Source organism: Mycobacterium sp. (assembly GCF_002863225.1).
Lineage (GTDB): Bacteria > Actinomycetota > Actinomycetes > Mycobacteriales > Mycobacteriaceae > Mycobacterium.
This window is the reverse complement of the sequence record NZ_PKEK01000014.1, coordinates 1-56,659: the sequence shown is the minus strand read 5'-3', so window position 1 is coordinate 56,659 and position 56,659 is coordinate 1. Positions and strand designations below refer to the sequence as shown.

Annotated in this window: 58 protein-coding genes and 1 pseudogene (1 of these 59 cut by a window edge); 43 read left to right on the top strand and 16 right to left on the bottom strand. The window is 67.6% G+C overall.

The window, feature by feature from the left end:
• The 4 genes from CYU59_RS03445 to CYU59_RS03430 form a co-directional block, all read left to right on the top strand.
• Positions 1-316, top strand: the end of a protein-coding gene (locus CYU59_RS03445; protein ID WP_292975911.1) for a M20/M25/M40 family metallo-hydrolase. The gene continues 1,040 nt to the left of window position 1, outside the view; the window shows 316 of its 1,356 coding nt (coding positions 1,041-1,356); its start codon lies beyond the left edge, outside the window; it ends in the stop codon at positions 314-316.
• Between the two features lie 25 nt (positions 317-341).
• Entirely contained in the window at positions 342-872 is a 531-nt protein-coding gene (locus tag CYU59_RS03440) for a YbhB/YbcL family Raf kinase inhibitor-like protein (RefSeq protein WP_292975908.1), read from the top strand.
• A 6-nt stretch (positions 873-878) separates the two neighbouring features.
• Positions 879-1,472, top strand: coding sequence for a dienelactone hydrolase family protein (locus tag CYU59_RS03435; RefSeq protein ID WP_292975906.1), 594 nt, complete (start codon positions 879-881; stop codon positions 1,470-1,472).
• Between the two features lie 106 nt (positions 1,473-1,578).
• Positions 1,579-3,804, top strand: a complete 2,226-nt coding sequence (locus CYU59_RS03430; RefSeq protein WP_292975904.1) for an arylsulfatase — start codon at positions 1,579-1,581, stop codon at positions 3,802-3,804.
• Here CYU59_RS03430 and CYU59_RS03425 read toward each other — a convergent pair.
• The 3 genes from CYU59_RS03425 to CYU59_RS03415 are packed head-to-tail and all read right to left on the bottom strand — an operon-like array spanning position 3,801 to position 6,078.
• Positions 3,801-4,844 (bottom strand): quinone-dependent dihydroorotate dehydrogenase, encoded by a 1,044-nt coding sequence (locus tag CYU59_RS03425; protein WP_292975930.1) that lies wholly within the window; start codon positions 4,842-4,844, stop codon positions 3,801-3,803. The two genes, CYU59_RS03430 and CYU59_RS03425, sit on opposite strands and share 4 nt — an antisense overlap.
• A gap of 35 nt (positions 4,845-4,879) precedes the next feature.
• Positions 4,880-5,143 (bottom strand): DUF5703 family protein, encoded by a 264-nt coding sequence (locus CYU59_RS03420; protein ID WP_292975902.1) that lies wholly within the window; start codon positions 5,141-5,143, stop codon positions 4,880-4,882.
• Complete coding sequence (locus CYU59_RS03415; RefSeq protein ID WP_292975927.1) at positions 5,140-6,078, bottom strand: hypothetical protein; 939 nt, start codon at positions 6,076-6,078, stop codon at positions 5,140-5,142. The genes CYU59_RS03420 and CYU59_RS03415 overlap by 4 nt, the downstream gene beginning before the upstream one ends.
• A gap of 247 nt (positions 6,079-6,325) precedes the next feature.
• Between CYU59_RS03415 and CYU59_RS03410 the strand changes: the two genes are divergently transcribed.
• From CYU59_RS03410 to CYU59_RS03380, 7 genes are all read left to right on the top strand, one after another.
• A complete protein-coding gene (locus CYU59_RS03410) occupies positions 6,326-6,640 on the top strand; it encodes a hypothetical protein (RefSeq protein ID WP_292975900.1) in 315 nt (104 codons plus the stop codon).
• Between the two features lie 76 nt (positions 6,641-6,716).
• Positions 6,717-7,547 carry an undecaprenyl-diphosphate phosphatase gene (locus tag CYU59_RS03405; RefSeq protein WP_292975924.1) on the top strand — a complete coding sequence of 277 codons (831 nt, stop codon included), beginning with the start codon at positions 6,717-6,719 and terminating at the stop codon, positions 7,545-7,547.
• Between the two features lie 55 nt (positions 7,548-7,602).
• Positions 7,603-8,295, top strand: a complete 693-nt coding sequence (locus tag CYU59_RS03400; protein ID WP_292975897.1) for a histidine phosphatase family protein — start codon at positions 7,603-7,605, stop codon at positions 8,293-8,295.
• A 60-nt stretch (positions 8,296-8,355) separates the two neighbouring features.
• The gene (locus CYU59_RS03395) at positions 8,356-8,943 is read left to right on the top strand and encodes a DUF3090 domain-containing protein (protein ID WP_292975895.1); all 588 of its coding nucleotides are present in this window, start codon (positions 8,356-8,358) and stop codon (positions 8,941-8,943) included.
• Positions 8,927-9,742 (top strand): SCO1664 family protein, encoded by an 816-nt coding sequence (locus tag CYU59_RS03390; protein WP_292975892.1) that lies wholly within the window; start codon positions 8,927-8,929, stop codon positions 9,740-9,742. Before CYU59_RS03395 ends, CYU59_RS03390 begins: the two co-directional genes overlap by 17 nt.
• 6 nt (positions 9,743-9,748) lie before the next feature.
• Positions 9,749-10,255, top strand: a complete 507-nt coding sequence (locus CYU59_RS03385; protein ID WP_292975889.1) for a DUF2505 domain-containing protein — start codon at positions 9,749-9,751, stop codon at positions 10,253-10,255.
• Between the two features lie 22 nt (positions 10,256-10,277).
• Positions 10,278-11,048, top strand: coding sequence for an inositol monophosphatase family protein (locus tag CYU59_RS03380; protein WP_292975887.1), 771 nt, complete (start codon positions 10,278-10,280; stop codon positions 11,046-11,048).
• Here CYU59_RS03380 and CYU59_RS03375 read toward each other — a convergent pair.
• Positions 11,045-11,323 (bottom strand): hypothetical protein, encoded by a 279-nt coding sequence (locus CYU59_RS03375; RefSeq protein WP_292975884.1) that lies wholly within the window; start codon positions 11,321-11,323, stop codon positions 11,045-11,047. The two genes, CYU59_RS03380 and CYU59_RS03375, sit on opposite strands and share 4 nt — an antisense overlap.
• A 16-nt stretch (positions 11,324-11,339) precedes the next feature.
• Here CYU59_RS03375 and mshC point away from each other — a divergent pair, with 16 nt between their 5' ends.
• Positions 11,340-12,593, top strand: a complete 1,254-nt coding sequence (gene mshC / locus CYU59_RS03370; protein ID WP_292975882.1) for a cysteine--1-D-myo-inosityl 2-amino-2-deoxy-alpha-D-glucopyranoside ligase — start codon at positions 11,340-11,342, stop codon at positions 12,591-12,593.
• Positions 12,594-12,609: 16 nt separating this feature from the next.
• Entirely contained in the window at positions 12,610-13,488 is an 879-nt protein-coding gene (locus CYU59_RS03365; RefSeq protein WP_292975880.1) for an SDR family oxidoreductase, read from the top strand.
• 19 nt (positions 13,489-13,507) lie between these two features.
• On the opposite strand, the gene CYU59_RS03360 is transcribed toward CYU59_RS03365, so the two are convergent.
• Positions 13,508-14,386, bottom strand: coding sequence for a PAC2 family protein (locus tag CYU59_RS03360; RefSeq protein WP_292975878.1), 879 nt, complete (start codon positions 14,384-14,386; stop codon positions 13,508-13,510).
• 341 nt (positions 14,387-14,727) lie between these two features.
• Between CYU59_RS03360 and metH the strand changes: the two genes are divergently transcribed.
• The 6 genes from metH to CYU59_RS03330 all read left to right on the top strand — a co-directional run bounded on the left by metH (position 14,728) and on the right by CYU59_RS03330 (position 23,170).
• Positions 14,728-18,492 (top strand): methionine synthase, encoded by a 3,765-nt coding sequence (gene metH / locus CYU59_RS03355; RefSeq protein ID WP_292975876.1) that lies wholly within the window; start codon positions 14,728-14,730, stop codon positions 18,490-18,492.
• Between the two features lie 85 nt (positions 18,493-18,577).
• Positions 18,578-19,960, top strand: coding sequence for a sugar porter family MFS transporter (locus CYU59_RS03350; protein ID WP_292975922.1), 1,383 nt, complete (start codon positions 18,578-18,580; stop codon positions 19,958-19,960).
• A gap of 100 nt (positions 19,961-20,060) precedes the next feature.
• The gene (locus tag CYU59_RS03345) at positions 20,061-20,342 is read left to right on the top strand and encodes a phosphoribosyl-ATP diphosphatase (protein WP_292975873.1); all 282 of its coding nucleotides are present in this window, start codon (positions 20,061-20,063) and stop codon (positions 20,340-20,342) included.
• On the top strand, positions 20,342-21,229 hold the full coding sequence (gene hisG, locus CYU59_RS03340) for an ATP phosphoribosyltransferase (protein WP_292975870.1): 888 nt from the start codon (positions 20,342-20,344) through the stop codon (positions 21,227-21,229). The genes CYU59_RS03345 and hisG overlap by 1 nt, the downstream gene beginning before the upstream one ends.
• A gap of 94 nt (positions 21,230-21,323) precedes the next feature.
• Positions 21,324-21,803: a DUF4126 domain-containing protein gene (locus CYU59_RS03335; protein ID WP_292975868.1), complete on the top strand. Its 480-nt coding sequence runs from the start codon at positions 21,324-21,326 to the stop codon at positions 21,801-21,803.
• Positions 21,800-23,170 carry an FAD-containing oxidoreductase gene (locus tag CYU59_RS03330; protein WP_292975866.1) on the top strand — a complete coding sequence of 457 codons (1,371 nt, stop codon included), beginning with the start codon at positions 21,800-21,802 and terminating at the stop codon, positions 23,168-23,170. The genes CYU59_RS03335 and CYU59_RS03330 overlap by 4 nt, the downstream gene beginning before the upstream one ends.
• Positions 23,171-23,178: 8 nt before the next feature.
• Here the strand turns inward: CYU59_RS03330 and CYU59_RS03325 are convergent, their stop codons facing one another.
• The gene (locus tag CYU59_RS03325) at positions 23,179-24,063 is read right to left on the bottom strand and encodes a RecB family exonuclease (RefSeq protein ID WP_292975864.1); all 885 of its coding nucleotides are present in this window, start codon (positions 24,061-24,063) and stop codon (positions 23,179-23,181) included.
• Positions 24,064-24,137: 74 nt separating this feature from the next.
• Between CYU59_RS03325 and CYU59_RS03320 the strand changes: the two genes are divergently transcribed.
• The gene (locus CYU59_RS03320) at positions 24,138-24,983 is read left to right on the top strand and encodes a tRNA (adenine-N1)-methyltransferase (protein WP_292975862.1); all 846 of its coding nucleotides are present in this window, start codon (positions 24,138-24,140) and stop codon (positions 24,981-24,983) included.
• A 29-nt stretch (positions 24,984-25,012) separates the two neighbouring features.
• Here CYU59_RS03320 and CYU59_RS03315 read toward each other — a convergent pair whose 3' ends face one another.
• From CYU59_RS03315 to CYU59_RS03305, 3 genes are read right to left on the bottom strand one after another with little or no spacing between them, the layout of a single operon-like run.
• Positions 25,013-25,306: a DUF503 family protein gene (locus CYU59_RS03315; protein ID WP_292975859.1), complete on the bottom strand. Its 294-nt coding sequence runs from the start codon at positions 25,304-25,306 to the stop codon at positions 25,013-25,015.
• A 6-nt stretch (positions 25,307-25,312) separates the two neighbouring features.
• Entirely contained in the window at positions 25,313-25,858 is a 546-nt protein-coding gene (locus CYU59_RS03310) for a hypothetical protein (RefSeq protein ID WP_292975856.1), read from the bottom strand.
• A 10-nt stretch (positions 25,859-25,868) separates the two neighbouring features.
• Positions 25,869-26,354: a hypothetical protein gene (locus CYU59_RS03305; protein WP_292975920.1), complete on the bottom strand. Its 486-nt coding sequence runs from the start codon at positions 26,352-26,354 to the stop codon at positions 25,869-25,871.
• A 173-nt stretch (positions 26,355-26,527) separates the two neighbouring features.
• Between CYU59_RS03305 and arc the strand changes: the two genes are divergently transcribed.
• Complete coding sequence (gene arc, locus CYU59_RS03300; protein ID WP_292975853.1) at positions 26,528-28,354, top strand: proteasome ATPase; 1,827 nt, start codon at positions 26,528-26,530, stop codon at positions 28,352-28,354.
• Between the two features lie 3 nt (positions 28,355-28,357).
• On the opposite strand, the gene CYU59_RS03295 is transcribed toward arc, so the two are convergent.
• Positions 28,358-28,981 carry a hypothetical protein gene (locus tag CYU59_RS03295; RefSeq protein ID WP_292975918.1) on the bottom strand — a complete coding sequence of 208 codons (624 nt, stop codon included), beginning with the start codon at positions 28,979-28,981 and terminating at the stop codon, positions 28,358-28,360.
• Between the two features lie 213 nt (positions 28,982-29,194).
• On the opposite strand from CYU59_RS03295, the gene dop reads away from it, so the two are divergent.
• The 6 genes from dop (at position 29,195) to pafA (ending at position 35,003) form a co-directional block, all read left to right on the top strand.
• Positions 29,195-30,703, top strand: coding sequence for a pup deamidase/depupylase (gene dop / locus CYU59_RS03290; RefSeq protein ID WP_292975850.1), 1,509 nt, complete (start codon positions 29,195-29,197; stop codon positions 30,701-30,703).
• Between the two features lie 114 nt (positions 30,704-30,817).
• On the top strand, positions 30,818-31,012 hold the full coding sequence (locus CYU59_RS03285; protein WP_292975848.1) for a ubiquitin-like protein Pup: 195 nt from the start codon (positions 30,818-30,820) through the stop codon (positions 31,010-31,012).
• Positions 31,009-31,893, top strand: coding sequence for a proteasome subunit beta (gene prcB / locus CYU59_RS03280; protein WP_292975846.1), 885 nt, complete (start codon positions 31,009-31,011; stop codon positions 31,891-31,893). The genes CYU59_RS03285 and prcB overlap by 4 nt, the downstream gene beginning before the upstream one ends.
• The gene (prcA, locus tag CYU59_RS03275; protein WP_292975844.1) at positions 31,890-32,648 is read left to right on the top strand and encodes a proteasome subunit alpha; all 759 of its coding nucleotides are present in this window, start codon (positions 31,890-31,892) and stop codon (positions 32,646-32,648) included. The genes prcB and prcA overlap by 4 nt, the downstream gene beginning before the upstream one ends.
• Positions 32,649-32,658: 10 nt before the next feature.
• The gene (locus CYU59_RS03270; protein ID WP_292975842.1) at positions 32,659-33,510 is read left to right on the top strand and encodes a DMT family transporter; all 852 of its coding nucleotides are present in this window, start codon (positions 32,659-32,661) and stop codon (positions 33,508-33,510) included.
• 134 nt (positions 33,511-33,644) lie between these two features.
• Positions 33,645-35,003, top strand: coding sequence for a Pup--protein ligase (gene pafA, locus CYU59_RS03265; protein ID WP_292975840.1), 1,359 nt, complete (start codon positions 33,645-33,647; stop codon positions 35,001-35,003).
• A 10-nt stretch (positions 35,004-35,013) separates the two neighbouring features.
• Here the strand turns inward: pafA and CYU59_RS03260 are convergent, their stop codons facing one another.
• Entirely contained in the window at positions 35,014-35,664 is a 651-nt protein-coding gene (locus CYU59_RS03260; RefSeq protein ID WP_292975915.1) for a TetR/AcrR family transcriptional regulator, read from the bottom strand.
• Between the two features lie 109 nt (positions 35,665-35,773).
• Between CYU59_RS03260 and CYU59_RS03255 the strand changes: the two genes are divergently transcribed.
• The 7 genes from CYU59_RS03255 to CYU59_RS03225 all read left to right on the top strand — a co-directional run bounded on the left by CYU59_RS03255 (position 35,774) and on the right by CYU59_RS03225 (position 42,985).
• A complete protein-coding gene (locus CYU59_RS03255) occupies positions 35,774-36,049 on the top strand; it encodes a WhiB family transcriptional regulator (RefSeq protein WP_292975838.1) in 276 nt (91 codons plus the stop codon).
• 52 nt (positions 36,050-36,101) lie between these two features.
• Complete coding sequence (locus tag CYU59_RS03250) at positions 36,102-37,094, top strand: YafY family protein (protein ID WP_292975836.1); 993 nt, start codon at positions 36,102-36,104, stop codon at positions 37,092-37,094.
• Entirely contained in the window at positions 37,091-38,062 is a 972-nt protein-coding gene (locus tag CYU59_RS03245; protein ID WP_292975834.1) for a YafY family protein, read from the top strand. The genes CYU59_RS03250 and CYU59_RS03245 overlap by 4 nt, the downstream gene beginning before the upstream one ends.
• 50 nt (positions 38,063-38,112) lie before the next feature.
• Positions 38,113-38,355 carry a Sec-independent protein translocase subunit TatA gene (tatA, locus tag CYU59_RS03240; RefSeq protein WP_292975832.1) on the top strand — a complete coding sequence of 81 codons (243 nt, stop codon included), beginning with the start codon at positions 38,113-38,115 and terminating at the stop codon, positions 38,353-38,355.
• Positions 38,356-38,393: 38 nt separating this feature from the next.
• Complete coding sequence (gene tatC / locus CYU59_RS03235) at positions 38,394-39,344, top strand: twin-arginine translocase subunit TatC (RefSeq protein ID WP_292975830.1); 951 nt, start codon at positions 38,394-38,396, stop codon at positions 39,342-39,344.
• On the top strand, positions 39,328-42,126 hold the full coding sequence (locus CYU59_RS03230; protein ID WP_292975828.1) for an RNA helicase: 2,799 nt from the start codon (positions 39,328-39,330) through the stop codon (positions 42,124-42,126). Before tatC ends, CYU59_RS03230 begins: the two co-directional genes overlap by 17 nt.
• Before the next feature lie 67 nt (positions 42,127-42,193).
• Complete coding sequence (locus CYU59_RS03225; RefSeq protein ID WP_292975826.1) at positions 42,194-42,985, top strand: DUF4333 domain-containing protein; 792 nt, start codon at positions 42,194-42,196, stop codon at positions 42,983-42,985.
• 1 nt (position 42,986) lies between these two features.
• On the opposite strand, the gene CYU59_RS03220 is transcribed toward CYU59_RS03225, so the two are convergent.
• The gene (locus tag CYU59_RS03220) at positions 42,987-43,946 is read right to left on the bottom strand and encodes a 5'-3' exonuclease (protein WP_292975824.1); all 960 of its coding nucleotides are present in this window, start codon (positions 43,944-43,946) and stop codon (positions 42,987-42,989) included.
• Between the two features lie 102 nt (positions 43,947-44,048).
• Between CYU59_RS03220 and CYU59_RS03215 the strand changes: the two genes are divergently transcribed.
• Together CYU59_RS03215 and CYU59_RS03210 are read left to right on the top strand one after the other, a co-directional pair.
• A complete protein-coding gene (locus CYU59_RS03215; protein WP_292975822.1) occupies positions 44,049-45,194 on the top strand; it encodes a Xaa-Pro peptidase family protein in 1,146 nt (381 codons plus the stop codon).
• Positions 45,195-45,221: 27 nt separating this feature from the next.
• Entirely contained in the window at positions 45,222-45,887 is a 666-nt protein-coding gene (locus tag CYU59_RS03210; RefSeq protein WP_292975821.1) for a GNAT family N-acetyltransferase, read from the top strand.
• 4 nt (positions 45,888-45,891) lie between these two features.
• On the opposite strand, the gene CYU59_RS03205 is transcribed toward CYU59_RS03210, so the two are convergent.
• On the bottom strand, positions 45,892-46,305 hold the full coding sequence (locus CYU59_RS03205; protein WP_292975819.1) for a F420-dependent biliverdin reductase: 414 nt from the start codon (positions 46,303-46,305) through the stop codon (positions 45,892-45,894).
• A gap of 35 nt (positions 46,306-46,340) precedes the next feature.
• On the opposite strand from CYU59_RS03205, the gene CYU59_RS03200 reads away from it, so the two are divergent.
• Positions 46,341-47,090, top strand: a complete 750-nt coding sequence (locus CYU59_RS03200; protein WP_292975817.1) for an SDR family NAD(P)-dependent oxidoreductase — start codon at positions 46,341-46,343, stop codon at positions 47,088-47,090.
• A 4-nt stretch (positions 47,091-47,094) separates the two neighbouring features.
• Here CYU59_RS03200 and CYU59_RS03195 read toward each other — a convergent pair whose 3' ends face one another.
• On the bottom strand, positions 47,095-48,585 hold the full coding sequence (locus CYU59_RS03195; RefSeq protein ID WP_292975815.1) for an HNH endonuclease signature motif containing protein: 1,491 nt from the start codon (positions 48,583-48,585) through the stop codon (positions 47,095-47,097).
• Between the two features lie 52 nt (positions 48,586-48,637).
• Between CYU59_RS03195 and CYU59_RS03190 the strand changes: the two genes are divergently transcribed.
• Entirely contained in the window at positions 48,638-49,021 is a 384-nt protein-coding gene (locus CYU59_RS03190) for a PPOX class F420-dependent oxidoreductase (RefSeq protein ID WP_292975813.1), read from the top strand.
• On the opposite strand, the gene CYU59_RS03185 is transcribed toward CYU59_RS03190, so the two are convergent.
• Entirely contained in the window at positions 49,004-49,702 is a 699-nt protein-coding gene (locus tag CYU59_RS03185) for a dienelactone hydrolase family protein (RefSeq protein WP_292975913.1), read from the bottom strand. The genes CYU59_RS03190 and CYU59_RS03185 overlap by 18 nt on opposite strands.
• A 66-nt stretch (positions 49,703-49,768) precedes the next feature.
• Here CYU59_RS03185 and CYU59_RS03180 point away from each other — a divergent pair, with 66 nt between their 5' ends.
• The 5 genes and pseudogenes from CYU59_RS03180 to CYU59_RS03160 all read left to right on the top strand — a co-directional run bounded on the left by CYU59_RS03180 (position 49,769) and on the right by CYU59_RS03160 (position 56,210).
• Positions 49,769-50,260, top strand: a complete 492-nt coding sequence (locus tag CYU59_RS03180) for an FxsA family protein (RefSeq protein ID WP_292975811.1) — start codon at positions 49,769-49,771, stop codon at positions 50,258-50,260.
• Positions 50,261-50,291: 31 nt separating this feature from the next.
• A complete protein-coding gene (locus tag CYU59_RS03175; RefSeq protein WP_292975809.1) occupies positions 50,292-51,896 on the top strand; it encodes an amidohydrolase in 1,605 nt (534 codons plus the stop codon).
• Positions 51,889-54,114, top strand: coding sequence for an apolipoprotein N-acyltransferase (gene lnt / locus CYU59_RS03170; RefSeq protein ID WP_292975807.1), 2,226 nt, complete (start codon positions 51,889-51,891; stop codon positions 54,112-54,114). Before CYU59_RS03175 ends, lnt begins: the two co-directional genes overlap by 8 nt.
• A 79-nt stretch (positions 54,115-54,193) precedes the next feature.
• Positions 54,194-54,949, top strand: a pseudogene (locus CYU59_RS03165) (polyprenol monophosphomannose synthase); the annotation flags it as partial.
• 91 nt (positions 54,950-55,040) lie between these two features.
• Positions 55,041-56,210, top strand: a complete 1,170-nt coding sequence (locus tag CYU59_RS03160; RefSeq protein WP_292975805.1) for a hypothetical protein — start codon at positions 55,041-55,043, stop codon at positions 56,208-56,210.
• Between the two features lies 1 nt (position 56,211).
• Here the strand turns inward: CYU59_RS03160 and rbpA are convergent, their stop codons facing one another.
• Positions 56,212-56,556, bottom strand: a complete 345-nt coding sequence (rbpA, locus tag CYU59_RS03155) for an RNA polymerase-binding protein RbpA (RefSeq protein WP_292975803.1) — start codon at positions 56,554-56,556, stop codon at positions 56,212-56,214.
• Positions 56,557-56,659 lie beyond the last annotated feature (103 nt).

The following is a 56,659-nucleotide window of genomic DNA, read 5'->3' as shown; positions in this document are numbered from 1 at the left end:
GCCGGACGTGACCCGCGAATGGATCACCACCCTGCCGTCGTATGAGACGACGTTCGACGGTGAATTGGTCGAGGCCATGAACGCCGCCCTGCTTGCGGTGGACCCGGACGCCCGGACGGTGCCCTATATGCTTTCTGGCGGAACGGATGCAAAAGCATTCGAACGCTTGGGTATTCGCTGCTTCGGCTTTGCCCCGCTGCGGTTGCCGCCGGACCTCGACTTCGCTGCGTTGTTCCACGGCATCGACGAACGGGTACCCGTAGACGCGCTGAAGTTCGGCACCGAGGTGCTGGCACATTTTCTGACGCACTGCTAGCTAGCCATTCGAGAGGGGATCGAACATGACCACCACGCCCGACCCGTACGCCGCGCTGCCGGAATTGCCGTCGTTTCATCTGGAGTCGTCGTCGTTCGACGACGGGCAGGCGCTGGCGAACGCGCAAGTCAGCGGGATCATGGGCGCCGGCGGCGAAGACGAGAGCCCGCAGCTGTCCTGGTCCGGATTTCCGGATGAGACAAAGAGTTTCGCGGTGACTGTCTACGACCCGGACGCGCCGACCGCCTCTGGATTCTGGCACTGGGCCGTCGCTAACCTGCCCGCGTCGGTCACCGAGTTACCCGCGGGCGCCGGTGACGGCAGTGACCTGCCCGGCGGGGCCCTGACGCTGGTCAACGACGCCGGGCAGCGTCGCTACATCGGCGCCGCGCCCCCGGCCAGCCACGGTGCCCATCGCTACTACGTCGCGGTGCATGCGGTCGACACCGACAAGCTCGACCTCCCGGAAGACGCCAGCCCGGCGTTCTTGGGGTTCAACCTTTTTCAGCACGCCATCGCGCGGGCTGTGATCCACGCGACCTACGAGCAGCACTAGCCGCTCATGCCGACCGGCACCGCGCCGCGCGGTTGTGTGTTGGTGCTGCCGGGCGGCAGTGTGGAAAGCGAGCGGACCGCGCGCCCGTGGCAGCCCGCGAATGTGCGGATGGGGTTCCTGACCAGCGCTCTGCGGCGTGAACTGGGTTCCGCAGCGGACGTGCGACAGGTGCAGTACCGGCTCTGTGGATGGAATGGCTCGCGCATGGATCCGGTGCGTGACGCCGAACGGGTCCTCGACAAAGTCCGGCGCCGGTTCGAGCCGGATTACATTGCGGTCGTTGGTCATTCGATGGGCGGTCGGGTCGCGGCTCACCTGGCTGCGGGCGGCGGCGTCGGAGCGGTGGTGGCACTCGCGCCGTGGTGGGAGCACGGTGACGGCCACTTGATTCCGGCCCATACGCGGCTGTTGGCCGTCCATGGCACGGCGGACACCATCACCGATCCAGGCGCCTCCCGCGCCCAGACTGAGCGGGCGCGTGAGCGCGGACTCGACGCGCAATGGGTGGGCATCGAGGGCGTCGGTCATCACATGGTGCGGCGCTGGCAGGAATGGCACCGTCTGACTACCGATTTCGTGATGGGGCAGTTGGCGCGCTGACGGAAACGACCAGCACGGTCCTTGCGCCCCCGGTGCGGGCCGATTATGGTTTCGGCAGATCGTAGTCATATGACTACACCGTGCATCCGATGGAGGCCAGATCCAGATGACCGAGCTGCCGAGGCCGCCGGAAAGTGCGCCCAACGTCGTGGTGATCCTGCTCGACGATCTCGGCTTCGGTCAATTCGGCTGCTATGGCTCGGACATCGCCACCCCGAACATCGACCGCCTCGCCTCAGGGGGGCTGCGCTACAACCGCTTTCACGTGACCGCACTGTGTTCGCCCACCCGGGCCGCGTTGCTGACCGGCCGCAACCACCATGCGGTCGGGATGGGGTTTCTCGCGGATCTGCCCACCACGCACCCGGGCTACGCCGCGCGGATCCCGCGTTCGGCCGCCACCTTGCCCCGGCTGTTGCGCGATGCGGGGTGGAGCACGCTGGCGGTGGGCAAATGGCATCTGACGCCGCGAGGTGACCGCGCGGGTGCGGGCCCCTACGACACCTGGCCGCTGGGCCAGGGGTTCGAACGCTACTACGGCTTTCTGCGCGGCGACGCCAATCAGTGGGCGCCCGAGCTGGTTCGGGACAATTCGTACGTCGAGCCGCCGGCCACGCCGGACGACGGCTACCACCTGACCGAGGATCTGGCCGACGAGGCGATCCGGATGGTGCTGAATCAGCAGGCGGGTGCGCCGGGAAAGCCATTCTTCCTGTACTTCGCCCCCGGTGCCATGCACTCACCGCATCATGTCGACCGTTCCTGGGCCGACGCGTATGCCGGCAGGTTCGACGCCGGATGGGACCGCTGGCGTGACGAATTGTTCGCCCGCCAAACCGCTTCGGGCATCGTCCCGGACGGCGCCACGCTGACGCCGCGGCCGCCGTGGGTTCAGGGCTGGGATCAACTCGGCCCCGACGAGCAGCGCCTGTATGCGCGCGAACACGAGGTGTATGCGGGCTTCCTCAGTCATACCGACGCGCAGATCGGCAGAGTCGTCGACGCGCTGGAACGCATTGGCGTGCTGGACGACACATTGATTTTCGTGCTGTCCGACAACGGGGCCAGCGCCGAGGGCGGGGTAACCGGCACGATCAACGAGCATCGCTTCACTCATCAGGTACGCGACGACGTCGCGGCGAACCTCGAACGGCTCGACGAGTGGGGTGGGCCTCAGACGTATCCGCACTACTCGTGGGGATGGGCGTGGGCCGGCAACACGCCGTTCCGACTGTGGAAGCGCTACACCTGGCTCGGCGGGACCCGGGTGCCGTTCATCGCGCACTGGCCCAACGGTATTGGCGATCGGGGTGGGATCCGGGGACAGTTCGCCCATGCGATCGACCTAATGCCGACGGTGCTCGATGCGTGCGGAGTCGCCCTGCCCGACTCGGTCGACGGGGTCGCCCAGTCGCCGGTACAGGGCGCCAGCCTGCTGCCCACCTTCGCCGACGCCCACGCCGGTAACCCGCGCGCCGTGCAGTACTTCGAGATGCTGGGTTCGCGCGCTATTTTCGCCGACGGCTGGAAAGCCACCACCGATCACGTGTCGGCCGGTGTGCTGGACGAGGACCTGCTGCTGACCGGGAGCCGGGACTTCGCCGCCGACCGCTGGTCGCTGTTCCATCTCGACGATGATTTCTCCGAATCCCGGGACCTGGCCGCCGAGCACCCGGACGTGCTGGAGCGGCTGATCGGACTCTGGTCGGCTGAAGCGGAGGTGAACAACGTTCTGCCGCTGTCAGATTCATTGATCGGTCGACTGTCGGCGATAGCTCCGCCGCAGTTTCCCGCCGCGCAGAGCGTCACGGTGTATCCCGAGGCCGGCCCGGTATCCGACGAAGCACTGCCGCTGCTGGCCGGTGGTGGTCGCATCATCGCCGACGTCGAGGTAGTGGCGCAGCCGGCGAGCGGGGTGTTGTTCGCGATCGGCGACCTCAACGGCGGCCTGGCCGCATACGTGATCGACGGGCGGCTCAGCGTCACGGTCGCACTTCCCGGTGAGACACTGCGGCTTCGAACCGATCAACAGCTCTCGGCGGGCCGGCACCGGCTGGGCGTGGTGCTGCGACTGGTGTCCGGCGGTGCCGAGGTCGAGGCAGTGATCGACGGCGCGGTCGCCGCGACGGCCACCTCCGCGCACACGCTTCCATTCACCTGGCAGCACGGCGGCACGCAGTTGACGCTCGGCGCCGACCGGGGACTGCCGGTTGCCGGAGACTATCGACCACCGTTCCGGTGGAACGGCACAATACGGTCGGTCAGCGTCGAAGCCGGCGAGTCCGAGCTCGACCAGTTGCAATCGCTCCGCAGCGCCTTGCGCGCCGACTAACCCGACCCCACTGCCTCGCTCAACGATGCGAAACCGGCCTCGCGCAGCCGAATCGCCAACCCGTCGTGAATGTGCTTGGCCCACATGCCGCCGCCGTAGACGAAGCCGGTGTAGGCCTGCAACAGCGAGGCGCCGGCAGTGATGCGATCCCAGGCATCGTCGACGGTCTCGATGCCGCCGACGCCGATCAGGGCGAGTCGACCGCCTGTGCGGCCGTACAGCCGTCGCAGCACCTCGGTGGCGCGGTCGCGCAGCGGCGGCCCGGAGACGCCACCGCTGCCGAGCTCACCGACGCCCGGCGTGGCCAATCCGTCGCGCGACACCGTGGTGTTGGTGGCGACGATGCCGGCCAGGCCGAGTTCGACTGCCAGGTCCGCGATTTCGTCGATATCGCGGTCGGCCAGGTCGGGCGCGATCTTCACCAGAACGGGCGTTGACGTCTCGGCCAGCACCGCGGACAGGATCGTGCGCAGCGACTCGACGGTCTGCAGGTCGCGCAGTCCCGGCGTGTTCGGCGAACTCACGTTGACCACCAGGTACGCGGCGTGCCGACCGACCAGTCGGGCGCTGGCCCGGTAATCCTCGGCGGCGTCCTCGGCCGCTGTGGTCTTGGTCTTGCCGATGTTGACACCGATCGGGACGTCAGACCGGTGGTCGGCCAGTCTGGCGGCCAGTGCGGCGGCGCCGTGGTTGTTGAAACCCATCCGGTTCAGCAACGCGCGGTCGTCGGGCAGCCGGAACAGCCGCGGCGCCGGATTGCCCGGCTGCGGCTGCGCGGTCACCGTACCGACTTCGGCGTAGCCGAAACCCAATGCGCCCCATGCGTTGAGACCGGTGCCGTCTTTGTCGAAGCCCGCGGCCAGGCCCAGTGGCCCGGGAAAACGGACGCCGAACACCGTGCTGGCCAGCACCGGGTCGATCGGTGCCAGTCGACGGCCCAGTTGACGGCGGAGCGGCGCGGCCGCGGTGGCGCCGCGAAGCCCCGCGAAAACCAGCGTGTGGATGCGCTCGGCAGGTACCAGGAACAGCAGACGGCGCAGCGCCGCATACGGTGTCGATTTGTCGGTGGCCACCGTCACGGATCCGGCTGATCGACACGGCTGCTGTGGGCGTTGTCTGCACGAGACTTCTTGCGGCGCAACAATACTCGCCTGCTCCCGTCCGTATACAGCCGCACCCGGGTCAACTCCCAGCCACGATACTCGGCCTCGATCGACAGCCGCGTCGATGCGCTGATGCGGGTCACGTCGGGCGGCAAACGCAAAGGCGCCCACTCGTATTCGTCGCTCATCTCGGTGTCCCAGCCCGCCGGCATCCTGCCGGGTCGCGCGGCCGTCACCTGGGATCCGCCGCATGCTCGATGACCTGGACGCCCTCGCCGTCGCCGGAGAGCACGAACAGCGTGCCCGCGGCATCGTCGAAGGCGAGCGCGTTGGGTTGCCGCACGGATGGGTACCGAACCTTCTCCACTGGTATTCCGGTTGACAGATCGTAACCAATCACAGTATTCGCCGAGGTCTGCGACACCCAGGCCAGCCCGCGCGATCCGGCGACGCCACACGGCGAATCCGCGACGGGGTAGGCCTGGCGCAGGATCAGCGGGTCGACCCCGAACACCAGGAGCTGCCCGCCGCGGGTGTCGCTCACCAGGAGGCGGCCCGCGGAATCGGCTGCGATCGTGGTGGCCCCCAGGCCGGCGCGCAGCGACTGTCCGACTACGCCGTCGGCTTCCACGGTGGTGATCGACGTCTGTCCCCGGTCCAGTACCGCCACCGTATTGCCTTGAGCGGCAAGCGAATCCACATGTGCGTGCACCGGTATACGGCTGGGGTCGGTCGCCTGTGGCTTCATTGCGTACAACGTTCCGTCCGCGGTACCGAGCAGCACGGTGCCGTCGGCGCGACGAGTGATCGCGCTGAACCCGACACCGTCGGCACCTCGGACACCCACGGTCGTGACACGCCCGGTCGCCAGGTCCGCGGCGTAATAGCCACCGCGGGCCGACAGATACGCGGTGCCGGCGCCGTCGCCGGTCAGCCCGCTGGCCGCTCCGGGTAGGGCAATCGTCCGCTCGGATGTTTGCTGATCGCCCAGCAGGACCAGGCTTGTGGGCGCGGTGTCGGTGGGCCCGGACACCAGGATCGCGAGCAGCCCGGTGCTAGGGTCGAACACCGCCGACTGTGGCCGGCCCGGCAGCGGGCGAGTTGTCCCGGCGGGAGCCTGCGTGACCGGCGGAGACTGCGCGGCCTCGGCGGCCGGGATGGCAGCCGGCAGCCCCTCGAGCTGCTTCTTCGAGCACGCGGTCGCAGGACATAGCGAAACCAGCAGGCCAACCGTGATTAGCCGGCGAAGGTATCTGTCGCGATTGCGGTTAGCTGGCACAGGGTGACTCTCAGGTATGCAAGGGGCGGCCGGGTGTCGACGAGGTGGTCGGACTGACGTCCGATCTTAGGGAACATTCTCCGCGCAGGCTCGTCTCGGCTGCGGTTGCCGGAACCGGACCGCAGGGTATGGTCGCCGTATGAGCGTTGCCGAACGCGGCCAATTCTCAGACGGAGAGTTTGCTATCGAGGACATGTGGGTGGGGGTTTTCTCCGCCAAGATCCTGGCCAGCGGTTTCGGGCAGGTCGGCGACGGCCGAAGCTTCGCGTTTTCCATCGAAGGTCAGAAGCTCTTGGTCGAGGTCTACCGCCCACGTCTCAAAGGCCCGGTGCCGCACCCCGAAGACGTTGTCGCCACCGCTGAGCGAAATGTGGTCGACGTCGACATCACCGACGAGCGCAGCTTGGGCGCCGCCGTCCGCGACGCGGTAGCCCTGGCCGACGCGTCGACGTAGATCGGGCCCGCAGGGCTGTCTGGCCCCTCGGGAGCGGGCACCCGGTACGGTCGTCGTCGTGCATGCGGTGCAGGCGATGTCGTGGTGGCAGGTGGTCGTACTGTCCGTCGTGCAAGGCCTTACCGAGTTCCTTCCGGTGTCGTCCTCCGGTCATCTGGCGATCGTGTCGCGGGTCTTCTTCGCCGACGACGCGGGCGCATCGTTCACCGCCGTCAGCCAATTGGGCACCGAGGCTGCGGTTTTGGTGTATTTCTCCCGTGATATCGCGCGGATTCTGACGGCATGGTTCCGAGGGCTGCGCGATGCGGCACGACGCACCGCCGACTACTGGCTGGGGTGGTACGTGATCATCGGCACCATCCCGATCTGTGTGCTCGGTCTGCTGTTCAAAGACGAGATCCGCTCGGGTGTGCGCAATCTCTGGGTGATCGCCACCGCGCTGGTGGTGTTCTCGGCGGTGATCGCCCTGGCCGAGCGAATCGGCAAGCAGAACCGCGACGTCGAGCAACTGACCTGGCGCGACGCCGTCGTCGTCGGCATCGCCCAGACCCTGGCGCTGGTACCCGGGGTGTCTCGATCCGGGGCCACGATCAGTGCCGGTCTGTTCCTCGGCCAGCAGCGCGAACTGTCCGCCCGGTTCGGGTTTCTGCTGGCGATCCCCGCGGTGTTCGCGTCCGGGTTGTTCTCGCTGCCGGACGCCTTCCATCCGGTGCTGGAGGGGATGAGCGCGACGGGCCCGCAGCTGTTGGTGTCGACGGTGATCGCCTTCGCCGTCGGACTGGCCGCGGTGGCGTGGTTTCTACGATTCCTGCTGCGGCACAACATGTATTGGTTCGTCGGCTATCGCGTGGCCGCCGGGGTCGGCGTACTGACCCTGCTGGCCACCGGGACGGTGAGCGCGACATGACCGCTGACGACCGAACCGTGTGCCGCATGAGCGGCAGTGCTGAGGAGCAGCGCAGATGACCGTCATCCTGCTCCGGCACGGCCGGTCCACCTCTAACACCGCGCACGTGCTGGCCGGCCGCTCCGAGGGGGTCGAGCTCGACGACAAAGGGCGGCAGCAGGCCGCGGAAGTGGTCGACCGGCTCGCTGAACTACCGATCCGCGCGATTGTGACCTCGCCGCTGCTGAGGTGCCGGCAGACCATCGAGCCGCTCGCCACCGCGCTCGGCCTCGAGGCGAACGTCGAGGACCGGCTCGCCGAGGTCGACTACGGCGAATGGACCGGCCGCAAACTCGGCGAACTGGTCAACGAGCCGCTGTGGGCGGTGGTCCAAGCGCACCCCAGCGCCGCGGTGTTCCCGGGCGGCGAGGGTCTGGCGGACGTACAGACCCGGGCCGTCGCCGCGATTCGTGAGCATGACGCCCGCTTGGCCGAAGAGCACAAAGGCGACGCACTGTGGCTGGCTTGTACTCACGGCGATGTCATCAAGGCGGTGGTCGCCGACGCGCTGGGCCTGCACATGGACGGCTTCCAGCGGGTGTCGGCGGACCCGGCGTCGGTGAGTGTGATCCGTTACACACGGCTGCGGCCGTTCGTGCTGCACTCCAACCACACCGGCGCGCGGCTGACGTCTGCGTTGACGCCACCGCCGGCCCCCGAGGGAAAGACACCCGACGACGCCGCTGTCGTCGGTGGCTCGACCGACTGAGCCGTCCGCCCGGGCCTGGATTTACAGAAGGGCCGCAACTGCCGGTATTTTGGACATGTCATGTCTCGCGCGATCCACGTCTTCCGCTCACCCGACCGATTCGTCGCCGGGACCGTTGGGCAGCCCGGAAACCGCACTTTCTACCTGCAGGCTGTGCACGACGCCCGGGTGGTCTCGGTGATTCTGGAAAAACAGCAAGTCGCGGTGCTCGCCGAGCGGATCGATGCGTTGCTGGTCGAGGTCAACCGGAGGTTCGGCACGCCCGTTCCGCCGGAGACCGACAAGGTGGAAGATCTAAGCCCGCTGGTGACTCCGGTCGACGCCGAATTCCGGGTCGGGACCATGGGATTGGGCTGGGACTCCGAGGCGCAGACGGTGGTGGTCGAACTGCTTGCCGTCAGTGACACCGAATTCGACGCCTCGGTCGTGCTCGACGACACCGACGAGGGACCCGACGCAGTCCGGGTGTTCCTCTCGCCGCAGTCCGCCCGCGAGTTCGCCACCCGGTCCAACGCGGTCATCTCCGCCGGCCGGCCGCCGTGCCCGCTGTGTGAAGAGCCACTGGATTCCGACGGGCACATCTGCGCGCGGACAAACGGCTACCGTCGCAGCACGCTGCTCGGGCCGGACGATGACGCCGAGGCCTGACGATCGCGAGGTCCTGCGTACCGGCGAGCTGACGGTCCTGGGACGCATCCGCTCCGCCAGCAACGCCACCTTTCTGTGCGAGGCGACGCTGGACGAGCACACCGTGCACTGCGTCTACAAGCCCGTCTCCGGCGAGCAGCCACTCTGGGATTTTCCCGACGGCACGCTGGCCGGCCGCGAACTCGGCGCCTACCTGGTTTCGGCGCACTTGGGCTGGAACATCGTGCCGTACACCATTATTCGGCACGGCCCGGCAGGTGAGGGCATGCTCCAGCTGTGGGTGGACCAGCCCGGCGACACCGCTGAATCGGAGCCCGGCCCCGACCTCGATCTCGTCGACCTGGTCCCGGCCGATCGTTGTCCGCGCGGCTATCTGCCGGTGTTGCGCGCCTACGACTACGCCGGCGATCCCGTCGAGCTGGTGCACGCCGACGACGTCCGGCTGTGGCGGATGGCGGTGTTCGACGTGCTGGTCAACAACGCCGACCGCAAGGGCGGGCACGTGCTGCGCGGTGTCAACGGTGACGTCTACGGCGTGGACCACGGCGTGAGCCTGCACGTCGAGGACAAGCTCCGCACCGTCCTGTGGGGGTGGGCCGGGAAAAAGATCGACGACAAGACGCTGGAGAGGGTGTCGTGTCTGGTCGACGGGGTGTCCGACTCACTCGGGGAAGCGTTGGCCGAGCACATCACCAGCGCCGAGATCGCGGCGCTGCGGATGCGCGCCCGCGTGCTGCTCGCCCATCCGGTGATGCCCGGCCCCGATCGGCATCGCCCGATTCCCTGGCCGGCGTTCTAGGCGCCGATGTCCCGTTCTCTCACCCTGACACTCGAGGCGCCCGTCACCGTCGACGAGATTCTGTCGGCCTTCGCAGACCCCGCCTACTGGGAGGCCAGGTTGGCCGCGTTCGACAGCGGCACCGCGACGCTGAATTCGCTGACCGTCGACCCGGACGGCGGCGTGACGGCGGCGCTGACCGTCAGCCTGTTCGCGAACCGGTTGCCGAAAGTCGTCACCGCATTGGTTCCCGGTGATTTCGAGATGGCCCGCACCGAGGCGTGGCAACCGGCGGCCGACGGCCACGCGCGCGGCACGATCGACGTCCAGGTCCCCGGTGCCCCGGTGTCCGCGGTCGGCGCGGTGTCGTTGGTGCCGGTGGGCAGCGGCTCGCGGTTGGACTTCAGCACCACCGTGCGGGTCAACATCCCGTTGGTGGGCGGCCAGGTGGAGAGCTTCATCGTCAGCCGGCTCGGCGACGAGATCGGCGCCGTCCAGCGCTTCACCAACACCTGGATCGTGACGAACCGCTGAGGTGGTCAGGGATACTGGACCGGTGACCCCCGAGCCCGTCAGCGACGCCGCGCTGGCCGCCGACCTCGCTCAGGAGGCAGGCGAGCTACTGCTGGCCGTGCGCGAGCGGGTGGGCTTCGGCTATCCGTGGCTGCTCGGCGACGAGGGCGACAGCCAGGCGAACGCGCTGCTGCTGGAGCGGTTGCACGCCGAGCGTCCGGATGACGCCGTGCTCAGCGAAGAGGCCTACGACGACCTGACCCGGCTGCAGTCCGACCGGGTCTGGATCGTGGATCCGCTCGACGGGACCCGCGAATTCTCCTGGGAGGGCCGCAACGACTGGGCCGTACACGTCGCGTTGTGGCAACGCTATGGCGGACCGAACGGTGCGATCACCGACGCCGCCGTCGCGCTGCCGGCGATGGGTGAGGTGTACCGCAGTGACACGGTAATCGGGCCCACCGCAGAGCTTTCCGGTCCGATCCGGATCACCGCCAGTTCCAACCGGCCGCCCGCCGTGCTCTATTACCTGGCCCGGCAGCTCGACGTGGAATTCGTCCGGATCGGCTCGGCCGGCGCGAAAGCCATGTCGGTGATCCGCGGTGACGCCGACGCCTACATCCATGCCGGCGGCCAGTGGGAGTGGGATTCGGCCGCCCCGGCCGGGGTGATCCTGGCGGCCGGCATGCACGCCTCGCGGCTGGACGGTTCGGAGATGATCTACAACCGGCCCGACCCGTATCTGCCCGACTTTCTGATGTGTCGCTCCGAACTCGCCGATCTGTTGCTGGGCGCGATCCGGGTGGCGAGCTAGCGACCGAGGAATTCCAGCCAAGCCCCAGCAGTTGTCGCTCTCATGTCGTCTGCCACGCAACCCTCGCTCTCACCGGGCCGTTGCACCGACCGCATCGTCGCCACGCCGGCCCCATTGCCCGGCTCCTCCTCGGCCCGCTCCCCGGGCCGCATCGTCGCCACGCCTACTCCATTGCCCGGCTCCTCCTCGGCCCGCTCTTCGGGCCGCATCGTCGCCACGCCGGCCCCATTGCCCGGCTCCTCCTCGGCCCGCTCCCCGGGCCGCATCGTCGCCACGCCTAAAGTCGTACCCATGCAGTCGTGGGCGTCGGCACCCCTCCCAGCGCTGCCGGGACGCGGCCCGGAGCTGCGGCTGTACGACAGCTCCGATCGCCAGGTGCGCCCGGTGTCGGCCGGGCCGACGGCCACCATGTACGTCTGCGGCATCACCCCCTACGACGCGACGCACCTCGGCCACGCCGCCACCTACCTGGCGTTCGACCTGATCCACCGGATCTGGCGCGACCTCGGCCACGACGTGCACTACGTCCAGAACGTCACCGACGTCGACGATCCGCTGTTCGAGCGGGCCGATCGCGACGGCATCGACTGGCGCGACCTCGCGGCCCGCGAAACCGACCTGTATCGCCAGGACATGGCCGCGCTGCGGGTGCTGCCGCCGCGCGAATACGTCGCCGCCACCGATGCGGTGGACGAGGTCGTCGAGCTCGTCGAGAAAATGCTGGCCTCCGGCGCCGCGTACGTCGTCGAGGATGCCGAGTTCCCCGACGTCTACTTCCGCGCCGACGCCACCGCGCAGTTCGGCTACGAGTCCGGCTACGACCGCGAGACCATGCTGACGCTGTTCGCCGAACGCGGTGGGGACCCGGACCGTGCGGGCAAAACCGATCAGCTCGACGCGTTGCTGTGGCGGGCGGTGCGCCCCGGCGAGCCGAGCTGGCCCTCACCGTTCGGACCCGGGCGGCCGGGCTGGCACGTCGAGTGCGCGGCGATCGCCCTCAGCCGCATCGGAAGCGGGCTGGACATTCAGGGTGGCGGCAGCGATCTGGTCTTCCCGCATCACGAGTTCACCGCCGCCCACGCCGAATCCGTCAGCGGCGAACGGCGATTCGCGGGGCACTACGTGCACGCCGGCATGATCGGACTCGACGGCCACAAGATGTCGAAGAGTCTCGGCAACCTGGTGCTGGTGTCGGGACTGCGCGCCGACGGCGTCGAGCCCGCGGCCATCCGGCTGGGTCTGCTGGCCGGGCACTACCGCGCCGATCGCGAGTGGACGCCGCAGGTGCTCGAGGACGCCCGAGTGCGGCTGCAGCGGTGGCGGGCTGCCACCGGCCTGGCCGCCGGACCCGACGCCGGTGACGTGATCGCCCGGGTCCGCCAGTATCTGGCCGACGACCTCGACACGCCCAAAGCGCTTGCCGCACTTGATGGTTGGTCAACCGACGCGCTGGAATACGGCGGCCACGATGCTGAAGCCCCATCGGCGGTCGCAGCGCTTACCGATGCGCTACTGGGAGTGGAATTGTCGTCTGCGCCCGCCTAGCAGGTAGGTTGCCGCCATGACGTCAGTGAACTCGCAAGTCGTATTCATCACCGGTGGCGGCCACGGAATCGGGGCCGAGGTGGCCCGCCGCCTGCACGCCAAGGGCGCGAAGCTGGTGCTGACCGATCTGGACGAGAACGCGCTGACGAGCATCTCCGACGAACTCGGCGACGAGCGGGTCCTCACCGTCGTGGCGGACGTCTGCAACTTGGCCGCGATGGAGGACGCCGCGGAGCAGGCCGTCACCAAGTTCGGTGGCATCGACGTGGTGCTGGCCAACGCCGGGATCGCCAGCTACGGATCGGTGCTGCAGGTCGACCCGGCGGCGTTCAAGCGGGTCATCGACGTCAACCTGACCGGTGTCTTCCACACCGTGCGCGCGACGCTGCCCGCCGTGATCGGGACCAAGGGCTACGTGCTGATCGTCTCGTCGCTGGCCGCGTTCGCGGCCGCGCCCGGCATGAGTCCCTATGACGCGTCGAAGGCCGGGGTGGAGCACCTGGCCAACGCACTGCGGCTGGAGGTCGCCGGGCACGGCGTCACGGTCGGCTCGGCGCACATGTCCTGGATCGACACCGCGCTGGTCCGCGACAGCAAGGCCGACCTGCCGTCGTTCACCGAGCTGCTGTCCAAGCTGCCGTGGCCGCTGAACAAGACGACGTCAGTGGACGACTGCGTGGCGGCCTTCGTCAAGGGCATCGAACAGCGCAAGCGACGGGTCTACTGCCCCGGTTGGGTCGGCTATTTCCGCTGGCTCAAGCCGCTGCTGTCGACCCCGGTCGGGGAGAACGCGGTGTCGAAGACCGCGAAGGACCTGCTGCCCCGGATGGACGAGGAAGTCAAAGCGCTCGGGCGCTCCACCAGCTCCTACAACGCGAAGTTCGACCACTCCTAGCGTGCGATCGGGCTAGCCGCTACCGACCGAAACCCGGCCGGCGGCGGCGCAGATAGCGCTCGAACTCGGCGGCCAGTGCGTCGCCGTCGATCTTGTTCAGCGCCTCGCTCATGTCGACCTCGGCGTCGCCGCGCTGCTCCAACGACTGCACGTACTCGGCGATCTCGTCGTCGTCGGCGGTCATCTCGGTGACCGCCTGCTCCCACTCCTCGGCCTCCGCGGGCAGGTCGGCCAGCGGCACCTCGATGTCGAGCACCTCCTCGACGCGGCGCAACAACGCGACGGTCGCCTTGGGGTTGGGCGGCTGCGACACGTAGTGCGGCACCGCGGCCCAGAACGTGACCGCCGGGATACCGGCCATCACGCAGGCGTCCTGAAACACCCCGGCGATGCCGGTCGGCCCCTCGTAACGGGTTTCCTGCAGGCCGAAACGCCTTGCCGACTCGGGGGAGTAGGCCGCCCCGGAAACCGGCACCGGCCGCGTGTGGGGCGTGTCGGCGAGCAGCGCACCCAGGATCACCACCGTGTCGACGTTCAACTTGTCGGCGACGGCCAGCAGCTCGGCGCAGAAGGTGCGCCACCGCATGTTCGGCTCGACGCCGTGCATCAGCACGATGTCGCGGTCGGCGCCGGGCGGGCGGCAATGCGAGATCCGCATCGACGGCCACACCAGCTCCCGCGTGACGCCGTCGACCTGCCGGATCACCGGCCGGTTCACCTGGTAGTCGTAATAGGCCTCGTCGTCGATCTCGACGATCGGGTCGGCCTCCCAGATGGCGTCCAAGTGCTCGAGCGCGTCGCTGGCCGCGTCGCCGGCATCGTTCCAGCCCTCGAACGCAGCCACCACAATCGTGTTGTGCAGCTCGGGGAATGAGGCGCTGACGTCGTGCGAGGTCACGCAATTAGCGTACGACGTGATCGTGGTCGCGGCGCGAAGAGCGGCGGCCGTTTCGCGCAGTCCGGTTATGCTTGCCACGACGAATGCGCCTGCCCCACGACTTTCACCCGAGACGAAATATGTTCGGCGGCAATCTCGTTACCCCTGAAAAATTGCGACACTGCCGACAAGATCCGTGAGCTGACGCTCTGAGACACCGCGATCGACGAACGGGTCGAGTCGAGCTGGGCGTCCAGACGTCGTACGACGACGTAGACTTTTCTGGTCGAGAGGCGTTGCAACGGTTCTCCGGCCCCTGCCGGTATCCGCCACGCTCGGCAGAGTTAAGGACGCCTTCCGTGATGGAAGGAACATGCGTGAGCGCCATTGAATCGGACACCTTCGCGCCGAACATTCGCCCCGACTGCACCGACGAACTGACGGCTGCGCTCGGCCGGCGGATCATGGTGATCGACGGGGCCATGGGCACGGCGATCCAGCGCGACCGGCCCGACGAGGCCGGTTACCGCGGCGACCGGTTCACCGAGTGGCCGAGCGCTCTCCAGGGAAACAACGATCTGCTCACTCTGACGCAGCCGCAGATCATCGAAGGGATCCACCGGGAGTACCTCGAAGCGGGTGCCGACATCCTGGAGACCAACACGTTCAACGCGAACGCGGTCTCGCTTTCCGACTACGACATGGCCGACCTCAGCTACGAGCTGAACTACGCCGGCGCCGCCCTGGCCCGCAAGGCCGCCGACGCGTTCAGCACCCCGGAAAAGCCCCGTTACGTCGCCGGCGCAATCGGTCCCACGACGCGGACCGCGTCGATCTCGCCGGACGTCAACGACCCCGGCGCCCGCAACGTCTCCTACGACCAGCTGGTCGCGGCCTACCTTGAAGCCGCCAACGGGCTGGTCGACGGCGGTGCCGACCTGATCATCATCGAGACCATCTTCGATTCGCTGAACGCCAAGGCCGCGGTGTTCGCGGTGGAGACGTTGTTCGAGGACCGCGGCCGCCGCTGGCCGGTGATCATCTCGGGCACCATCACCGACGCCTCGGGGCGGACGCTGTCCGGTCAGGTCACCGAAGCGTTCTGGAACGCGATCAGGCACGCCAAGCCGATCGCGGTCGGCCTCAACTGCGCCCTGGGCGCGCCGGAGATGAGGCCCTACATCGCCGAGGTGGCGCGCATCGCCGACACCTTCGTCTCCTGCTACCCGAACGCCGGCCTGCCCAACGCGTTCGGCGAGTACGACGAATCCCCGGAGCGGCAGGCCAGCTACATCGCCGAGTTCGCCGAGGCCGGTCTGGTCAACCTGGTCGGCGGCTGCTGCGGGACGGCGCCGCCGCACATCGCCGAGATCGCCAAGGTCGTCGAGGGCAAGGCGCCTCGCGGGTTGCCGGAGATCGGCGAGGCCACCCGGCTTTCTGGCTTGGAGCCGCTCAACATCACCGAAGACTCGCTGTTCGTGAACATCGGCGAGCGCACCAACATCACCGGCTCCGCCCGGTTCCGCAACCTGATCAAGGCCGAGGACTACGACACCGCGCTGTCGGTCGCCCTGCAGCAGGTCGAGGTCGGTGCGCAGGTCATCGACATCAATATGGACGAGGGCATGATCGACGGCATCGCCGCGATGGATCGGTTCACCAAGCTGATCGCGGCCGAGCCGGACATCAGCCGCGTCCCGGTGATGATCGACTCCTCGAAGTGGGATGTCATCGAGGCGGGCCTGAAGAACGTGCAGGGCAAGCCGATTGTCAACTCGATCTCCATGAAGGAGGGCGAGGAGAAGTTCGTCCGCGAAGCCCGGCTGTGCCGCAAGTACGGCGCCGCCGTCGTCGTGATGGCTTTCGACGAGCAGGGTCAGGCCGACAACCTGGAGCGACGCAAGGAGATCTGTGGTCGCGCCTACCGGATCCTGACCGAGGAGGTCGGTTTCCCGGCCGAGGACATCATCTTCGACCCGAACTGCTTCGCGCTGGCGACCGGTATCGAGGAGCACGCGACCTACGGGATCGACTTCATCGAGGCCTGCGCCTGGATCAAGGAAAACCTTCCCGGGGTGCACATCTCCGGCGGTATCTCGAACGTGTCGTTCTCGTTCCGGGGGAACAACCCCGTCCGCGAGGCGATCCACGCCGTGTTCCTGTTCCACGCCATCAAGGCCGGCCTGGACATGGGCATCGTCAACGCCGGCGCCTTGGTGCCCTACGACTCCATCGATCCCGAGCTGCGGGACCGGATCGAAGACGTCGTCCTGAACCGTCGCGAGGATGCGGCCGAAAGGCTGCTGGAAATCGCGGAACGGTTCAACAAGACGGAGAAGACCGAAGACCCGAAGGCGGCCGAATGGCGCAGCCTGCCGGTACGCGAACGCATCACCCACGCCCTGGTCAAGGGCATCGACGCCAACGTCGACGACGATACCGAGGAATTGCGGGCCGAGATCGAGGGTGCCGGTGGTCGCCCGATCGAGGTGATCGAAGGCCCGCTGATGGACGGCATGAACGTCGTCGGTGACCTCTTCGGTGCAGGCAAGATGTTCCTGCCCCAGGTCGTGAAGTCGGCCCGGGTGATGAAGAAGGCCGTGGCATACCTGCTGCCGTACATCGAGGCGGAGAAGGCGCAGGCCGGTACCACCGCCAACAAAGACACCAACGGCACGATCATCATGGCGACGGTCAAGGGCGACGTCCACGACATCGGCAAGAACATCGTCGGGGTCGTCCTGCAGTGCAACAACTACGAAGTGATCGACCTCGGTGTGATGGTGCCTGCACAGAAGATTCTGGACGCGGCCAAGGAGCACAACGCCGACATCATCGGCCTGTCCGGCCTGATCACCCCGTCCCTGGACGAGATGGTCAACTTCGCCGTCGAAATGGAACGTGAGGGGCTGGAGATTCCGCTGCTGATCGGCGGCGCGACCACCTCGCGCGCCCACACGGCGGTCAAGGTCTCGCCGCGTCGGAGTGGTCCGGTGGTCTGGGTCAAGGACGCGTCGCGCTCGGTCCCGGTGGCCGCGGCGCTGCTGGACGACAAGCAGCGCCCAGCGCTGCTCGAGGCGACCGAGAAGGACTACGCGTCGCTGCGCGAACGGCACGCCCAGAAGAGCGAGCGGCCGATGGTGACGCTGGAGAAGGCGCGCGCGAACCGGACGCCGATCGAGTGGGACGGCTACACGCCGCCGGAGCCCGCCCAGGGTCTCGGCGTCCGGGAGTTTCTCGACTACGACATCGCTGAGCTCCGCGAGTACATCGACTGGCAGCCGTTCTTCAATGCCTGGGAGATGAAGGGACGATTCCCCGACATCCTGAACAACCCGGTGTCGGGCGAGGCGGCCCGCAAGCTCTACGACGACGCTCAGGAGATGCTCGACACCCTGATCAAGGAGAAGTGGCTGACCGCCAACGGGGTGATCGGGTTCTTCCCCGCCAACGCGGTCGGCGACGACATCGAGGTCTACACCGACGACACCCGCACCGAGGTGCTGACCACGTTGTACAACCTGCGCCAGCAGGGCGAGCACCGGGACGGCATCCCGAACCGGAGCCTCGGCGACTTCATCGCGCCCAAGGACACCGGTCTGGCCGACTACGTCGGCGCCTTCGCCGTCACCACGGGGCTCGGCAGCGCCGACAAGATCGTCGAGTTCCAGGCAGCCAACGACGACTACAACGGGATCTTGCTGGAGTCGCTCGCCGATCGGCTGGCTGAGGCGTTCGCCGAACGGATGCACCAACGGGTCCGCAAAGAGTTCTGGGGATTCCAGCCTGACGAGCAGCTGGACAACGAGTCGCTCATCGGTGAGAAATACCGCGGAATCCGTCCCGCCCCCGGCTACCCGGCCTGCCCGGAGCACACCGAGAAGGTGACGCTCTGGGAGCTGATGGACGTCAAGGAGCGGACCGGCATAGAGCTGACCGAGTCGATGGCGATGTGGCCCGGTGCCGCCGTCAGCGGCTGGTACTTCTCCCACCCGCAGTCGCAGTATTTCGTGGTCGGCCGGATGGCCCAGGACCAGGTCGCCGACTACGCCAAGCGCAAGGGCTGGACGTTGCAGGAAGCCGAGCGCTGGCTGGGCCCCAACCTCGGCTACAACCCGGAGGACTGAGTCGAACTTGGTTGAGCTCGCACAACCGCAGCCGACTCCGCACGAGGATCTTCCGGTCGATCCGCGCGCCGCGCGCCGGGCGTTCTTGTCCGCCGTCCGATTCGCCTCGGTGGCGGCGATCGGCGGCCTGTTGTTCGGCTTCGACATCTCGGTGACCAACCGCGCGGTCAAAGCGCTGCAGGCCACCTTTCACATCGGCAACGGGCTGCTGGGTTTCGCGACCGCATCGGGTGTGCTGGGTGCCGCGATCGGTGCCGTGTGGGCCGGCCGGCTCGGCGACCGCTTGGGCCGATTGTCGATCATGAAGCTTTCGGCGGCATCGTTTTTCGTGTGCGGACTCGGTACCGCGCTGGCGCCCGACATCTGGACGTTCATCGTTTTTCACCTGATCGGCGGTGTCGGCATCGGCTTCTCGTCGGTCGCCGCTCCCGCCTACATCGCCGAGGTGTCACCGCCACGTTTCCGCGGCCGGCTCGGCTCGCTGCAGCAGCTCGCCATCGTGTGCGGTCTGTTCGGCGCGGTGGCACTGACCTGGGTGCCGTTCCACATCGCCGGTGGGGCCGGCAAGCCGCTCTGGCTTGGCCTGGCGGCGTGGCGCTGGACATTTCTCTGCGAGTTGCTCCTGGCGCTGCTCTACTTCGTGCTGCTGTTCACCATCCCGGAGTCGCCGCGCTATCTGGTTGCCAAGCAACGTATTTCGCAGGCCACCCAGGTGCTCTCCACGTTGCTGGGTGAGCGCGACGCCCAGCACACCGTCGCCCGGATCGCCGACACGCTCGAACAGGAGAAGCCGCCGTCGTGGCGCGATCTGCGCGCGCCGACCGGTGGCCTGTACGGCATCGTCTGGGTCGGCTTGGGGCTGGCTGTCTTTCAGCAGTTCGTCGGCATCAACGTCATCTTCAACTATTCCGATCTGCTCTGGGAGGCAGTGGGATTCGGCGAGAAATCGTCGTTCACCATCGGCCTGGTGACCACCGGGGTCAACGTGCTGATCACGCTGGTGGCGATAGCGTTGATCGACCGGATCGGTCGCCGGCCGCTGCTGCTGGCGGGATCGGCAGGGATGTCGCTGATGCTGGTCACCATGACGGTCGTGTTCGCGGGCGCGTCGGTGCACAACGGTCGGCCCGAACTCGACGGGCCGTCCGGAATCGTCGCGCTGGTGGCGGCCGATCTGTTCGTGGTCTCGTTTGCGGTCTCTTGGGGGCCGATCCTGTGGGTGCTGCTCGGCGAGATGTTCCCCAACCGCATCCGATCGGCAGCGTTGGGCTTGGCTTCCGGCGTCCAGTGGATGGCCAACTGGACCATCGCGGTGTCGTTTCCGGCGCTGCGACACGCGCTGCCGGTGGCGTACGGCATCTACACGTTGTGCGCCGTGCTGTCGTTCGTTTTCGTCTGGCGATGGGTGCGCGAGACCAACGGGGTGTCGCTGGAAGACATGCCCGACGAGGTGTCCCCGGCTGCGTGAGGACGGGCTCAACGCCGCGAGGACCGGGATTCTGTGCACGCTCGCGCCGTGTCGCGCACCCCCCGGTAGCTGAAACCGCCGTGACGTCGATCAGCTACGCATGACAGAATCCCTGGCCGTGAAGACCTTCGAGGATTTGTTCGCCGAACTCGGCGAACGCGCCCGCACCCGTCCGCCCGGCAGCGGCACCGTTGCCGCGCTGGACAGCGGCGTGCACACCCTGGGCAAGAAGATCCTCGAAGAGGCCGGCGAAGTGTGGTTGGCCGCCGAGCACGAGTCCGACGAGGCGCTGGCCGAAGAGATCAGCCAGTTGCTGTACTGGGCCCAGGTGTTGATGATCGCCCGCGGCCTCACGCTCGACGACGTGTACCGGAAACTCTGATGACGTCGAACCACAACGGCTCGGACAACCTGCGCGTCGCTGTTCCGAACAAGGGTGCGCTCAGCGAGACCGCCGTCGAGATCCTCTCCGAGGCCGGCTACCGGCGACGCACCGATCCCAAAGACCTCACTGTCATCGATCCGCACAACCACGTCGAGTTCTTTTTCCTGCGGCCCAAAGACATCGCCATCTACGTCGGCTCCGGGGAACTCGACTTCGGTATCACGGGACGGGATTTGGCGCGTGAGTCACGTGCGCCCGTCCACGAGCGACTCGCGCTGGGGTTCGGCTCCTCCACTTTCCGCTATGCCGCGCCGGCCGGCCGGAACTGGACCATCGACGACCTGGCGGGACGACGCATCGCCACCGCATACCCGAACATCGTCCGAGAAGACTTGGCGGCGCGCGGTATTGAGGCGACGGTCATCCGGCTCGACGGTGCCGTCGAGATCTCGGTGCAGCTCGGAGTCGCCGACGCGATCGCCGACGTGGTGGGCTCCGGGCGGACGCTGAACCTGCACAACCTGGTGGCGTTCGGCGATGCCCTGTGCGACTCCGAAGCGGTGCTCATCGAGCAGATCGACCCGCACGCCTCCGAGCGCCCGGACGTCGCCGCACGCGATCAGCTGGTGGCGCGGGTGCAGGGCGTGGTGTTCGGCCAGCAGTATCTGATGCTCGACTACGACTGTCCGCGTTCGGTTCTCGACGAAGCCACCTTGATCACACCAGGGTTGGAGTCGCCCACTATCTCTCCGCTGGCCGACCCCGACTGGGCGGCCGTCCGGGCGCTGGTGCCCCGCCGCGGCGTCAACGCGATCATGGACCAGTTGGCCGCGATCGGCGCCAAGGCGATCCTGGCATCGAACGTCCGCTTCTTCCGATTCTGATTCGCACACCTCCCTCAGGCAGCCGCGCTGTGTTAGCGTCCGGCTACAGCAGCGGTTGTTTGCCGATCCCTGAGGAGTGGTAGCAATGTCGCACATGACGCATTTCTATGTTCTGCTTTTGGCTCTCGGAATCGGCGTGGTCGCGGGCTTGCGAACTTTCACCGCTCCGACGGTGGTCGCCTGGGCCGCGGTGGCGCACTGGATCAACCTGACCGGCACATGGGCGTCGTGGGTGGGCAACCTCATCACCGCCATCGTGTTCAGCGTGCTGGCGGTCGGCGAGCTCTATCTCGACCAGCAGCCCAAGACACCTCCGCGCACCGCGCCGCCGGCATTCATCGGACGCATCATCTCCGGCGGGTTCGCCGGGGCGGTCATCGGGACCGCCTGGGGGGTCACGTGGACTGCGCTCGGGGCCGGCGTGGTCGGCGCGGTCCTGGGCACGCTCGGTGGCTACCAGGTGCGCGCCCGGCTGGCGAAGTCGTTCGGTCGCGACCTGCCGGCCGCACTGCTCGAAGACGTTGTCGCCGTTGGTGGTGGATTCGCGCTCGCCGCTCTCACTGCCGCTCTGTGACACAGCATTTCGACGCGATCATCGTGGGGGCCGGTCAGGCCGGGCCTCCGCTGGCCGGACGGTTGACCGCCGCCGGTCAGACCGTTGCGCTGGTGGAGCGCAAGCTCTTCGGCGGCACCTGCGTCAACACCGGCTGTATCCCGACCAAGACACTGGTGGCCAGCGCGCACGCGGCACATCTGGCCCGCCGGGGCGCCGATTACGGCGTCAGCACCGGGCCGGTCAGCGTCGACATGTCAAAAGTCAAGGCGCGCAAGGACGGCATCGTTTCCGACGACCGCAAAGGTGTGGAGGACTGGCTCGACGGGATGGACGGCTGCACGGTCTTTCGCGGCCACGCGCAGTTCGTCGACCCGCACACGGTCCAGGTCGGTGACGATACGCTGCACGCCGAGCGGATTTTCCTCAACGTCGGTGGCCGCGCGGTGGTGCCGGACATCCCCGGGCTGGCCGACGTCGACTACCTCACCAATGTCTCGATTCTCCAACTCGACACGGTGCCCGAACATCTCGTCGTGGTGGGCGGTAGCTACATCGCGCTCGAATTCGCCCAGATGTACCGCCGCTTCGGCGCTCGGGTGACGGTGGTCGAAAAAGGTCCGCGGCTGGCATCCCGCGAAGATCACGACGTCTCCGACGCCATCCGCTCGATCCTGGAGAACGAGGGCGTCGACATCATCGTCGATGCCGGCGATGTCCGAGTTTCCCCGCGCGACAACGGCTTCGAACTGACACCGGGAGCCGGACACGCCCCCGTCGAGGGGAGTCATTTGTTGCTCGCGGTGGGTCGGCGCCCCAACACCGACGACCTCGGCCTCGAGCACGCCGGAGTCGACGTCGACGACCGCGGCTACATCGTCGTCGACGATCAACTGCAGACCAGCGTCGACCACATCTGGGCGCTGGGCGACTGCAACGGCAAAGGTGCGTTCACGCATACCTCGTACAACGACTTCGAGATCGTCGCCGCCAACCTTCTCGATGACGACCCGCGCCGGGTGAGCGACCGCATCACGACGTACGCGCTCTACATCGACCCACCACTGGGGCGTGCCGGGATGACCGTCGATCAGGTACGGGCGACCGGCCGACCCGCACTGGTCGGCCGGCGACCGATGACACGCGTCGGGCGAGCAGTGGAAAAGGGTGAGACGCAAGGCTTCATGACAGTCGTGGTGGACGCCGAGACGCATCAGATCCTCGGCGCGGCCATCCTGGGGGTCGGCGGTGACGAGGTCATTCACGGCATCCTCGACACCATGTCCGCCAAGGCGCCCTACACCACGCTGGCCCGCACGATGCACATCCACCCGACCGTCAGCGAGCTGATTCCCACGTTGCTGCAAGAACTGTCGCCGCTGCAGTAGCGACCGGGTCAGGCGGCCGGTTCGGCCGTGTGCTGCAGGACGGTGTCGGCGTTGCCCTCGTCCGGAACGGCCGGCCAGCCCGGGTACGGCGGTGGGGTTCCGCCGAAGACCGGACAATGCGAGTGGTGCGCGCACCAGTCGCACAGACGCGACGGGCGCGGCCTGAAATCGCCTGTGGCGCCGGCGGATTGGATGGCATGCCAGATGGCCATCAAGGTCTTTTCGAAGCGCAGCAGCTCGGCTTCGTCGGGGGAGTAGTCCAACAGCTGGCCGTCGGACAGGTAGATCAGTCGTAACCGGGTGGGCAGCACTCCCCGGGACCGCAGCAACGCGACCGCGTAGAACTTCATCTGGAACATGGCCTTGAACTCGGCCAGCGCCCGCGCCTCGGGTGGGGCCTTGCCGGTCTTGTAGTCCACCACCCGCAACTCACCGGTCGGCGCGACGTCGATGCGGTCGATGATTCCGCGCAGCAACGTCCCGTCGGCGAGTTCGACCTCGATTCGCTGCTCGCAGCTCTGCGGATCGAAACGGGTCGGATCCTCCAGGCGGTAGTAACCGGACAGCAGCTTGCGCGCCTCACCGAGCAGGTGCGTCTGCTGCTCGGAGTCCAGCTGTTCGGTCAGCTCGGGTTCGGCGGAGATCACCTGCTCCCACGCCGGGCCGACCAGCGCGTCGGCGGTCTGCGGGCCGCGTTCGGCCGCCGGCAGGCCGTAGAGCTGTTCAAGCGCCGCGTGCACCACCGACCCGCGCACCTGAGCGGTGGACGCCGGTTCGGGGAGCCGGTCGATGGCACGGAAGCGATACAGCAGCGGGCACTGCTTGAAGTCGGCCGCCCGCGACGGGGACAGGGCCGGCCGCCTTCGGGCCGGAGTGCCGGACGGATCGCTCATATCCGCAGCCTAGAAGGCGGGTCGGACAACCCCGCGCACCTGCGGCGGCGCGTCTGCTGGCAGGCTTGACCGCTGTGTCTGCAACCGGCCCGTTCGTCATCGGGGATCGCGTGCAACTCACCGACGCCAAAGGGCGGCACTACACGATGGTGCTCAGCCCCGGCGGGGAGTTCCACACCCACCGCGGCGCGATAGCCCACGACGCGGTGATCGGGCAGCCGGAAGGCAGCGTGGTCAAGTCCGCCAACGGCGACCAATTCCTGGTGCTGCGACCGCTCCTGGTGGACTACGTGTTGTCGATGCCGCGCGGCGCGCAGGTGGTCTACCCGAAGGACGCCGCGCAGATCATGCACGAGGGAGACATCTTCCCGGGAGCGCGTGTGTTGGAGGCCGGCGCCGGATCCGGTGCGCTGACCTGTTCGCTGCTGCGCGCGGTCGGACCGGGGGGACAGGTCATCTCCTACGACGTGCGGGCCGACCATGCCGAGCATGCGCGTCGCAACGTCGAGACCTTCTTCGGCCACCTTCCGCAGAACTGGCAGCTGGTGGTCGCCGACGTCGTCGACGCCGATCTGGCCGACGGCTCGATCGACCGGGTGGTGCTGGACATGCTCGCGCCGTGGGACGTGCTCGACCGCGTTGCGCGGGCGCTGGTCCCCGGTGGCGTTCTGATGATCTACGTGGCGACCGTGACTCAGCTGTCCAAGGTGGTGGAGGCGCTGCGCATTCAGCAGTGCTGGACCGAGCCGCGCGCCTGGGAGACGATGCAGCGCGGCTGGAATGTCGTGGGTTTGGCGGTGCGCCCGCAGCACAACATGCGCGGGCACACCGCATTTCTGGTGTTCGCCCGCAAGTTGGCGCCGGGTGCGGTGACGCCGACCCCGATGCGCAGAAAACAGCGGCCCACCGGGCCGGGCTAGTCGATACTCCGCGTCGTCGCCGAGCGGCGTCAGTCGTCGCTACGCCGGAGATCTCTTCGGGCGGAGAGCAATTCGAACTCCGGTCGTCCGGCGACCAACCGTTCGGCGGCGTCGAGCACCTCGACGACATGAGCGCGGTCGGCGGCGGTCATCGCGACACCGATCCCGGCCCGCCGGTGCAGGTCCTGGGACCCCGTCTCGGCGGCAGAGACGTTGAATTTCCTTCGCAGCTCTGCGATTACGGGTCGAATCAACGACCGCTTCTGCTTGAGCGAATGCACGTCGCCGAGTAGCAGATCGAACTCGAGCCAGCCGATCCACACGCGACGTCAGCGGCCGGGTGTGGTCGGCGGTTCGGTGGCATCGGTACGGAGGGCGAACAGGACGTCGGCGGTCCGCGCCGAGAGTTGCCAATTCGCCTGAGAGGGCTTGAATTCCATCGGGAAACCGAAATGGGGACCGCGAGCGTTGGTCGAACTGACGTCGACGTTGGCCACCACGTCGGCGGGATCGCGGTCCGACCAATTGACGTCGCGCACATCGAACTTCACCGGCGCATAACCGCCGTTGATCAACGCGTTGGCGAACTGGTCGAAGACGCCGGCGCTCTCCGGGGTGGACCCTTCGACCAGGCTCAGCTTCTGCTGACCCGGCACCGCGGCATCGGCCAGCCGGTACAGCACACCCGCCAGCGCCTCCGGCGCCGGTAGGGGGGCCGCTTGCGGGGCTGCCGCGCTCAGCGTGGCCGATGTCGTCGACGGCGCCGCAGGCGGCGGCGACGGCGCGGCATCGTCGTCATCGTTCGAACACCCCGGAAGACCGAGCACCGCCGCAATCGCGGCGGTGCTCAGGACAACGGTCAGGCGACGGCGCATTCAGCGGCCGTCAGTGCCCTGACGAACGCACGGCCGAGATCAGCGTCTGCGCCGAGTCGTGCGACAGCTTCCAGCCACCTTGATTGACGAACCGGAGGTACTCCGGCGTCGGCTTGAGCCGCGGCCCCGACGCGGTGATGGTGGCCGTCGCGGCACCGGGCCCGGAGGGCACGATGTTGGTGATGTCGAACGTCAGCGGCAAGCTGCCTTTGGAAGCGGCCTTCTGCAGCTCATGGTCGGCGATGCCGATCGGAACCGGGATACCGCCCTCGACGAGGTCGCCTTTGCTGGCAAACGACACGCTCGGGTCCTGCAGTGTGTTGAGAACGGTCGCCAACTGGGCCGCGGTGGGAACGTCGACGGTGGCGGGCAACGGCGGGTCCAGCGGCAGGGGAGCGCCGACGGCGGCCGGCCGGGCGTCCGGCGACGCGGCGGCGGCTGGTGCAATACAGGTCACACCCGCAGCGGCCGCACTGATCGCGGCCAATGCCGCCATGCCTGTGGCTAGGGATTTCACGGTCACGAGCGTCCTCTCGGTCAAGCTGGCTAAACAAGATGTTAACGCTGTTGCCTGTGTGCCCCATTTCGAGTTCCCGCATGAAACGGAAATCGCCGGTAGCGTTGAGGTATCCACCGCACGACCGTCTCTGGGCGGGAAAGGGGCGCAACATGGGTGAATTTGAGCGTGATCCATTCGGTAGCCCACGCGAGCCGGACCTCCCCACCGAGGACGCCGCCGAGTTGGAAGAGCTTCGCCGTGAAGCCGCGATCCTGCGCGAGCAGTTGGACACCGCCGCCGGATCGCACGGCGCCGGGCGGAGTCCACGCGACATTCACCAGCTAGAGGCGCGGATCGACTCGTTGGCGTCGCGTAATTCCAAATTGATGGAGACGCTCAAAGAGGCCCGCCAGCAGCTGCTGGCGTTGCGCGAGGAGGTCGACCGGCTCGGGCAGCCGCCCAGTGGTTACGGCGTGCTGTTGTCGACCTATGAGGACGACACCCTCGACGTGTTCACCTCCGGTCGCAAGATGCGCCTGACGTGCTCGCCCAACATCGACGTGAGTTCGCTGCGCAAGGGGCAGACGGTTCGCCTCAACGAGGCTTTAACTGTCGTCGAGGCAGGCACCTACGAATCGGTCGGCGAGATCTCCTCGCTGCGTGAGGTATTGGCGGACGGTCACCGCGCGCTCGTGGTCGGCCACGCCGATGAGGAGCGCATCGTGTGGCTCGCCGAGCCGTTGGTCGCGCCGGACCTGCCCGAGGGTGGATATGACTCGAGCGACGACGACCTGCGTCCCCGCAAGCTGCGTCCGGGTGACTCGCTACTGGTGGACACCAAGGCCGGCTACGCGTTCGAGCGCATCCCCAAGGCCGAGGTCGAGGATCTGGTGCTCGAAGAGGTCCCCGACGTCACCTACAACGACATCGGTGGACTCGGCCGCCAGATCGAGCAGATCCGCGACGCGGTCGAGCTGCCGTTCCTGCATAAAGACCTGTACCGGGAGTACGCGCTGCGCCCACCCAAAGGTGTCTTGCTCTACGGCCCTCCGGGTTGCGGAAAGACGTTGATCGCCAAAGCCGTCGCCAACTCGCTGGCGAAGAAGATGGCCGAGGTCCGCGGCGAGGATGCACGGGAGGCCAAGTCCTACTTCCTCAACATTAAGGGTCCCGAGCTGCTGAACAAGTTCGTCGGTGAGACCGAGCGGCACATCCGGCTGATTTTCCAGCGTGCTCGTGAGAAGGCTTCCGAGGGCACGCCGGTGATCGTCTTCTTCGACGAGATGGACTCGATCTTCCGCACCCGCGGCACCGGGGTCTCCTCTGACGTGGAGACCACGGTCGTCCCGCAGCTGTTGAGCGAGATCGACGGTGTCGAAGGCTTGGAGAACGTCATCGTGATCGGCGCCTCCAACCGCGAGGACATGATCGACCCCGCCATCCTGCGGCCTGGTCGCCTCGACGTGAAGATCAAGATCGAGCGCCCCGACGCCGAGTCGGCTCAGGACATCTTCTCCAAGTACCTGACCGACGCGTTGCCGGTCAACGCCGACGATCTCGCCGAATTCTCCGGCGACCGTTCGTTGTGCATCCAGGCGATGATCGAGAAGGTCGTCGACCGGATGTACGCCGAGATCGACGACAACCGGTTCCTCGAAGTCACCTACGCCAACGGCGACAAAGAGGTGATGTACTTCAAGGACTTCAACTCCGGCGCGATGATCCAGAACGTCGTCGACCGCGCGAAGAAGAACGCGATCAAGGCGGTACTGGAAAGCGGTCAGCGCGGTCTGCGAATCCAGCACCTGCTCGACTCGATCGTCGACGAGTTCGCCGAGAACGAGGACCTGCCCAACACCACCAACCCCGATGACTGGGCGCGGATTTCGGGCAAGAAGGGCGAGCGGATCGTCTACATCCGGACCTTGGTCACCGGCAAGAGCTCGAGCGCCTCACGGGCGATCGACACCGAGTCCAACCTCGGCCAGTATCTGTAGGGTTCAGCCGGCCAGCAGCGAATAGCTGTTGGTCAGGTCGTCCTGAAGGACCTGCGCGGCGTGCGTCGTGGTGTCGATGCGCAACGGGCTGGTGAGCGTGCGGGTCTGGAAGGTCCACCCGTTCGGCAGCTCCAGCCGGCTTCCGAGTCCAGGCAGGTCCGCCCTCGACAGGTTGGGGTCGACGATCTGGCTCCAGGTCTGCATCACCCAGCGCCGCAACGCCGGGTCGTGCAACTCGTAGACCTCTTCGCCGGTCTCGAACGTCGAGACGCTGTGCCGGTGCACTTGATTGGCGGTGTACGGCGCCGGATGCAGGCCCGGCAGCAGTGTTTGTGATTGCAGCGCCATGTCTATCCCGCCGAAATTCTTCAGGATCTTCATGCCCTGAGCGGGCCGCTCGATCTCGTTCATCAGCCAGTACCGCGGGCCGTCGAGTATGGCTGTGGCAGCGCCGTTTTCGGTCGCGACGGCCTTCGGGTCGAGCGCCGACCACAATTCGGCGGGCAGGTCGTTGAGACCGAAGCTGCTGTAGACCGCGGCCTGCGGTCCCACCTCGCCCGGTGTCACCAGAAGGACTTCGCCGTAGCGCTTTCCGGACAGGCCGGTGAGGGGTTCGGCAGACACCAGGGTGAAAGTAACGACTTCCGTCACCTGCGTCAATGGTCGATCAGTCGAGTTCACCTGCCTGCAATCCGGCCGGCAGTCGCCTTGCCCTCCACACTTGCGCGTCTCTTCCTCGCCCCACTGCGCGGGGCGCATCGTCGTCGCGCCTGCCTGATTGCGCGTCTCCTCCTCGCCCCACTGCGCGGGGCGCATCGTCGTCGCGCCTAAGCTCGGGGGATGCAACGAATTATCGGAACGGAGGTCGAATACGGCATTTCGTCGCCGTCGGACCCGACCGCCAACCCGATCCTGACTTCGACGCAAGCGGTGCTGGCTTATGCCGCCGCCGCCGGGATCCAGCGGGCCAAGCGGACCCGCTGGGATTACGAGGTGGAATCCCCGCTACGGGATGCCCGCGGTTTCGACCTGAGCCGTTCGGCCGGGCCGCCGCCGGTGGTCGACGCCGACGAGGTCGGCGCCGCCAACATGATCCTGACCAACGGTGCGCGGCTCTACGTCGACCATGCCCACCCGGAATACTCCGCGCCAGAGTGCACCGACCCGCTGGACGCGGTGATCTGGGACAAGGCCGGCGAGCGGGTGATGGAGGCCGCCGCCCGTCACGTCGCGAGCGTCCCCGGCGCCGCCAAGCTGCAGCTGTACAAGAACAACGTCGACGGCAAGGGCGCTTCGTACGGCTCGCACGAGAACTACCTGATGAGCCGGCAGACTCCGTTCTCCTCGGTCATCGCCGGACTGACCCCCTTCCTGGTGTCCCGCCAGGTGTTCACCGGCTCCGGCCGAGTCGGGATCGGGCCCTCCGGCGACGAGCCCGGTTTCCAGCTCTCGCAGCGCTCGGACTACATCGAGGTCGAGGTCGGGCTCGAGACCACGCTCAAGCGGGGAATCATCAACACCCGCGACGAACCGCACGCCGACGCCGACCGCTACCGGCGGCTCCACGTCATCATCGGCGATGCCAACCTCTCCGAGACGTCGACCTATCTCAAGCTGGGCACCACCGCCCTGGCCCTCGACCTGATTGAGGACGGGCCGGCACACGGCATCGATCTCAGCGATCTGGCACTGGCCCGGCCGGTGCACGCCGTGCACGCGGTCAGCCGCGATCCGTCGCTTCGTGCCACCGTCGCACTGGCCGACGGTCGTGAATTGACCGCCCTTGCGCTGCAACGGATCTACCTCGACCGGGTGGCAAAACTCGTCGACAGCCGCGACCCGGACCCGAGCGCGTCGAGGGTCGTGGAGACCTGGGCTCATGTGCTCGACCTGCTGGAGCGCGATCCGATGGAGTGCGCCGAGCTGCTGGATTGGCCGGCCAAGCTGCGCCTGCTCGAAGGCTTCCGCCACCGCGAGAACCTGGCCTGGTCGGCGCCGCGACTCCATCTCGTCGACCTGCAGTACTCCGACGTCCGGCTGGACAAGGGCCTGTACAACCGGCTGGTGGCGCGCGGGTCGATGAAGCGTCTGGTCACCGAGCAGCAAGTGATCGACGCGGTCGACAACCCGCCGACCGATACCCGCGCCTACTTCCGCGGCGAATGCCTGCGGCGCTTCGGCGCCGACATCGCGGCGGCCAGTTGGGACTCGGTGATCTTCGATCTCGGCGGTGATTCGCTGGTGCGCATCCCCACGCTGGAGCCGCTGCGTGGCAGCAAAGCGCACGTCGGCGCGCTGCTGGACTCGGTGGACAGCGCTGTGGAGTTGGTCGAACAGCTCACCAACTGAGGCGTTGGCCGCACCCGGACATGAGCGTCTAAGCCAGGGCATCAGCGGCATTGACCGGTAGGGTGGAGAAACGACGGACGTGTCTCACGTTCGATGACGACGCAGGAGGCAGTAATGGCCCAAGAGCAGACCAAGCGCGGTGGTGGCGGCGGCGATGACGACGACCCCACCTCCAGCACGGCCGCGGGCCAGGAGCGTCGCGAGAAGCTGACCGAGGAGACCGACGACCTGCTTGATGAAATCGACGATGTTCTGGAAGAGAACGCCGAAGACTTCGTCCGCGCATACGTCCAAAAGGGCGGACAGTGACCTGGCCTAACCGCGATCGCCTGGCCATCAACTCTGCTCTTCCCGGAACCGCCTCTGGCGGCCTTTCTTCTTTCTCTGATTATTTGCGCCGCGAGGCGCCGGAATTGCTTCCCGTCAGCGCCGGCGTCGAAGCGATCACGCCGACTTCAGCGCTGCCGCACGGCACCACGATCGTCGCGCTGAAATATCCGGGCGGCGTCCTGCTGGCCGGCGACCGGCGATCGACGCAGGGCAACATGATCGCCGGGCGCGACGTGCAGAAGGTGTACATCACCGACGACTACACCGCGACCGGGATCGCCGGGACCGCGGCCATCGCGGTCGAGTTCGCCCGCCTCTACGCCGTCGAACTCGAGCACTACGAGAAGCTCGAAGGTGTGCCGCTGACGTTCGCCGGCAAGGTGAACCGGCTCGCAATCATGGTGCGCGGCAACCTCCCTGCGGCAATGCAGGGTCTGGTGGCGCTACCGCTGCTCGTCGGTTTCGACATCGACGATCCCGATCCGACGAAGGCCGGACGCATCGTCTCGTTCGACGCCGCAGGCGGATGGAACCTCGAAGAAGAGGGATACCAATCGGTGGGCTCGGGCTCGATCTTCGCCAAGTCGTCGGTGAAGAAGCTGTATTCGCAAGTGACGGACGCGGATTCGGCGCTGCGGGTTGCGGTCGAAGCGCTCTACGATGCAGCCGACGACGACTCCGCCACCGGCGGCCCGGACCTGGTGCGGGGGATCTTCCCGACCGCCGTCACCATCGGTGCCGACGGCGCCATCAACGTGGCCGAGCCGCGGATCGCCGAGCTGGCTCGGGAAGTCGTTCAAAGACGAACACGCGCAGACACTTTCGGACCCGATGCCGACCGTGCGGGAAGTGAGTCATGAGTTTTCCGTACTTCATCTCGCCCGAGCAGGCGATGCGCGAGCGCAGCGAGCTGGCGCGCAAGGGGATCGGCCGTGGCCGCAGCGTGGTGGCACTGGCCTACTCCGGTGGGGTGTTGTTCGTCGCGGAGAACCCCTCGCGCTCCTTGCAGAAGATCAGCGAGCTCTACGACCGGGTCGGCTTCGCCGCCGTGGGGAAATTCAACGAGTTCGAGAACCTGCGACGCGGCGGCATCCAGTTCGCCGACACCCGCGGCTACGCCTACGACCGCCGCGATGTCACCGGCCGGCAGCTGGCCAACGTCTACGCGCAGACGCTGGGCACCATCTTCACCGAGCAGGCCAAGCCGTACGAGGTCGAGCTGTGTGTCGCTGAAGTTGCTCATCACGGCGAGACCAAAGCGCCTGAGCTGTACCGGATCACCTACGACGGGTCGATCAACGACGAGCCGCACTACGTGGTGATGGGCGGGACGACGGAGCCGATCAGCAACGCGCTGAAGGAATCCTTCGCCGAGAACGCCAACTTGGCCGACGCGGTGCACATCGCGGTCAACGCGCTCGAAGTAGGCCGCGCCGAGGCCCCCAACAACGACCAGCCGCCGCTTGGGGTGTCGAACCTCGAAGTCGCGATCCTCGACGCCAACCGGCCGCGGCGGGCGTTCCGTCGTATCGCCGGTGCGGCGCTGGAGCATCTGCTGCCCGAGCGCCCGGTCGTTGAGTCGTCGGACGACTCAGCGGAGAAATCGTCGAAATAGGCTCCCTCCGGTGCTGATCGGCTTACTGCTCGCGCTGGGCTGCTCGGTCTGTTACGGCACCGCGACCGTCCTGCAAGCGGCAGCGACCCGCTCGGTCGACTCGGGCGAAAGCAATTCCGGTGTCGATGCCGCGCTGGTGCTGCGGGCACTGCGGCAATGGCGGTACCTGGTCGGAATCGCCCTGGACGGCCTCGGTTTCCTGCTGCAAGTCGCCGCACTTCGCCTGGTCCCGATCTACGTTGTCGCCGCCGCGATCGCCGCGTCGCTGGCGGTCACGGCGATCGTGGCCGCCTGGGTGCTGTCCACCCGGTTGTCGGCGATGGAATGGGCCGCCGTCGCCGTCGTCTGCGCCAGCCTGGCGATGCTGGGCATCGCCGCCGGGCCCGAGGGCACCGGACACGGCCCACCCGGGCTGGGCTGGGCGCTGCTGGTGATCGTCGCCGTCGTGTTCGTCGCCGGCGCGGCAGCGGGCCGGCTGAGCGACCGAACCCGGGCGCTGGTGCTGGGATTCGGGGCGGGCGCCGGATTCGGGGTCGACGAGATCGCGGTCCGCCTGATCGACTCGATCAATCTGACCGAAGCCTCGTTCTGGACCAATCCCGCCGTCTACGCGTTGATCGCCGGCGGGGCGGCCGGGTTCATGTTGCTGACGTCGGCGTTGAGCCGCGGATCGGTGACCACCGCGGTTGCCGGGATGGTGATCGGCGAAACGGTCGGTCCCGCGCTGGTCGGAGTGGTCTGGCTGGGGGATCGCACCCGTCTTGGCCTGGGCTGGATGGTCGGAGTCGGATTCGTGGTCGCCGTGCTTGCGGCGCTGGCCCTGAGCCGGTTCGGGGAGGCGCCCGAGCCCGCCGAGTCGTGAACAGTTCGAAGGCAACCGTTTTCGCATCGCGTCGATCCGGCGAGGACGAGCGGCACGGTGCTTGATGCGTCGGCTCACCGACCCATCGGCGGGGGATGCGCACGGGTTGCGCGTTCAGCAAGTACGCTCGAATTGTGCAGCGGCGAATCATGGGCATCGAAACCGAATTCGGTGTCACCTGCACATTCCACGGCCATCGTCGGCTGTCGCCCGACGAAGTAGCCCGCTACCTGTTCCGACGGGTGGTGTCCTGGGGCCGCAGCTCCAACGTTTTCCTGCGTAACGGCGCCCGGTTGTACCTGGATGTCGGCAGCCATCCCGAGTACGCGACCGCCGAATGCGACAGCCTGATCCAGCTCGTCACCCACGACCGTGCCGGTGAGCGGGTACTTGAGGACCTGCTGATCGACGCCGAGCAGCGCCTGGCCGACGAGGGCATCGGCGGCGACATCTACCTGTTCAAGAACAACACCGACTCCGCCGGCAACTCCTACGGCTGCCACGAGAACTACCTGATCGTGCGGGCCGGCGAGTTCTCTCGGATCTCCGACGTGCTGCTGCCCTTCCTGGTCACCCGACAGCTGATCTGTGGGGCCGGAAAGGTGTTGCAGACACCCAAGGCCGCCACCTTCTGCTTGTCGCAGCGCGCGGAGCACATCTGGGAGGGCGTCTCTTCGGCCACGACGCGCAGCCGGCCCATCATCAACACCCGCGACGAGCCGCACGCCGACGCGGAGAAGTACCGCCGCCTGCACGTCATCGTCGGCGACTCCAACATGTGCGAGTCGACCACGATGCTCAAGGTGGGCACCGCCTCGCTGGTGCTGGAGATGATCGAGGCCGGCGTGGCATTCCGGGACTTCTCGCTGGACAACCCGATCCGTGCGATCCGCGAGGTCAGCCATGATTCGACGGGACGGCGGCCGGTACGGCTGGCCGGCGGTCGTCAGGCCAGCGCGCTGGACATCCAGCGGGAGTACTACGCGCGCGCCGTCGAGCACCTGCAGACCCGCGAGCCCAACGCGCAGATCGAGCAGGTCGTCGACCTGTGGGGTCGCCAGCTCGACGCGGTGGAAAGCCAGGATTTCGCGAAGGTCGACACCGAAATCGACTGGGTGATCAAGCGAAAGCTGTTCCAGCGCTACCAGGATCGCTACGACATGGAGCTGTCCGACCCCAAGATCGCCCAGCTCGACCTGGCGTACCACGACATCAAACGCGGCCGCGGCGTCTTCGACCTGCTGCAACGCAAGGGGTTGGCCGCCCGGATCACCACCGACGAAGAGATCGACGCCGCGGTCGACCAGCCGCCGCAGACCACCCGGGCGCGGCTACGCGGAGAGTTCATCAGCGCCGCGCAGGCCGCCGGGCGTGATTTCACCGTCGACTGGGTGCACCTCAAGCTCAACGACCAGGCTCAGCGCACGGTGCTGTGCAAGGACCCGTTCCGCTCGGTGGACGAGCGGGTCAAGCGCCTGATCGCGAGCATGTAGCGAAGCTCGGTCAGCCTGACGCGTCGGGTTTGAGTTGGCCCTGCCGAAGCAGGGCTGTCACCGCGTCATCCCACCGCTTGAGCTGGGTCGGAGTGCTGAACGGCTCGGGCAGATGGCGTTCGACGTGCCCGCGCAGGATGATCGCGCCGAAGCGCAGCATGAGCGGATTGAGCGCGCCCCAGATGGGGTCCAGATCAGGTCTGACCTCACCGCGCTCGGCGAACATCTCCGCCTGGGCCGTGCTGAGGCGGACCAGGCCGTCGAACACCTCCGACCCCACCGAGTCGCCTTCGACCAGGGCCCGGCCGAGGTAGTCGAAGACGTCGGGTTCCTGGGCCATGACCGTGGTCAGCCGATTTCCCACTTCGACCAGGGCGTCGGCCGGCGGCGACGGCACCGGATCGGCGCCGACGGCGTCGCTGATGACCTGAACGACGTAGTCGTTGACGGCGGCGATCAAGGCCGCTTTGGTGCCGTAGTAGTGCTGCACCAGCCCCACCGAGGTTCCGGCTGCTTGGGCGATCGTTCTCATCGTCGTCGCGGCGATGCCGTGCCGCGCACAGCTTTTCAGCGCTGCGTCACGAATCCGCTCGGAGCTCGACGGCTCGGCCGGGGCAGGGGTGCGCGGTCGGAATGCCCGCGTCTGCGCTGATGTGGCGATGAGAAAAATCTAGCAGCAGCACCGGACAGTACAACTGTATTGCGACACGGTACGCTCATATTGCCTGGACGCATTCCACGCCTGCGCCGACCGACGGGAAGGAGCGAACATGTCCGCGATCTCCGACGTGCCACGCACTCTTGCGTCCGCGCCGTGTCTCGACGATGCGGACCGCTGGCTCTTCGGCGGCGACGATCCAGAATTGAAGGCCTTGTGCCGGGCCTGCCCCCGGCGCTGGCGATGCGCCGAGGAGGCATTGGGCACACCCGGAGCCCAGGGCATGTGGTCTGGTGTGCACATTCCCGAGTACGGGCGCGGTCGAACCTTCGCCATGCGCCAACTGCGCTCCCTCGCCGCCCACGGCAGGCGCGACGCCTGTGAATGACCGACCGTGCCGATGACGTTGTCGCGCAACCCGTTGCCCTAACCTGATACGAGTGGCGGTTTCAAAAGTCGAGCGGTTGATGAATCTCGTCATCGCATTGCTGTCCACCCGCAGCTTCATCACCGCGGAGAAAATCCGGTCCAGTGTGGCCGGCTACGCGGACAGCGCCAGTGACGAGGCATTTTCGCGGATGTTCGAGCGCGACAAGAACGAACTTCGCGATCTGGGCATTCCACTGGAAACTGGCCGGGTGTCGTCCTACGACCCGGTCGAGGGTTACCGGATCAACCGCGACTCCTACGCCCTTCCCGCGGTCGGACTGACCGGCGACGAGGCGGCCGCGGTCGCAGTGGCCACCCAGCTGTGGGAGTCGCCCGAGCTGATCACCGCGACGCAGGGTGCGCTGCTCAAGCTGCGGGCCGCTGGTGTCGAGGTCGACCCGGATGCACCGGTCGCCATCGCCTCGCCGGCCGGCACCGTCGGCCTGCGTGGATCCGAGGGAGTGCTCAACGCGTTGCTGTCGGCCGTCACGGCCGGGCAGGCCGTGCAGTTCCCGCACCGGCCGTCCCGCGCCGAGCACTACACCGTGCGCACTGTCGAGCCGTGGGGCGTCATCACCGAGAAGGGCCGCTGGTATCTGGTCGGGCACGACCGCGACCGCGACGCCACCCGTACCTTCCGGCTGTCGCGCATCGGAGCCGAGGTGACGCCGGTCGGCCCGGCCGGAGCGGTCGTCCGGCCCGAGGACGCCGTCCTGCGCGACATCGTCGCCAAGGCCGTCAGCGACGCCCCGACCGGGGTGCGTGCCCAGGTCTGGGTTGCCGACGGGCGGGCCACCGCGCTGCGGCGCGCCGGAACACCGGTGGACTCGCGGCAGATCGGTGGCCGAGCGGGCGATGTCATCGAAGTCGACATCGGCTCGACCGGCCAGCTGGCCCGCGACATCGCCGGCTACGCCGCCGACGCCGTCGTTCTGGAGCCCCAATCGCTGCGCGACGAGGTTTTGGAGTTGCTGCGCGCCCACACCGAGGGGGCCCGCTCATGACACCGGTGTCCACGCGCCTGGTCCGGCTGCTGAACATGGTCCCGTACTTCCAGGCCAACCCGCGGGTCACCCGCGCCCAGGCCGCCGCTGCCCTCGGCGTTTCGCTCAAACAGCTGGGCGAGGACCTCGACCAGCTGTGGATGTGCGGGCTGCCCGGTTACGGACCCGGCGACCTGATCGACTTCGAATTCACCGGCGACACCATCGAGGTGACGTTCTCCGCCGGGATCGACACTCCGCTTCAACTCACCTCGCCCGAGGCCACCAGCCTTCTGGTGGCGTTACGCGCGCTCGCCGATATCCCCGGTGTGCTGGATCCCGAAGCGGCGCGCAGCGCCATCGCCAAGATCGAGACGGCCGCGGGCGCGGCCGGACACGGCAACGACGTCGCCGCAGTCGACGAGCCGGCGCCGGCCGAGAGCGCCGCGTCGGCCGCGGTGCGGGCCGCGGTCCGCGACAACCGGGCGTTGAGCATCGACTACTACGCCGCCTCGCATGACACCTTGTCCACCCGGATCGTCGACCCGATCCGGATCGTGCTGGTCGGCGACCAGAGCTACCTGGAAGCCTGGTCACGCGAAGCCGAGGGCGTGCGGCTGTTCCGGTTCGACCGCATCGTCGAGGCCTCGGTGCTCAACGAGCCCGCCGCACCACCGGAACCCGCCATCCAGGCGCCGCCGGACACCTCCCTGTTCGACGCGGATCCGGCGCTGCCGTCGGCGACCCTGCGGTTGTCGCCCGCGGCGTCATGGATGTTCGAGTACTACCCGATGCGGCTGCTGCAGGAACTGCCCGACGGCTTCTGTGAAGCCGCCCTGACCTACGCCTCCGAGGACTGGATGGCCCGACAGGTTCTGGGAATGGGGTCCGCCGTGCAGGTGCTGGGTCCGGATTCGCTGGCCGCCCGGGTGGTCCGGGATGCCGAGGCCGCGCTCGAGGCTTACCAGGCCGCGGCGCGCTCCGGCTGATGAACCGCATGCTGCGGTAGCATCGTGGAGACATCTGGAGGTAAACAAAAGTGAATGCTCTGACTCCGGGTCACCTGGCAATTATCGCGGTCCTGGTGGTCGTTCTATTCGGTGCCAAGCGGCTTCCCGACGCCGCGCGCTCACTGGGCAAGTCGCTGCGGATTTTCAAGTCTGAAGTCCGCGAGCTGCAGAGCGACCACAAACCCGACGCGTCCGCCACCCAAGCCGCTCCGGCGCAGCCGGTGCACTCCGAGCGGGTGGAACCGCCGGCGGCTGACGGTCGTTCGGCCTAGCCCGGCCCCGCCGCCACGGCGCCCGGCGCCTATTCACTGTGCGCACCACCGGTTTATTCAGGCGGCTCGATCCGCGTTCCCGCCGCAGCCGCACCAACCCAGACGCGACCATGTCGCTGGTCGCTCATCTCACCGAACTGCGGACGCGTCTGCTGACCGCGATGGCCACCATCGCTCTGACCACCGCGCTCGGGTTTGTCTGGTATTCGCACCCGTTGTTCGGCATGGAAAGCCTGGGCGAGTGGCTGCGTCACCCGTACTGCGCACTGCCGCCGTCGGCGCGGGCGGACATCGCCAACGGCCAGTGTCGCCTGCTGGCCACCGCGCCCTTCGACCAGTTCATGTTGCGGCTCAAGGTCGCGTTGACGGCGGGTGTGGTGATGGCCTGCCCGATGTGGCTGTACCAGGTGTGGGCGTTCATCACCCCGGGGCTGTACAAGAAGGAGAAGCGCTTCGCCGTCGCGTTCGTGGTTCCGGCGGCGTTGCTGTTCGTCACCGGCGCGGTGCTGGCTTACCTCGTGCTGGCCAAGGCGCTGCACTTCCTGCTGACCGTCGGCAGCGACGTGCAGGTGACAGCACTTTCCGGCGACCGCTACTTCGGGTTCCTGATCAACCTGCTGCTGGTGTTCGGGGTCAGCTTCGAATTCCCGCTGCTGGTCGTCATGCTGAACTTCGTCGGCGTGCTGCCCTACGCGCGCCTGAAATCGTGGCGACGCGGCCTGATCTTCGCGATGTTCGTGTTCGCCGCCATCTTCACGCCGGGTTCTGACCCGTTCTCGATGACCGCGCTGGGCCTGGCGCTGACGTTGCTGCTGGAACTGGCCATCCAGATCGCCCGCGTGCACGACAGACGCAAAGCCAAGCGCGAAGCCCTGACCTCTCTCGACGACGACGAAGCCTCGGTGATCGACCCGCCGTCCACGGTGGACTCGCCGTCTACCGTCGGGGCGCCGTCGAGCATCACCGGACCTCATGACGACATCACCTGACGCGCCCGGCGGGGCGGCATCCGTTGCGGGTGAATTGGCCGGATTCGCCGCGGAATTGGCGTTCGAGCTGGACCCCTTCCAGCGGCGGGCCTGTGCGGCCCTGGAGAGCGGTCACGGGGTGCTGGTGTGCGCTCCGACCGGGGCCGGCAAGACCATCGTCGGCGAATTCGCGGTGCACCTGGCGCTGAAGTCCGGCGGTAAATGCTTCTACACCACGCCGATCAAGGCGCTGAGCAACCAGAAGTACAACGACTTCGTGGCGCGCTACGGCCGAGAGCAGATCGGATTGCTCACCGGCGACCTGTCCGTGAACGCCGACGCACCGGTGGTGGTGATGACCACCGAGGTGCTGCGCAACATGCTCTACGCCGATTCCCCCGCGCTCCGCGGACTTTCGTACGTGGTGATGGACGAAGTGCACTTTCTGGCCGACCGGATGCGCGGTGCGGTGTGGGAGGAGGTGATCCTGCATCTACCCGGCGACGTGCGACTGATCAGCCTGTCCGCGACGGTGAGCAATGCCGAGGAGTTCGGCGGCTGGATCCAGACCGTGCGCGGCGACACCTCGGTGGTCGTCGACGACCACCGCCCGGTTCCGCTGTGGCAGCACATGCTGGTCGGCAAGCGGCTGTTCGACCTGTTCGACTACGACGCGCACGAGCCGGGGGATCGGCGGCAGGCGATCGTCGACCCAAACCTGTTGCGGCACATCGCCCATCGCCGTGAGGCCGATCGGCTGTCCGACTGGCGCGGCCCACGCCGCGGAGGCGGCAGGGGAGGGTCGGGACGCTCGGACCACCGCGGGTTCTACCGCCCGCCGTCGCGGCCCGACGTGATTCAGATGCTCGACGCCGATGGTCTGCTGCCGGCGATCACGTTCATCTTCTCCCGTGTCGGCTGTGATGCCGCGGTGTCGCAGTGCCTGCGCTCTTCGCTGCGGTTGACCACCGAGGAGGAGCGGGTGCAGATCGCCGAGGTGATCGACCACCGCTGCGGCGATCTGGAGGACTCCGATCTCGCCGTGCTCGGCTACTACGAGTGGCGTGAGGCACTGCTGCGCGGCATCGCCGCTCACCACGCCGGCCTGCTGCCGGTGTTCCGGCACACGGTCGAAGAGCTGTTCACGGCAGGCCTGATCCGGGCTGTATTCGCCACCGAGACATTGGCTTTGGGCATCAACATGCCGGCCCGCACCGTCGTGTTGGAGCGGCTGGTCAAATTCAACGGCGAACAACACCTGCCGTTGACGCCCGGGGAGTACACCCAGCTCACCGGGCGCGCCGGGCGGCGCGGCATCGACGTCGAGGGTCACGCCGTGGTGCTGTGGAGCCCCGGTGATGAGACCACCGAGCCGGCCGAGGTGGCGGGCTTGGCGTCGACCCGGACCTTTCCACTGCGCAGTTCGTTCGCGCCGTCGTACAACATGACGATCAACCTGGTGAACCGGGTGGGCACCCAGCAGGCGCACCGGCTGTTGGAGCGGTCGTTCGCGCAATACCAGGCCGACCGGTCGGTGGTGAGCCTGGTCCGCGGGGTCGAGCGAGGGCAGCAGATGCTCGACGAAGTGGCCGCCGAGCTCGGCGGCCGCCAAGCGCCGATCCTCGAGTACGCCCGGCTGCGTGACCAGATCAGCCAGCAGGAGCGCGCGCAGGCCCGGGCGTCACGGCTGCAGCGCAGGCAAGCGGTCAACGATGCGCTTTCGGCCCTGCGCAAGGGGGACATCATCACGATCACCCACGGACGGCGTGGCGGGCTGGCCGTCGTGCTGGAGCCGGCCCGCGACGATTCCGACCCGCGACCGCTGGTGCTGACCGAACACCGTTGGGCCGGCAGGATTTCCTCGGCGGACTATTCCGGTGAGTCGGCACCGGTCGGGTCGATGACGTTGCCCAAGCGCATCGAACACCGCCAACCCCGGGTGCGACGTGACCTGGCGTCGGCGCTGCGCTCGGCGGCGGCCGGCCTGTCGACGTCCGGCGATCGTCGCGGCAAGTCTGCCGAAGGCCGGGACGCCGACCCGGAGTTGGCGGCGCTGCGGGACAAGATGCGCCGCCACCCCGCACATCGCGAAGCAGATCGCGAAACCCGTGTGCGGGTCGCCGAGCGGTACCTGAGGATCGAACGCGACAACGCGGCGCTGGAGAAGAAGGTCGCCGCCGCCACCAACTCCCTGGCCCGCACCTTCGACAAGATCGTCGGCCTGCTCACCGAGCGTGGCTTCATCGCACTCGAGGACGGCACTCCCACCGTCACCGACGACGGACGGTTGCTGGCCCGGATCTACAGCGAAAGCGACCTGCTGGTCGCCGAATGCCTGCGGACCGACGCGTGGACCGGACTCAAAGACGCCGAGCTGGCGGCAGTGTTGTCCGCGGTGGTCTACGAGACCCGCGGCGGTGACGGGCCGGGGGCGCCGCGGCACGAGCAGATCCCGACCCCACGGTTGCGGCAGGCGCTGGCGCAGACGCGGCGCCTGTCGGCGCAGCTGCGCGCCGACGAACATCGCCACCGCATCACGATGACCCGCGAGCCCGACGACGGCTTCGTCGCTGCCATCTACCGGTGGGCCAGCAGCGGCGACCTGGTCACCGCGCTGGCCGCCGCCGACAACGAGGGCACCGGCTCGACGCTGTCGCCCGGGGATTTCGTCCGGTGGTGCCGTCAGGTGCTTGACCTGCTGGACCAGGTGCGTAACGCGGCCCCCCAGCCGGAGCTGCGGGCGGGCGCCAAGCGGGCGATCGACGCGATTCGGCGCGGCGTTGTGGCGGTTGATGCCGGGTAGGCTGAGCCGAGGTTACGGTTGCCTACGGCGACCGATGCGAGGACTTCAACAGGAGGACTGAGACACGATGAGCGGACCGCAAGGATCCGACCCGACGCAGGGGTGGCAGCCGCCTCAGGGCGAAGGTCAGCAATCCGGCGAGGATCAGACCCAGCAGGCCTCACCGTGGCAGCACCAACCGGGCAGCGAGCAGGGCTGGCAGGCCTCGGGCGGCGAACAGCAGACCTGGCAGGCGCCGGCCTACACGCCGACCGAGTACGGGCAGTACCAGCAGCCCGCTCAGTACTACCCGCCGTCGCAGTCGTATCCGCAGGGCTACCCGCAGCAGGGCCAATACCCCGGCCAAACCGCGGCTTACGGCCAGCAGCCGGGTCAGTACGGTCAGCCTGGCCAACCCGGCCAGTACGGTCAGCCGGGTCAGCCTGGCCAGCCGGGTCAATACGGTCAGCCGGGCCAGTACCCGCAGCCCGGTCAGTACGGCCAGTACGGCGGGCCCTACGGGCAGCCGCCGGCCCGCCCGGCGCGGTCGAAGAAGACCATCGGCACGGTCGCCGGGCTGGTGGCCGCTGCCATCGTCGCGGTGATCCTGGTGCTGGGCTTCTGGGCCCCCGGGTTCTTCGTGACCACCAAGCTGGATGTCGGCAAGGCCGAGGCCGGCGTGCAGCAGATCCTCACCGACGGCACCAACGGCTACGGCGCGAAGAACGTCAAGGACGTCAAGTGCAACAACGGCCAGAACCCGACGGTGAAAAAGGGCGCCAGCTTCGACTGCGACGTCAGCATCGATGGCACCAAGCGGTCGGTGACCGTGACGTTCCAGGACAACAAGGGCACCTACGAGGTCGGCCGACCCAAGTAGGTCACGACCCGGGCAGGGCGTCGAGCGCTTTCTGCAGCCGGGCGATCGACGAGCCGACGCCGAGCCGGGTCGCGAGTTCGGCGACCCGCGGCGGGTCGGCGGCAACCAGCGGCAGCGCGTCGTCGCCCGTCGAGAATGTGACCTCAGCGTCAGTGGCCACCCGCACCACGGTCCCGGCCACCTCGATGTAGTCGGCCGCCGCTCGCAGCTTGGTCCGGACGCCTTTGGCCAGTGACGATTTCGGGTCGGGCACGGCGGCCAGGATGGCCTCCAGGGAGCCATGCTGCGCGAGCAGCGTCGCGGCGGTCTTCTCGCCGATGCCCGGAACTCCGGGCAGACCGTCGGACGGGTCACCACGCAGCAACGCCAACTCGGCGTAGCCTTCGCCGGCACGCTCGACAGGAACCCCGTATTTCTCGGCCACCTCGACCGGGCCCATCAGCGTGGCGTTGGTCAAGCCGCGGCCGAGATACAGCACCCGGATCTCGACGGGCTCGTCGCGGACCACCTGCAGTAGGTCGCGGTCGCCGCTGACCACGATCACCGGGTCGCGTCGCTCGCGGGCGGCCAGCGTCCCGATCACATCGTCGGCTTCGTACCCCTCGGCGCCGCCCGTGCAGATGCCGAACGCGTCCAGGATCTCGATGATCATGTCGACTTGCGGCGACAGATCGTCCGGCACTTCTTCGACATCTGTTTGCCCGCTTGGGTTTTCCTCCTCGACGCGGTGCGCCTTGTACGACGGGATGAGGTCGACCCGAAATTGCGGACGCCAGTCCAGATCCAGGCACACCACCAGCCGGCCCGGTTTGTGCCGGGTGATCACGGTGGCGACCGAGTCGACGAAACCGCGGACCGCGTTGACCGGACGCCCGTCGGGTGAGGTGATCGACGAGGGGACGCCGAAGAAGGACCGGAACCACATGCTGGCACCGTCGAGCAGCAGCACCGGTGCGGACATGTCCGTGAGCTTATTCGCCGATGATTCTGTGTCGACGGTGCCTGCGACGTGAAGTGCTTCGCCAAGACCGCAGCCTCACCGCGGACGGCTAGCCTGGAGCCCATGGGTTCTGACCGCTTCGATGCCGACGTCTATCGCCGCCGGGTGGCGGCCGCGGTTGCCGCCACCGAGAAGGCCGGTTTGGCCGGCCTGGTGATCACACCGGGTTACGACCTGCGCTATCTGATCGGCTCGCGCGCGCAGACGTTCGAACGCCTCACCGCGCTGGTGCTGCCGGTGTCCGGCGACCCGACCATCGTCGTACCGCGTTTGGAGTTGGCCGCTTTGAGGCAGTCCGCGGTTGCCGATCTCGGCGTGGTGGTGCGGGATTGGGTCGACGGCGAAAACCCGTACCTCTGGGTCGCCGAGGCCGTGGGCGGTGCCCCGGCGGCGACGGCGGTCACCGATTCGATGCCGGCCCTGCATCTGCTGCCGCTGGCCGATGTTCTCGGGGTGCTGCCGGTGCTGGCCACCGACGTATTGCGCGAACTCCGGATGGTCAAGGACGACGCGGAGGTCGACGCGCTGCGTAAGGCGGGCGCGGCGATCGACCGGGTGCACGCCCGGGTGCCGGAATTCCTGACGCCCGGCCGCACCGAGGCTGACGTCGCAGCTGACATCGCCGAAGCCATTGTCGCCGAAGGACATTCGGAGGTGGCTTTCGTCATCGTCGGTTCCGGGCCGCACGGCGCCGATCCGCACCACGAATACTCCGACCGCGAACTCCAGGTGGGCGACGTCGTCGTCGTCGACATCGGTGGCCCGTACGCCCCCGGCTACAACTCCGACTCCACCCGGACCTACAGCATCGGCGAGCCGAATCCTGAAGTGGCACAGCAGTATGCAGTTCTGCAGCGGGCGCAACGGGCAGCGGTCGAGGCGGTGCGTCCGGGGGTCACCGCCGAGCAGGTCGACGCTGCCGCGCGCGACGTGCTGGCCGAGGCCGGGCTGGCTGAATACTTTGTCCACCGCACCGGCCACGGCATCGGCCTGTCGGTGCACGAGGAGCCCTACATCGTCGCGGGCAACGATCTCGTACTGCAGCCGGGCATGGCGTTCTCAGTCGAGCCGGGCATCTATTTTCCGGGCCAATGGGGTGCCCGCATCGAAGACATCGTCGTGGTCGGCGAAGACGGCGCGGAGTCGGTGAATCACCGTCCGCACGAGCTGATCGTGGTGCCCGTCGGGCCGCAACAAGTCAAGCGCTAGGACCGCTTTGAGTATTAGGCTCAGGCGATGACCGATCACGATCGCGCCGCTGCCCGCCGAGAAATCACCAACGCGCTGATGACTGCGCTGGAACGCCGACACGAAGTGCTGGACCTGATCGTGGAGGCCGACGATCGGCCCTCAGCGGTGAACGGCATCGTCGAGCTGCTGGGCACGTCGCGGCTGGGAGCCGAAGCGGTGATCGGCATGTCGTTCGATCAGCTCACCAAAGACTCCCGCAAGATCATCGCCGCCGAACTCGAAGACCTGAACAACATCCTGAGCTTCACCTTCAAGGACCGGCCGGCCAGCTCGGGGGAGAGCATGGCGTTGCGCGCGTTCTCCGGGCAATCCGACCACGACATCTTCGCCGCGCGGACCCAGGAAATCGGCGCCAAGGGCGACGGCTCCGGCGCGCCGGCAGGTGGCCTCGACGACGAAATCCGTGCCGCGCAAGAGCGATTCGAGGCTGAAGAGGCGGCCTGGTTCGTCGCGGTCGACGGTGACGAGAAGGTCGGCATGGTGTTCGGCGAGCTCGACGGCCACGAGGTGCACGTTCGTATCTGGATTCATCCGGACTACCGGCACCGTGGTTACGGGACTGCGGCGCTGGCCAAGTCGCGCCCGGAGCTGGCGGCGTATTTCCCGGCGGTGCCGCTGGTGATCCGCGCGCCCGGCGCCACGCTCGTCTAGCGGGCTAGTCCGCTTTGCGCGTCAACAGATCTGAGGATCCGAGCACCCGTTCGATCTGGACCTCGATCACGACCCGTCGCGGGTTCTCCCGCGGCGTGCGGTAGCGCTGCGCATAACGGAGTTCGGCGTCGCGCACGGCATCGGCCTCACCGTTGACACTCGCCCGCCCCTCCAGTGACAGCCAGCGCGCGCCGTCCACCTGACTGAGCACGGCAACCCCGCCGCGATCGGCGTTGACCGCCTTCTGTGAACCACCTGTGGTGATCACCCGGGCGATATGCGTTTTGGGGTCGAAGGTGAATCCGACCGCCACGACGTGCGGCGAATTGTCGGCCCGCAACGTCGTCAGCATCGCGAGGTGACGCTCAGTCAGAAATGCCAACGCGTCGTTGGTCAGCCGGGCCGTGGAGTTCGCCATCACCGCCCACGCTAGCGCAGGAGATAATCGCAGCCGTGGATGACACGGGCACACCGACGGTCCTTGTTCTGGGCGGCCGCAGCGAAATCGGCACCGAGCTCGCGGTCCGACTCGCCCCTGAGGCGTCGATCGTGCTGGCGGCCCGGAACGCCGACCGCCTCGGCGAACAAGTCGCGGCGCTGCGCGCGGCCGGCGCGGTGCGCGTCGCGTGCGTCGAGTTCGACGCCGACGACCTCGAATCCCACGGCCCGCTCCTCGATTCGGTCATCGCTGAGCACGGGCCGATCGACACGGCGGTGCTGGCCTTCGGGATCCTGGGCGATCAGCACCGCGCCGAGACGGATGCCGCGCATGCAGTCGCCATCGTGCACACCGACTACGTGGCGCAGGTCAGTCTGCTCACTCACCTGGCCGCGGCAATGCGCCGATCCGGTCGCGGCGCTCTGGTGGTGTTCTCGTCGGTGGCGGGCGTGCGGGTGCGCCGTGCCAACTATGTCTACGGGTCGGCGAAGGCGGGCTTGGACGGCTTCGCCAGCGGACTGGCCGACTCGTTGCACGGAAGCGGGGTGCGGCTGCTGCTGGTGCGGCCGGGGTTCGTGATCGGCCGGATGACCGAAGGGATGACGCCCGCTCCACTGTCGAGCACCCCGGCGCAGGTGGCCGCGGCCACGGCGCGTGCACTGGCCAGGGGTCGACGGACGGTATGGATCCCGTGGACGCTACGGCCGGTGTTCTTCGGTTTCAGGTTGCTGCCGCAATCTCTCTGGCGCCGGATGCCGCGCTGACTCGTCAGAACGGCGGTGGCTCGTCGTTGGCGACGATGGGCGCATCGTCGAGCCGCTGTCGAGCGCGACGCGCCTGGCGGTTGTGCCGGCGCTGTTCGGCCACGTAGTGGGCGCGGTTCTGGGCGCGGGTGCGACTGCGCTTGGGCATGCCCGCGATGCGGTCGGCGTGACGAGGCCGATTGGGTTTTATGTCGAATTCGCCGGTGGGCGCACACAATTGAGGAAACAGCTCGGCGCTGCCGGGAGCCGTGACATACGTAAGCCGGGTAGGCGACGTCCAGATCACCGTGCCGTCGGGCAGCTGTAGATCAGACCAGCCCCAGAACGTCTTGATCAGATGATGAAGGCGGCACAGGCATTTCAGATTGGACGCGTGTGTCGGCCCGCCGTCCGCGTGGGCGATGGTGTGGTCGACGTCGCACCGCACCGCCGACCGATCGCAGCCTGGGAAGCGGCAGGTCAGGTCGCGACAGCGGACGAAGTCTGCCAGCGCTTGCGACGGAACGTAATTGGGCTCCGGCGCCGCATCGCCGGGATGCGTCAGCGGCCGAAGTTTCGCAGATCGAGCCAGTTCGGCGATCAGGTCCGCCGGTATGAGCGAATCGCTGCCGAGCATCGAACCAGCCCCAAGCTCGCGGCCCTCCACGCCGGCTTGGTCCGCGACAACATGGATGACGACTGGCGTGGCTGCGGGAAAGCCGGCGGCCTGGCAGTCCGCTCGTCGGCAACGACAAGCCAGCCTCTCGGCGCCACTGGTCAGTGCGGCCATCGCATCGGCGCGACGCTGATTGCGGGTACGCGGATCGCCGTCACACACGGTCGCGATCAGTGCATCCAGCCGGGCGTCCAAGGCGTGCGCATCGGGGGTCAGCAGCCTGCCGAAGATTTCGGTCAACCCGTTCCCGCCGTCGAATATGGACAACTCCCGGTCCGCCTGTAGCTCCCGGCGGCGACGTACCGCGTCGCGATCGGCACGAGACACGATTCGATCGACCGCCTGCGCCAACGCACTGCGAGTCATCGCGGAGTACCGGTGGGCCTTCCCGGCCAGGTCGGCGTCGACGGTGGCCATGATGTCGACGTCGGTGATCAGATCGGTCCGGTAGACGATCGTCTGGAAGGCTCGGTAGTCGAGGTCGCCGGCCTGCAGCAACGCGCCCACCCGTGGGAGTCGGGAACGCATCGCGCGTGCGTAATACAGAAAGCTGGTTGCCAGCGCCTGGCTGATGCACAGTGCCGCGGCTACCTCGGCTGCTACTGCCTCCTGTGTGTCGGTGCACCATGTCTCACGCTCGCCGAGCAGCCGCAAGCGCAGCGCATCCAGTTCACCGATGACGGCGAGCCGTCGACCTGCCGCGCTGTTCTCGGCGCGCCTCGTCACGCGGAGCTCGTCGACCAGAGCAGTCGACAGCGGTGTGGGCGAGGGGTGACGGCGCTCGAAAATCGCGTCCATGCGCGCGACCGATTCCGGCGACGGCATCCGTGATTCGAACATACATTCGATTATGCCAGAGCCCGCCGACACGAGGTGCCTCTAAGCTGGCGTCATGGCTCCGACTTTCGCAGATGTCGCCAAAGCTGAATACGTCCTGCTGACCACGTTCACCAAGGACGGCCGTCCCAAGCCCACGGCAATCTGGGCCGCCGACGACGGGGACCGCCTACTGGTCATCACGCAGGCAAAGTCGTGGAAGGTCAAGCGGATTCGCAACACGCCCCGGGTCACGCTGGCGATCTGCGACCGGCGGGGAAACCCGAAAAGCGAACCGATCGACGCAACCGCCACCATCCTCGACGCGTCGCAAACCGGCCGGGTCTACGACGCCATCAGGCACGAGTACGGCATCATCGGCTGGGTCTTCGGACTGTTCAGCAAGTTGCGCGGCGGGATGGCCAACAACGTCGGCCTGGAGTTACGCGCTGCTTCGTAGGTGTTCGCCGAAGAACGCGAACACCCGCGCCCAGGCGTCCTCGGTGGCTTCTTCGTTGTAGCCGAAGCCCGCGATCCGCAGCAGTGGCTGGGCGGGCAACTTGTTGGCGAAACTGTGTCCGGCCTTGTACGCCTTGACGTCGTTGGGGATGCCCTTGTGGTCGAGCACCCGCTTCAGTTTCTTGGGCGCCCCGATGCCGATCGGATCGCGGCTGCCATAGCTGGCGACGATCGGGCAGGCGCCGTCGAGCGTCTCGTCGAGGTGGGTGGGCAGCGGCGCGCCGTAGAACGGCGCTGAAGCGTCGAAACCCTTGGGCGACATGACAAGTGCGAATCCGCCGCCCATGCAGAAACCGGCAATGCCGACGCGGCCGGTGCAGTCCGGCAAAGCCTTCAGATGGTCCCGTGCCGCCAGCACGTCGTCGAGCGCCTGCCCCTGCTTGGTCTGCAGCTGCTGCATCACCTTGGTGACGCAGCGCGCCCAGCCGCCGCGGGAGAACAGGTTGGGCGTCAGCGCCAGGTATCCGGCCGTGGCGATGTGGCGGTTGATCGACTCTTTGTCCGTCCGGTAGCCGAGCGCGTCGTGGATGATCACCACGGCGGGCCAGGGGCCCTGCCCCGGCGGGACGTCGAGCAGGGCGTCGATCGGGCCGGTCGGGGTGTCGATCTGGATTGTCGTCACCACGCCATCTAACCGCGCGGTGGCGCTCTGCGGAACTCCGGCGGCGGTCCGCAACGTTGCCATCTCATGGTGTCGCGACTGTTTCTGCTCTACGTCGTCGCCGAGCTGGCGGTCGTCGTCGCGCTGGCCTCGACGATCGGGCTCGGATGGACCTTGGTGCTGCTGCTGGCCGGGTTCGCCGGCGGACTCGTGCTGGCGGGCTCGCAGTTGAAGACGCAACTGAACCGGCTGCGGGCCGGCGTGAGCGGGAGCCAGTCGAGGCTTGCCGCCGATGGGATGGCCGTCGCGCTGGGCACGCTGCTCGTCGTGGTGCCAGGCCTGCTGACCAGTGTGGCGGGACTGCTGCTGTTGCTGCCGCCGACGCGGGCCGCGGCCCGACCGCTGCTCGGCGCGATGGCGGTGCGCGGCCTCGGCCGGCGCATTCCGCTGATCACCGTCGCCGATGTCGGCGGGTATCGCCGTCCGCCGCGCCCCGATTACATCGACGGTGAGGTCTTGGACGTCTCCGACGTCACCGAGGATCTCGACCGGCCCGCCCTGCGGCTGCGGCCCGAATAGTCACGACGACGACCCCGTAGGTTCTATCGGCGTGACCGACGTCCCGACCACTCTGCTGATCAACGCCCACGTGCACAGCTCGAGCCATCCCGACGCCACCGCGATGGCGGTGCGCGACGGCGCCGTGGCGTGGCTGGGCAGCGACGACGTCGGCCGCGACCAGTTCGCCGACGCGGACATCGTCGACCTCGCCGGAGGCTTCGTCGCGCCGGCGTTCGTCGACAGCCACATCCACCTCACCGCGACCGGTCTCACCCTCACCGGCCTCGACCTGCGCGCCGCCTCGTCGCAGGAGCACTGCCTGCGGCTGGTTGCCGACTACGCGGCCGACCATCCGGGGGAACCGGTCTGGGGCCACGGCTGGGACGAGTCGTCATGGCCCGGCAACGCCGCACCGAGCACCGCCGACCTCGACGCCGTACTCGGGGGTCGACCCGCCTACCTGGCCCGCGTCGACGTGCACTCGGCGCTGGCATCGACAGGTCTGCGGCAGCGGGTCGACGGTCTGGCCTCGGCGACCGGCTACGACGAACAGCGACCGCTGGTGGCCGATGCGCATCACCGGGTGCGTGCCGCCGCGCGCGACCTGCTGACCGACGCCCAGCGCGTCGACGCCCGGCTGGCCGCGCTGCAGGCGGCCGCCGCGAACGGCATTGTCGCCGTTCACGAATGCGCCGGCCCGCAGATCGGCGGTCTGGACGACTGGAAGGCGATACGCGCGCTCGACCACGGCATCGAGGTGACCGGCTACTGGGGTGAGGCGGTCACCAGCGCGGCCGAGGCCCGGGCGCTGCTCGACGACACCGGCGCGGCCGGACTGGCCGGCGACCTGTTCGTCGACGGCGCCGTCGGCTCGCACACCGCCTGGCTGCACGACCCCTACCTCGACGCCCCCGAGCACTGTGGAACCTGCTACCTCGACGCCGAGGCCGTCGCCGCACATCTGCGCGCCTGCACCGAAGCCGGTGTGACAGCCGGATTCCACGTCATCGGCGACGCCGCCGTCGCGTCCGTCGTCGACGCTGTCGAGCGCATCGTCGACGAACTCGGGGTGCCCGCGGTGGCCCGCTGCGGCCACCGCCTGGAGCACTTGGAGATGGTCACCGGCGAGCAGGCGGCCAAGCTCGGCGGGTGGGGAGTGCTGGCCAGCATGCAGCCCAATTTCGACGCGCTCTGGGGCGGTCATGACGGCATGTACGCGCGTCGTCTGGGGAACGATCGAGCACGGCTTCTCAACCCGTTTGCGCTGCTAGCATCCCAAGGCGTGGCCCTCGCGTTCGGATCCGACGCCCCGGTGACCGGCCTCGACCCGTGGGCGACGATCCGGGCGGCTGTCCACCACCACACCCCTGAGAGTTCGATCTCCGCGCGGGCGGCGTTCGCCGCCGCGACCCGGGGTGGCTGGCGGGCGAGCGGGGCCGGTGACGATGTGACGGGCACGCTCGTCCCGGGCGCTCCCGCCTCGTACGCGGTGTGGGACGTCGACGAGCTGGAATCGAACTCGGGTAGCGCCGCTGCACGGCGATGGTCGACCGATCCGAGGTCTCGAACACCGGCACTCCCGCGACTGGGCGCCGGCGACCGGTTGCCGCGATGCCGGCAGACGGTGCATCGAGGCGCGGTGCTTCATGGCTAGGGGACTTCGGCGGTTCGATCGCCGGCAACGTCCGGGGGAGCGCACCGAGGTCATCCCGGCAATCACCCTTCCGATCAAGGACGACGACGCGGTCACTGGTGAGATCCCGGTGCCGGACCCCGCCACCGGGGAAATCCCGGTCCCGGCGGATACCGAGGTGACCGGTGAGATTCCGCCGATTCCCGACGTCGATCACGACTCCGACGAAGACACCGACGACGACATCACCGACGAGGCCAACACCGACGCAGACGACGACGAGGCGGACGACGAGGTCAGCGATCTCGCTCCGCCGGAGCCTGACGACGAAGTGCGCGGCAATGAGCGGCTGGCGGACGTCCGCGACCGGGTCGTCCGGGTGGGTGCGTATCTGTGGCGGCGGCTGACCCAACTGGCCGCGGTGCTGGCTGCCTGGCTGGCCCGCGAAACGCGGTTGCGGGTGCCGCAGGCGGGGCGATGGCTGCGGCCGCGGCTCACACGACTCGGCGCGACGGTCGTGGCCGGGCTGTTGCTGTATGCCAGCTACCCGCGGTTCAACTGGTGGTGGGCGGCGATCCTCGCCTTCGGGGTGCTGTCCTGGGTGCTGACCCGGCCCGCCACCACCCTGGCCGGCGGCTTCGGTTACGGGCTCCTGTTCGGGTTGACGTTCTACCTGCCACTGATCCGCTGGATCAGCATCCTGGTGGGCGGCGTCCCGCTGCTCGCATTGGTACTGCTGTGTGCGTTCTTCCCGGCGGTCTTCGGACTGGCGGCCGTCACCGTGCGGCGGCTACCCGGCTGGCCGATCTGGTTCGCGTTGCTGTGGACCGCGCAAGAGTGGCTGAAATGCACCATCCCATTCGGCGGATTCCCGTGGGGCGTGGTCGCCGCCGGGCAGACGTCAGGGCCGTTCCTGCCACTGGTCCGACTCGGCGGCGTCCCGCTGCTCTCGTTCGCGATCGTGCTCACCGGCTGCGCGGTAGCCGCGTTGGTGCTGGAGACGGTGTCGTGGTGGTGGGCTTCGCAGCGCCGGCACGACGCCGCCGCTGCCCGCACCGCCGACGCCCCACCCGCGGTCGTGCTGCCGGCGTTGTGTATCTGCCTGGTGTTCTTCCTCGCCGCCGCGGTGTGGCCGCAGGTGCGCCACTCCGGCACCGGGTCGGGCAACGAGCCGACCGTCACCGCGGCCGTCGTGCAGGGCAACGTGCCGCGACTGGGGCTGGAGTTCAACGCTCAGCGCCTCGCTGTGCTCGGCAACGATCTCCGGGAGACCCGCCGGCTCGCCGACGACGTACGCGCCGGTCGCGCCCCGCGCCCCGACTTCGTGGTCTGGCCCGAGGATGCGTCCGAGATCGACCCAACCGCCAATCCTGAAGCGGCCCAGGAGATATCGGTCGCCGTCGAGGCGATCGGGGTTCCGATCCTGGTGGGCACGGTGCTCGACCTGCCGAATCGGCCGTCCGGTGAGCCGGCGCAGACCAATACGGTGATCGTCTGGAACCCCGGGTCGGGTCCCGGCGACCGGCACGACAAGCGGATCGTGCAACCGTTCGGGGAGTACCTGCCCTGGCGCGGGTTCTTCCGGCACCTGTCCGGGATGGCCGACATGGCCGGTTACATCGTTCCCGGGAAAGGCTCCGGCGTCGTCCACGCCGGGAGCACCCCGATCGGTATCGCGACCTGCTGGGAAGTCAGCTTCGACCGGGCGCTGCAGCACTCGGTCCGCAACGGTGCTCAGTTGCTCGCCGTCCCGGCCAACAACGCCAACTTCAACCAGACGATGAGCGAGCAGCAGCTGGCATTCTCCAAGCTCCGCGCCGTCGAGCTGGACCGCTACGCCCTGGTCGCCAGCAACGTCGGAATATCAGCGGTCGTCACTCCGGACGGCCGCGAGCTGCAGCGGACACGCTTTTTCACCCCCGGGTATCTGGACACTCAGGTGCGCCTGAAAACGACGATGACACCGCCCGCCAGGTGGGGGCCGTTGATGCAGGGCGCCCTGCTCGTCGCAGCTCTAGCGGTCCTTTTTGCCGGGATACTGCACAATGGTTGGCTAACGGAGATCCACCGACGGCTGTCCGAGTTGGCAAACCGAGGCGCTCCCGCGTCGGAGAAATCCGGCGACGACCCGCCTGCTGACGACGCGGTGGCCGATGGTGACAACCCGCCATCCGACGACGAAGTCGACGACGAGGGCCGATATTCCGCCCGCAACGGGCCAGAAGAAGGAGACCTATGAGCGGCGCCGGCGACGATGCAGAGCTGAGGGATGAGGAGGATCGGCGCGCATGAGCGGCGGTGATTCGGTGTCCCGGGCAGGCGACCGACCCAGCCTGCGCACCTTGGTGATCATCCCGACCTTCAACGAGCGCGAGAACCTCCCACTCATCGTGGAGCGACTTCGCGCGGCACTTCCCGAGGTGCATCTGCTGATCGTCGACGACAACAGCCCGGACGGCACCGGGCAGCTGGCCGACGACCTGTCGGCGGCCAACCCCGGCTTGATCCACGTCATGCACCGCACCGTCAAAGACGGACTCGGCGCCGCTTATCTCGCCGGCTTCGCCTGGGGCCTGTCCCGCGGTTACACCACGCTGGTCGAGATGGACGCCGACGGCAGCCATGCGCCCGAGCAGCTGCATCGGCTCCTCGAAGCCGTCGACGGCGGCGCCGACCTGGTGATCGGCTCGCGTTACGTCGACGGTGGCGACGTGAAGAACTGGCCCTGGCGGCGCTGGGCGCTGTCCTGGACGGCCAACACCTACGCGCGGCTGGCGCTGGGCATCGGCATCCACGACATCACCGCCGGCTACCGCGCGTACCGCCGCGAAGTGCTGGAAAAAATCGACCTCGACCACGTCGACTCGAAGGGCTATTGCTTCCAGATCGACCTGACGTGGCGGACCATCACCAACGGTTTCGTCGTCGCCGAGGTACCCATCACCTTCACCGAGCGCGAACTCGGCGTATCGAAGATGAGCGGCTCGAATATCCGCGAGGCCGTCGTCAACGTGGCGCAGTGGGGGATCGACGGTCGGTTACACCGCAAGCGTGTGACCACAGTCACTCAATAACTGAGATTTCCCATAGAAAGTTCCAAGATCATACCGTAATCTCAGCTTCCGGCTGGGTTGCATACCCGCTGCCCGCAATCGGAGGTTGGATATGAGGCGCTTCACTACGTCTGTCGTCCTTGGGGGAGCTGCGGCGGCCGCGTCTCTGTATGCCGGCGTTGCTGCGGCGGACCCGGGGGACCCCACCACCCTCGTCGTACCCGACCCGTTCGGTTTCAGCTTCACCGACCCGGACTTCACCTATAAGGCGCTCACCCCGATCCAGTCGATCGCCTACGGCAACGGCTCGATCGACATCGACTCCGGCAAACTCGCGGCCCCGGTACAACAGTTCTTCGAGAAGTACGTGACCGTCAACGGTGAGCTGTTGAGTAGCGACAACGCTTTGAAGACGGTCATCGACGGCGACATCGTCAACAAGCTGCAGGACGGCCTGGGAACCCAGCAGCAGATCATCTTCGACGGTATCCAGAACACGAATATCGACAGCGGCGTGATCGGCATCCACGACTTCGGTGACGGCTACGGATACGCCTACATCGATCTGGTCGGCCCCGGCTTCACCTCGCTGAACAGCAACGGCGTCGACCATGCCGTCGGCGCCTTCCTGGTGACCCCCTACGGCACCTTTGACGTCTCGAACGTGGAAAACGGGCAGGATTACGGCGGGCTGGCCTACCTGGAGAGTCAGCTGTTCGACTTCTCCAACCCTCCGGAGAACCCGTTCGGCATCGAGGTAATCAACAACCCCGACTTCGCCTACCAAACCGCGGGTGTGTTCGGCAACACCGCCTACGGCACGCAGGACGTCGAGTTCAACCCGGAGAACCTGACCACCTTCGCAAAGGACTTCCTGCAGGACAACGGAGTCGATCTTCAGGCCTTCAGCAATGCGCTGAACGACGATGCTCAGGCCAACATCATCAACACCCTCACCTACACCGGTATCGGCAACGGCTTCGGGTCGCAGCAGTTGTTCCTATCCGACCTCGCTGGCACGAACATCGACAACGCTGCGATCACAACGCAGGTCCTCGGAGGCGGATTCAGCTACGACTCCATCGGCCTCGATCTGGCCGGCACCGGCACCACTGGCGCCACCACCGATGCCATCGGCGCCTGGCTGCAGACACCGTTCGGAGACATCGACGTGTCACCGTGGGCGAGCCTGGCGGCCCAGGTGTTCGACCCGAACTACTTCGACATCGGGGGCTTCCCGATGGACAACCTGATCCCGCCGACGTTCGACTTCTTGTTCTGACCTAGGCGCCGCTGCCGCGACGGCGGGTCTTGATCAGGTCGAGGCGCTCCTTGAGCAGTTCCTCGAGCTCTTCGACCGAGCGGCGCTCCAGCAGCATGTCCCAGTGGGTGCGGGGCGGCTTGACCTTTTTCGGCTCGGGCAGGTCACCCTCGATCAGGGTGCCCTCGAGGCCGTTGCGGCACAACCAGGTGCCGGGGATCTCGGCGTCGTCGGCGAACGGAACGTCGAATTCTTCGCCGTTTTCAGTGCGGTAGCGCGCGACCTGTCGCGGCGCCAAGTCGTGGTTGCGGTCGGTCTCGTAGCTGACGGCTCCAAGGCGACTGCCTCTCAAGACGCGATCGGCCATTGGTTACCACTCCTCTTAATGTCTTCTCATTAGCTGGCGCCCTGATCAACGTCGGGCCCGGCAGGGTAATTCCCGGTCGTGCGGGTGACCCAACGGTCCATGA

Coding starts and splice junctions, on each gene's coding strand:
- prcA (WP_292975844.1), top strand. CDS start 31,890: ATGAGTTTTCCGTACTTCATCTCGCCCGAGCAGGCGATGCGCGAGCGC.
- CYU59_RS03335 (WP_292975868.1), top strand. CDS start 21,324: ATGACGCATTTCTATGTTCTGCTTTTGGCTCTCGGAATCGGCGTGGTC.
- CYU59_RS03310 (WP_292975856.1), bottom strand. CDS start 25,858: ATGCGCCGTCGCCTGACCGTTGTCCTGAGCACCGCCGCGATTGCGGCG.
- hisG (WP_292975870.1), top strand. CDS start 20,342: ATGACGTCGAACCACAACGGCTCGGACAACCTGCGCGTCGCTGTTCCG.
- CYU59_RS03395 (WP_292975895.1), top strand. CDS start 8,356: ATGTCTCGCGCGATCCACGTCTTCCGCTCACCCGACCGATTCGTCGCC.
- CYU59_RS03400 (WP_292975897.1), top strand. CDS start 7,603: ATGACCGTCATCCTGCTCCGGCACGGCCGGTCCACCTCTAACACCGCG.
- CYU59_RS03215 (WP_292975822.1), top strand. CDS start 44,049: ATGGGTTCTGACCGCTTCGATGCCGACGTCTATCGCCGCCGGGTGGCG.
- dop (WP_292975850.1), top strand. CDS start 29,195: ATGCAACGAATTATCGGAACGGAGGTCGAATACGGCATTTCGTCGCCG.
- CYU59_RS03410 (WP_292975900.1), top strand. CDS start 6,326: ATGAGCGTTGCCGAACGCGGCCAATTCTCAGACGGAGAGTTTGCTATC.
- rbpA (WP_292975803.1), bottom strand. CDS start 56,556: ATGGCCGATCGCGTCTTGAGAGGCAGTCGCCTTGGAGCCGTCAGCTAC.
- CYU59_RS03225 (WP_292975826.1), top strand. CDS start 42,194: ATGAGCGGACCGCAAGGATCCGACCCGACGCAGGGGTGGCAGCCGCCT.
- mshC (WP_292975882.1), top strand. CDS start 11,340: ATGCAGTCGTGGGCGTCGGCACCCCTCCCAGCGCTGCCGGGACGCGGC.
- CYU59_RS03180 (WP_292975811.1), top strand. CDS start 49,769: ATGGTGTCGCGACTGTTTCTGCTCTACGTCGTCGCCGAGCTGGCGGTC.
- arc (WP_292975853.1), top strand. CDS start 26,528: ATGGGTGAATTTGAGCGTGATCCATTCGGTAGCCCACGCGAGCCGGAC.
- CYU59_RS03245 (WP_292975834.1), top strand. CDS start 37,091: ATGACACCGGTGTCCACGCGCCTGGTCCGGCTGCTGAACATGGTCCCG.
- CYU59_RS03195 (WP_292975815.1), bottom strand. CDS start 48,585: ATGTTCGAATCACGGATGCCGTCGCCGGAATCGGTCGCGCGCATGGAC.
- metH (WP_292975876.1), top strand. CDS start 14,728: ATGGAAGGAACATGCGTGAGCGCCATTGAATCGGACACCTTCGCGCCG.
- CYU59_RS03190 (WP_292975813.1), top strand. CDS start 48,638: ATGGCTCCGACTTTCGCAGATGTCGCCAAAGCTGAATACGTCCTGCTG.
- CYU59_RS03385 (WP_292975889.1), top strand. CDS start 9,749: ATGTCCCGTTCTCTCACCCTGACACTCGAGGCGCCCGTCACCGTCGAC.
- CYU59_RS03390 (WP_292975892.1), top strand. CDS start 8,927: ATGACGCCGAGGCCTGACGATCGCGAGGTCCTGCGTACCGGCGAGCTG.
- CYU59_RS03305 (WP_292975920.1), bottom strand. CDS start 26,354: ATGGCGGCATTGGCCGCGATCAGTGCGGCCGCTGCGGGTGTGACCTGT.
- CYU59_RS03435 (WP_292975906.1), top strand. CDS start 879: ATGCCGACCGGCACCGCGCCGCGCGGTTGTGTGTTGGTGCTGCCGGGC.
- CYU59_RS03205 (WP_292975819.1), bottom strand. CDS start 46,305: ATGGCGAACTCCACGGCCCGGCTGACCAACGACGCGTTGGCATTTCTG.
- CYU59_RS03365 (WP_292975880.1), top strand. CDS start 12,610: ATGACGTCAGTGAACTCGCAAGTCGTATTCATCACCGGTGGCGGCCAC.
- CYU59_RS03160 (WP_292975805.1), top strand. CDS start 55,041: ATGAGGCGCTTCACTACGTCTGTCGTCCTTGGGGGAGCTGCGGCGGCC.
- CYU59_RS03210 (WP_292975821.1), top strand. CDS start 45,222: ATGACCGATCACGATCGCGCCGCTGCCCGCCGAGAAATCACCAACGCG.
- CYU59_RS03220 (WP_292975824.1), bottom strand. CDS start 43,946: ATGTCCGCACCGGTGCTGCTGCTCGACGGTGCCAGCATGTGGTTCCGG.
- CYU59_RS03405 (WP_292975924.1), top strand. CDS start 6,717: ATGTCGTGGTGGCAGGTGGTCGTACTGTCCGTCGTGCAAGGCCTTACC.
- CYU59_RS03325 (WP_292975864.1), bottom strand. CDS start 24,063: ATGAGCGATCCGTCCGGCACTCCGGCCCGAAGGCGGCCGGCCCTGTCC.
- CYU59_RS03285 (WP_292975848.1), top strand. CDS start 30,818: ATGGCCCAAGAGCAGACCAAGCGCGGTGGTGGCGGCGGCGATGACGAC.
- CYU59_RS03230 (WP_292975828.1), top strand. CDS start 39,328: ATGACGACATCACCTGACGCGCCCGGCGGGGCGGCATCCGTTGCGGGT.
- CYU59_RS03345 (WP_292975873.1), top strand. CDS start 20,061: ATGACAGAATCCCTGGCCGTGAAGACCTTCGAGGATTTGTTCGCCGAA.
- CYU59_RS03430 (WP_292975904.1), top strand. CDS start 1,579: ATGACCGAGCTGCCGAGGCCGCCGGAAAGTGCGCCCAACGTCGTGGTG.
- lnt (WP_292975807.1), top strand. CDS start 51,889: ATGGCTAGGGGACTTCGGCGGTTCGATCGCCGGCAACGTCCGGGGGAG.
- CYU59_RS03440 (WP_292975908.1), top strand. CDS start 342: ATGACCACCACGCCCGACCCGTACGCCGCGCTGCCGGAATTGCCGTCG.
- CYU59_RS03255 (WP_292975838.1), top strand. CDS start 35,774: ATGTCCGCGATCTCCGACGTGCCACGCACTCTTGCGTCCGCGCCGTGT.